57 protein-coding genes and 1 pseudogene (1 of these 58 only partly in view) are annotated in these 56,156 nt (G+C 70.1%); 36 read left to right on the top strand and 22 right to left on the bottom strand.

Translation table 11 applies throughout. From position 1 onward, the window contains the following. Positions 1 to 1,237, bottom strand: partial view of an amidohydrolase gene (locus AP234_RS05680; protein ID WP_200926239.1) — the 5' portion only. Its footprint begins 407 nt before the window's first position; 1,237 of the gene's 1,644 nt are visible here — the first part of the coding sequence; its start codon is at positions 1,235 to 1,237; its stop codon lies beyond the left edge, outside the window. Between the two features lie 93 nt (positions 1,238 to 1,330). On the opposite strand from AP234_RS05680, the gene AP234_RS05675 reads away from it, so the two are divergent. The 7 genes from AP234_RS05675 to AP234_RS05645 all read left to right on the top strand — a co-directional run bounded on the left by AP234_RS05675 (position 1,331) and on the right by AP234_RS05645 (position 9,786). Then, positions 1,331 to 2,893, top strand: coding sequence for a PucR family transcriptional regulator ligand-binding domain-containing protein (locus AP234_RS05675; RefSeq protein WP_055478477.1), 1,563 nt, complete (start codon positions 1,331 to 1,333; stop codon positions 2,891 to 2,893). Positions 2,894 to 3,180: 287 nt separating this feature from the next. Then, complete coding sequence (locus AP234_RS05670; protein WP_055478476.1) at positions 3,181 to 4,176, top strand: L-2-amino-thiazoline-4-carboxylic acid hydrolase; 996 nt, start codon at positions 3,181 to 3,183, stop codon at positions 4,174 to 4,176. Positions 4,177 to 4,256: 80 nt separating this feature from the next. Next, positions 4,257 to 5,306, top strand: a complete 1,050-nt coding sequence (locus tag AP234_RS05665; protein WP_063842792.1) for an ABC transporter substrate-binding protein — start codon at positions 4,257 to 4,259, stop codon at positions 5,304 to 5,306. Between the two features lie 115 nt (positions 5,307 to 5,421). Then, positions 5,422 to 6,285: an ABC transporter permease gene (locus AP234_RS05660; protein WP_063842791.1), complete on the top strand. Its 864-nt coding sequence runs from the start codon at positions 5,422 to 5,424 to the stop codon at positions 6,283 to 6,285. Next, a complete protein-coding gene (locus AP234_RS05655; protein WP_055478474.1) occupies positions 6,282 to 7,094 on the top strand; it encodes an ABC transporter permease in 813 nt (270 codons plus the stop codon). The genes AP234_RS05660 and AP234_RS05655 overlap by 4 nt, the downstream gene beginning before the upstream one ends. Then, a complete protein-coding gene (locus AP234_RS05650; RefSeq protein WP_055478473.1) occupies positions 7,091 to 8,182 on the top strand; it encodes an ABC transporter ATP-binding protein in 1,092 nt (363 codons plus the stop codon). Before AP234_RS05655 ends, AP234_RS05650 begins: the two co-directional genes overlap by 4 nt. Continuing rightward, on the top strand, positions 8,158 to 9,786 hold the full coding sequence (locus AP234_RS05645) for an amidohydrolase family protein (protein WP_055478472.1): 1,629 nt from the start codon (positions 8,158 to 8,160) through the stop codon (positions 9,784 to 9,786). The genes AP234_RS05650 and AP234_RS05645 overlap by 25 nt, the downstream gene beginning before the upstream one ends. Here the strand turns inward: AP234_RS05645 and speB are convergent. After that, a complete protein-coding gene (speB, locus tag AP234_RS05640) occupies positions 9,761 to 10,735 on the bottom strand; it encodes an agmatinase (protein WP_055478471.1) in 975 nt (324 codons plus the stop codon). The two genes, AP234_RS05645 and speB, sit on opposite strands and share 26 nt — an antisense overlap. 104 nt (positions 10,736 to 10,839) lie before the next feature. Between speB and AP234_RS05635 the strand changes: the two genes are divergently transcribed. Genes AP234_RS05635 through AP234_RS05615 form a run of 5 tightly spaced genes read left to right on the top strand, consistent with a single transcriptional unit; the run spans position 10,840 to position 16,569 of the window. Further along, the gene (locus AP234_RS05635; RefSeq protein ID WP_055478470.1) at positions 10,840 to 11,427 is read left to right on the top strand and encodes a flavin reductase family protein; all 588 of its coding nucleotides are present in this window, start codon (positions 10,840 to 10,842) and stop codon (positions 11,425 to 11,427) included. 6 nt (positions 11,428 to 11,433) lie between these two features. Beyond that, the gene (locus tag AP234_RS05630) at positions 11,434 to 12,867 is read left to right on the top strand and encodes a 4-hydroxyphenylacetate 3-hydroxylase N-terminal domain-containing protein (RefSeq protein WP_055478469.1); all 1,434 of its coding nucleotides are present in this window, start codon (positions 11,434 to 11,436) and stop codon (positions 12,865 to 12,867) included. Beyond that, a complete protein-coding gene (locus AP234_RS05625) occupies positions 12,864 to 14,090 on the top strand; it encodes a M20/M25/M40 family metallo-hydrolase (protein ID WP_055478468.1) in 1,227 nt (408 codons plus the stop codon). Before AP234_RS05630 ends, AP234_RS05625 begins: the two co-directional genes overlap by 4 nt. Next, complete coding sequence (locus AP234_RS05620; protein WP_083501808.1) at positions 14,087 to 14,935, top strand: polysaccharide deacetylase family protein; 849 nt, start codon at positions 14,087 to 14,089, stop codon at positions 14,933 to 14,935. The genes AP234_RS05625 and AP234_RS05620 overlap by 4 nt, the downstream gene beginning before the upstream one ends. Next, positions 14,935 to 16,569, top strand: coding sequence for an amidohydrolase (locus AP234_RS05615; protein WP_055478466.1), 1,635 nt, complete (start codon positions 14,935 to 14,937; stop codon positions 16,567 to 16,569). Before AP234_RS05620 ends, AP234_RS05615 begins: the two co-directional genes overlap by 1 nt. Before the next feature lie 54 nt (positions 16,570 to 16,623). Here AP234_RS05615 and AP234_RS05610 read toward each other — a convergent pair whose 3' ends face one another. Beyond that, a complete protein-coding gene (locus AP234_RS05610; protein ID WP_055478465.1) occupies positions 16,624 to 17,808 on the bottom strand; it encodes a C45 family peptidase in 1,185 nt (394 codons plus the stop codon). Positions 17,809 to 18,147: 339 nt separating this feature from the next. On the opposite strand from AP234_RS05610, the gene AP234_RS05605 reads away from it, so the two are divergent. From AP234_RS05605 to AP234_RS05590, 4 genes are read left to right on the top strand one after another with little or no spacing between them, the layout of a single operon-like run. Beyond that, positions 18,148 to 18,477 (top strand): PadR family transcriptional regulator, encoded by a 330-nt coding sequence (locus tag AP234_RS05605; protein ID WP_055478464.1) that lies wholly within the window; start codon positions 18,148 to 18,150, stop codon positions 18,475 to 18,477. A gap of 2 nt (positions 18,478 to 18,479) precedes the next feature. Then, positions 18,480 to 18,821, top strand: coding sequence for a DUF1048 domain-containing protein (locus tag AP234_RS05600; RefSeq protein ID WP_055478463.1), 342 nt, complete (start codon positions 18,480 to 18,482; stop codon positions 18,819 to 18,821). A 19-nt stretch (positions 18,822 to 18,840) separates the two neighbouring features. Further along, on the top strand, positions 18,841 to 19,638 hold the full coding sequence (locus tag AP234_RS05595; RefSeq protein ID WP_055478462.1) for an ATP-binding cassette domain-containing protein: 798 nt from the start codon (positions 18,841 to 18,843) through the stop codon (positions 19,636 to 19,638). 9 nt (positions 19,639 to 19,647) lie between these two features. After that, positions 19,648 to 20,409 (top strand): ABC transporter permease, encoded by a 762-nt coding sequence (locus AP234_RS05590; protein WP_055478461.1) that lies wholly within the window; start codon positions 19,648 to 19,650, stop codon positions 20,407 to 20,409. Positions 20,410 to 20,510: 101 nt separating this feature from the next. On the opposite strand, the gene AP234_RS05585 is transcribed toward AP234_RS05590, so the two are convergent. Beyond that, a complete protein-coding gene (locus AP234_RS05585) occupies positions 20,511 to 21,161 on the bottom strand; it encodes an NAD(P)-binding domain-containing protein (RefSeq protein WP_055478460.1) in 651 nt (216 codons plus the stop codon). Positions 21,162 to 21,237: 76 nt separating this feature from the next. Further along, a complete protein-coding gene (locus AP234_RS05580) occupies positions 21,238 to 21,987 on the bottom strand; it encodes an SDR family oxidoreductase (protein ID WP_055478459.1) in 750 nt (249 codons plus the stop codon). A 94-nt stretch (positions 21,988 to 22,081) separates the two neighbouring features. On the opposite strand from AP234_RS05580, the gene AP234_RS05575 reads away from it, so the two are divergent. From AP234_RS05575 to AP234_RS35950, 3 genes are all read left to right on the top strand, one after another. Then, complete coding sequence (locus tag AP234_RS05575; RefSeq protein ID WP_055478458.1) at positions 22,082 to 22,690, top strand: TetR/AcrR family transcriptional regulator; 609 nt, start codon at positions 22,082 to 22,084, stop codon at positions 22,688 to 22,690. Between the two features lie 431 nt (positions 22,691 to 23,121). Continuing rightward, positions 23,122 to 24,801 carry a cellulose binding domain-containing protein gene (locus tag AP234_RS05570; RefSeq protein ID WP_055478457.1) on the top strand — a complete coding sequence of 560 codons (1,680 nt, stop codon included), beginning with the start codon at positions 23,122 to 23,124 and terminating at the stop codon, positions 24,799 to 24,801. Positions 24,802 to 24,910: 109 nt separating this feature from the next. Then, positions 24,911 to 25,345: a hypothetical protein gene (locus tag AP234_RS35950; RefSeq protein WP_152990261.1), complete on the top strand. Its 435-nt coding sequence runs from the start codon at positions 24,911 to 24,913 to the stop codon at positions 25,343 to 25,345. Between the two features lie 229 nt (positions 25,346 to 25,574). Here AP234_RS35950 and AP234_RS05560 read toward each other — a convergent pair whose 3' ends face one another. Both AP234_RS05560 and AP234_RS05555 read right to left on the bottom strand, forming a co-directional pair. Beyond that, positions 25,575 to 26,366: a MerR family transcriptional regulator gene (locus AP234_RS05560; RefSeq protein ID WP_055478455.1), complete on the bottom strand. Its 792-nt coding sequence runs from the start codon at positions 26,364 to 26,366 to the stop codon at positions 25,575 to 25,577. Positions 26,367 to 26,388: 22 nt separating this feature from the next. Next, positions 26,389 to 27,264 (bottom strand): alpha/beta fold hydrolase, encoded by an 876-nt coding sequence (locus AP234_RS05555; RefSeq protein WP_200926238.1) that lies wholly within the window; start codon positions 27,262 to 27,264, stop codon positions 26,389 to 26,391. A 325-nt stretch (positions 27,265 to 27,589) separates the two neighbouring features. Between AP234_RS05555 and AP234_RS05550 the strand changes: the two genes are divergently transcribed. Continuing rightward, a complete protein-coding gene (locus tag AP234_RS05550) occupies positions 27,590 to 28,342 on the top strand; it encodes an amidohydrolase family protein (protein ID WP_055478454.1) in 753 nt (250 codons plus the stop codon). Between the two features lie 6 nt (positions 28,343 to 28,348). Here the strand turns inward: AP234_RS05550 and AP234_RS05545 are convergent, their stop codons facing one another. Continuing rightward, positions 28,349 to 28,969 (bottom strand): TetR/AcrR family transcriptional regulator, encoded by a 621-nt coding sequence (locus tag AP234_RS05545; protein ID WP_055478453.1) that lies wholly within the window; start codon positions 28,967 to 28,969, stop codon positions 28,349 to 28,351. Between the two features lie 97 nt (positions 28,970 to 29,066). Between AP234_RS05545 and AP234_RS05540 the strand changes: the two genes are divergently transcribed. Then, entirely contained in the window at positions 29,067 to 30,194 is a 1,128-nt protein-coding gene (locus AP234_RS05540; RefSeq protein WP_055478452.1) for an FAD-dependent monooxygenase, read from the top strand. A gap of 163 nt (positions 30,195 to 30,357) precedes the next feature. Here AP234_RS05540 and AP234_RS05535 read toward each other — a convergent pair whose 3' ends face one another. The 3 genes from AP234_RS05535 to AP234_RS05525 form a co-directional block, all read right to left on the bottom strand. Beyond that, positions 30,358 to 31,275 (bottom strand): phosphotransferase, encoded by a 918-nt coding sequence (locus tag AP234_RS05535; RefSeq protein WP_055478451.1) that lies wholly within the window; start codon positions 31,273 to 31,275, stop codon positions 30,358 to 30,360. 50 nt (positions 31,276 to 31,325) lie between these two features. Continuing rightward, complete coding sequence (locus tag AP234_RS05530; RefSeq protein ID WP_055478450.1) at positions 31,326 to 32,414, bottom strand: epoxide hydrolase family protein; 1,089 nt, start codon at positions 32,412 to 32,414, stop codon at positions 31,326 to 31,328. Positions 32,415 to 32,622: 208 nt separating this feature from the next. Then, positions 32,623 to 33,036 (bottom strand): nuclear transport factor 2 family protein, encoded by a 414-nt coding sequence (locus AP234_RS05525; RefSeq protein ID WP_055478449.1) that lies wholly within the window; start codon positions 33,034 to 33,036, stop codon positions 32,623 to 32,625. Positions 33,037 to 33,123: 87 nt separating this feature from the next. Here AP234_RS05525 and AP234_RS05520 point away from each other — a divergent pair, with 87 nt between their 5' ends. Further along, on the top strand, positions 33,124 to 33,564 hold the full coding sequence (locus AP234_RS05520; RefSeq protein ID WP_055478448.1) for a MarR family winged helix-turn-helix transcriptional regulator: 441 nt from the start codon (positions 33,124 to 33,126) through the stop codon (positions 33,562 to 33,564). 43 nt (positions 33,565 to 33,607) lie between these two features. Here AP234_RS05520 and AP234_RS05515 read toward each other — a convergent pair whose 3' ends face one another. Continuing rightward, positions 33,608 to 34,570: an EamA family transporter gene (locus AP234_RS05515; RefSeq protein WP_055478447.1), complete on the bottom strand. Its 963-nt coding sequence runs from the start codon at positions 34,568 to 34,570 to the stop codon at positions 33,608 to 33,610. 590 nt (positions 34,571 to 35,160) lie between these two features. On the opposite strand from AP234_RS05515, the gene AP234_RS05510 reads away from it, so the two are divergent. Continuing rightward, positions 35,161 to 36,240: an endonuclease/exonuclease/phosphatase family protein gene (locus AP234_RS05510; RefSeq protein ID WP_055478446.1), complete on the top strand. Its 1,080-nt coding sequence runs from the start codon at positions 35,161 to 35,163 to the stop codon at positions 36,238 to 36,240. Next, entirely contained in the window at positions 36,237 to 36,653 is a 417-nt protein-coding gene (locus tag AP234_RS38400) for a MerR family DNA-binding protein (RefSeq protein WP_235557974.1), read from the top strand. The genes AP234_RS05510 and AP234_RS38400 overlap by 4 nt, the downstream gene beginning before the upstream one ends. A 72-nt stretch (positions 36,654 to 36,725) precedes the next feature. On the opposite strand, the gene AP234_RS05500 is transcribed toward AP234_RS38400, so the two are convergent. The 3 genes from AP234_RS05500 to AP234_RS05490 form a co-directional block, all read right to left on the bottom strand. Then, positions 36,726 to 38,141 carry an MFS transporter gene (locus tag AP234_RS05500; RefSeq protein ID WP_235557973.1) on the bottom strand — a complete coding sequence of 472 codons (1,416 nt, stop codon included), beginning with the start codon at positions 38,139 to 38,141 and terminating at the stop codon, positions 36,726 to 36,728. A gap of 287 nt (positions 38,142 to 38,428) precedes the next feature. Then, positions 38,429 to 39,202: a MerR family transcriptional regulator gene (locus AP234_RS05495; RefSeq protein ID WP_055478445.1), complete on the bottom strand. Its 774-nt coding sequence runs from the start codon at positions 39,200 to 39,202 to the stop codon at positions 38,429 to 38,431. Further along, positions 39,199 to 40,017 (bottom strand): alpha/beta fold hydrolase, encoded by an 819-nt coding sequence (locus AP234_RS05490; RefSeq protein ID WP_431998141.1) that lies wholly within the window; start codon positions 40,015 to 40,017, stop codon positions 39,199 to 39,201. Before AP234_RS05490 ends, AP234_RS05495 begins: the two co-directional genes overlap by 4 nt. Before the next feature lie 215 nt (positions 40,018 to 40,232). Between AP234_RS05490 and AP234_RS05485 the strand changes: the two genes are divergently transcribed. From AP234_RS05485 to AP234_RS05465, 6 genes are all read left to right on the top strand, one after another. Next, positions 40,233 to 40,454, top strand: coding sequence for a hypothetical protein (locus tag AP234_RS05485; RefSeq protein WP_152990260.1), 222 nt, complete (start codon positions 40,233 to 40,235; stop codon positions 40,452 to 40,454). Between the two features lie 236 nt (positions 40,455 to 40,690). Further along, positions 40,691 to 43,444: an ATP-binding protein gene (locus AP234_RS05480; RefSeq protein WP_200926237.1), complete on the top strand. Its 2,754-nt coding sequence runs from the start codon at positions 40,691 to 40,693 to the stop codon at positions 43,442 to 43,444. Between the two features lie 204 nt (positions 43,445 to 43,648). Further along, positions 43,649 to 44,473, top strand: coding sequence for an alpha/beta fold hydrolase (locus tag AP234_RS05475; RefSeq protein WP_055478442.1), 825 nt, complete (start codon positions 43,649 to 43,651; stop codon positions 44,471 to 44,473). 215 nt (positions 44,474 to 44,688) lie between these two features. Beyond that, positions 44,689 to 45,018, top strand: a complete 330-nt coding sequence (locus AP234_RS39400) for a hypothetical protein (protein ID WP_431998262.1) — start codon at positions 44,689 to 44,691, stop codon at positions 45,016 to 45,018. Continuing rightward, complete coding sequence (locus AP234_RS05470; protein ID WP_431998253.1) at positions 44,925 to 45,650, top strand: alpha/beta hydrolase; 726 nt, start codon at positions 44,925 to 44,927, stop codon at positions 45,648 to 45,650. Before AP234_RS39400 ends, AP234_RS05470 begins: the two co-directional genes overlap by 94 nt. A 137-nt stretch (positions 45,651 to 45,787) precedes the next feature. After that, positions 45,788 to 46,180, top strand: a complete 393-nt coding sequence (locus tag AP234_RS05465) for an ester cyclase (protein WP_055478441.1) — start codon at positions 45,788 to 45,790, stop codon at positions 46,178 to 46,180. Positions 46,181 to 46,473: 293 nt separating this feature from the next. On the opposite strand, the gene AP234_RS05460 is transcribed toward AP234_RS05465, so the two are convergent. Together AP234_RS05460 and AP234_RS05455 are read right to left on the bottom strand one after the other, a co-directional pair. Continuing rightward, positions 46,474 to 47,199, bottom strand: coding sequence for an SDR family NAD(P)-dependent oxidoreductase (locus AP234_RS05460; RefSeq protein ID WP_055478440.1), 726 nt, complete (start codon positions 47,197 to 47,199; stop codon positions 46,474 to 46,476). Positions 47,200 to 47,484: 285 nt separating this feature from the next. Beyond that, positions 47,485 to 47,895 carry a RidA family protein gene (locus AP234_RS05455; RefSeq protein WP_055478439.1) on the bottom strand — a complete coding sequence of 137 codons (411 nt, stop codon included), beginning with the start codon at positions 47,893 to 47,895 and terminating at the stop codon, positions 47,485 to 47,487. Positions 47,896 to 47,974: 79 nt separating this feature from the next. On the opposite strand from AP234_RS05455, the gene AP234_RS05450 reads away from it, so the two are divergent. From AP234_RS05450 to AP234_RS05445, 3 genes and pseudogenes are all read left to right on the top strand, one after another. After that, complete coding sequence (locus AP234_RS05450) at positions 47,975 to 48,346, top strand: winged helix-turn-helix transcriptional regulator (RefSeq protein WP_055478438.1); 372 nt, start codon at positions 47,975 to 47,977, stop codon at positions 48,344 to 48,346. Positions 48,347 to 48,397: 51 nt separating this feature from the next. Next, positions 48,398 to 48,577 (top strand): annotated as a pseudogene (locus AP234_RS38395) (ISL3 family transposase); the annotation flags it as partial. A gap of 197 nt (positions 48,578 to 48,774) precedes the next feature. After that, positions 48,775 to 49,782 carry an RNA polymerase subunit sigma-70 gene (locus AP234_RS05445; protein WP_055478437.1) on the top strand — a complete coding sequence of 336 codons (1,008 nt, stop codon included), beginning with the start codon at positions 48,775 to 48,777 and terminating at the stop codon, positions 49,780 to 49,782. 204 nt (positions 49,783 to 49,986) lie between these two features. Here the strand turns inward: AP234_RS05445 and AP234_RS05440 are convergent, their stop codons facing one another. From AP234_RS05440 to AP234_RS05425, 4 genes are all read right to left on the bottom strand, one after another. Then, complete coding sequence (locus AP234_RS05440) at positions 49,987 to 50,571, bottom strand: dihydrofolate reductase family protein (RefSeq protein ID WP_055478436.1); 585 nt, start codon at positions 50,569 to 50,571, stop codon at positions 49,987 to 49,989. A gap of 184 nt (positions 50,572 to 50,755) precedes the next feature. Beyond that, entirely contained in the window at positions 50,756 to 51,961 is a 1,206-nt protein-coding gene (locus tag AP234_RS05435) for a hypothetical protein (RefSeq protein WP_235557972.1), read from the bottom strand. Between the two features lie 307 nt (positions 51,962 to 52,268). Further along, positions 52,269 to 52,508, bottom strand: coding sequence for a hypothetical protein (locus tag AP234_RS39395; RefSeq protein WP_431998137.1), 240 nt, complete (start codon positions 52,506 to 52,508; stop codon positions 52,269 to 52,271). Positions 52,509 to 52,700: 192 nt separating this feature from the next. Continuing rightward, a complete protein-coding gene (locus tag AP234_RS05425) occupies positions 52,701 to 53,135 on the bottom strand; it encodes a hypothetical protein (protein WP_055478435.1) in 435 nt (144 codons plus the stop codon). A gap of 474 nt (positions 53,136 to 53,609) precedes the next feature. On the opposite strand from AP234_RS05425, the gene AP234_RS05420 reads away from it, so the two are divergent. Continuing rightward, complete coding sequence (locus AP234_RS05420) at positions 53,610 to 54,011, top strand: hypothetical protein (protein WP_152990258.1); 402 nt, start codon at positions 53,610 to 53,612, stop codon at positions 54,009 to 54,011. Between the two features lie 51 nt (positions 54,012 to 54,062). On the opposite strand, the gene AP234_RS05415 is transcribed toward AP234_RS05420, so the two are convergent. Next, positions 54,063 to 55,025, bottom strand: a complete 963-nt coding sequence (locus AP234_RS05415) for a DUF5937 family protein (RefSeq protein ID WP_055478433.1) — start codon at positions 55,023 to 55,025, stop codon at positions 54,063 to 54,065. 82 nt (positions 55,026 to 55,107) lie between these two features. On the opposite strand from AP234_RS05415, the gene AP234_RS05410 reads away from it, so the two are divergent. Together AP234_RS05410 and AP234_RS05405 are read left to right on the top strand one after the other, a co-directional pair. After that, complete coding sequence (locus tag AP234_RS05410) at positions 55,108 to 55,581, top strand: cupin domain-containing protein (protein ID WP_055478432.1); 474 nt, start codon at positions 55,108 to 55,110, stop codon at positions 55,579 to 55,581. A 94-nt stretch (positions 55,582 to 55,675) separates the two neighbouring features. Then, positions 55,676 to 56,053: a DUF4267 domain-containing protein gene (locus tag AP234_RS05405; protein ID WP_055478431.1), complete on the top strand. Its 378-nt coding sequence runs from the start codon at positions 55,676 to 55,678 to the stop codon at positions 56,051 to 56,053. The last annotated feature ends 103 nt before the right edge of the window (positions 56,054 to 56,156 follow it).

The raw sequence follows: 56,156 nt of genomic DNA, 5'->3' as shown, positions 1-56,156 counted from the left end.
CGTCACCGTGGAAGGCGACGTAGCCGGCGAACGGGACCGGGATGAGGTCCAGCGCCGCGATCCGCTTCACGATCGTCTCGTCGACGACGGAGCAGTGCTCGATCCGATGGCGGGTGGTGATGTGCGGGTGCCGCCGGCGGGCGTGCTCGAGCGCGTCCAGCAGCAGCGCGATCGCGCGGTCCCCGTTGGCGTGCGCGGCCAGGCGCAGCCCGGCGCCGTGCACCCGCAGCGCGAGGTCGGTCAGCTCCTCTCGGGACACCACCGCCATGCCGTGGTCGTCGGTGCCGCGGAACGGCTCAGACAGCCAGCAGGTCAGCCCGGCCACGGCCCCGTCGACGAACGCCTTGACCCCGCCCAGGCGCAGCCAGTCGTCGCCGAACCCGTCCCGGATGCCGGCGGCGATCAGGTGGTCCACGTGCGGGTACGTCACCAGGGCGTTGACCCGTTGCCGGAGCCGGCCGCCCGTGCGCGCGGTCTGCAGCAGCCGCAGCTCGTCCGGGCCGACCATCGCGTCGCCAACAGAGGTGATCCCGGCCGACAGGAACATGTCCGAGGCGGTGTCCAGGCCGGCGAGCAGCTCTTCCTCGCTCGGCGCCGGCACCACGGGCCGGCGGCGGGCAAGGGACGGGTAGGCCAGGTCGAACAGCGCCTGCTCGTACAGCACGCCGTTCAGCCGGCCTGACCCGTCCCGGCCGAGCGCGCCGCCGTGGGGGTCCGGGGAGTCGTCGGTCAGCCCGGCGGCCGCCAGCGCCGCGGAGTTGACCACGCCCCAGTGCGCGCCCACGTGGACGACGAGGACCGGCCGGTCGGGCACCCACCGGTCCAGGTCGTCGCGGTCGATGACCCGCCCTCCCGTGGTCCGGACCTGGTCGTACCGGCTGGCCCGCAGCCAGGCGCCCGCGGGCAGCGGCACGGCGGCCGACCGCAGCCGCGCCGCCAGCCGGTCCTCGGATCCGGTCACGTCCGCGGCGACGTCGACGCCGACGGCGTTGCGTGCCGCCATCGTCAGGTGGATGTGCGCGTCGACGAAGCCGGGCAGCGCGCATCCGCCGCCCAGGTCGGTCTCCGGTGCTCCGGCGAACCGCTCACGCAGCTCGGCCAGCGGGCCGGCCGCGACGACGCGCTCGCCGGAGACCGCGAGCGCGTCCACCACCTGGGGGCCACGGGCGGGCGCCATGGTGCGGATCCGCGCGCACCGCAGCAGCCGCACCGGCGCTGACATGTCGTTCACGGCCATGCCGCAGAGTCTCCCCGGACCGGCCCTGCGGGCGGCAATCGTCGGATCCTCCGGGGCGCCGGCGCGGTGCCTGTAGGTTGCTACAGTACGCGCGTGTACCTGCACGAACTCGTGGCCGCCGAGCATCTCGGCCTGCGGTTCGTGCTGCGCCCGAACCGGACGGTCTCCATCGGCTGGGTGCACTCCACCGACATGGCCGACCCGAGCGCCTACCTCGGCGGCGGCGAGCTGATTTTGACGACCGGATTGTGGCGTCGCGGCGCCGGCGACGCCGAGCGCTTCGTCCGGTCGCTGCGCCGCGCGGGTGCCGCGGCCCTCGGCTACGGCGTCGAGACCCCCGACGCGGACGTCCCCGCCGACGTGCGGGACGCCTGCCGGTCGGCCGGGCTGCCGCTGATCCGGGTGCCGCACGAGCTGCCGTTCATCGAGGTGGCCCGTGCGTTCCACGCCGCCGCGAACGCCGAACGTCACGATCTGCGCCGCCTGCTGGACAACCACGAGGCGCTGTCCACAGCGGCCGCACAGGGGGACATGTCCGCGCTGGTAGGCGCCCTCGCGGCGCAACTCTCCGGGGACGTCTGGGTGGTGGACGGTGCCGGGGTGGTCTGGACGGGCGCGGCCGCGCCGCCGCCCGAGGCGGTGCGGGCGACCTGGCATCGTGGCCGGGTGGCGGCCGCCTTTCCTGTGCAGGCCGCCCTCGGTGACGGATCGGCCGTCACGGTCATGCGGGTGGACGAGGCCGTGCCGGCCCGGTGCTTCCTCGGCTGTGCGCGATCCGTCGCCTCGCTCACCGCGGCCGAGCGGCGGGTGCTGGACGACGCGCTGCCCTACCTGCGCGGTGAGCTGACCCGGCTGCGCGAGCGTCGCGGGCACGCCGCGGCGCGCGAGCGTGAACGGCTCGCCCTGGTCGAGAGCGGCCGCCCGGCGCGGGGCGGGCTCGTCCGGGCGGTGGCCGCCGGATCGGTGGTGGCCGTGGCGGTGCTCGGCTACCCGGCCGTTCCCGGCCCGGTGGCCGACAGTCTGCTCGACGCGGTGCCCCCGGCGGTGCGAGGCGCCGCGGCGGCCGAGGCCGTGGTCGTTCCCGACGTCCGTGAGAGCGTGGTGATCTTGGAGGTGGCGCCGGCCTCCGGGGTGCCGCTGAGCGATCACGTCGCCCGGGCGGTGCGGCGCCTGCTCGAATGTGCGGAGCTTCAGCTCGATCGGGTGGTCCACGCCGGCTGGACGCTGGCCCGCGACGCGCAGGGCGATCTGCCGCGGGCCGTGACCGCCGCCCGGCTCGCGGCCCGGCTCGCCGCCACCGGCGCCGACGGCGGGCGGATGGCCCAGTACGAGCGCCTCGGCACCCATGAGGTCCTGCTCACCCTGGACAGTGAGATCGTCGGAGCGTTCGGGGACCTGGTGCTGGGTCCGCTGGCCGACCACGACGCACGGCACGGCACCCAACTGGTGGCGACGCTCACGGAGTTCCTGGAGCGGGACTGCGCCTACCAGGCGAGTGCCGAGGCCCTGGGGATCCACGTGAACACGCTGCGATACCGCCTGACGACGATCGAGCAGGTGACCGGACGGGACCTGCGCCGGATGGCGGACCGGGTCGATTTCTTCCTGGCCCTGCGGTGCGGCCGCGACCCGGAGCCCGGCCGCCGAGTGCGCTGACAGCGGACGTCGGATTCCCGCCATGGGTTCGTAGCGTCCGGGGATCGGATCCGGCGTTCCAGGCAAAAAGGCTCATCCGTTTGGCAAGTTTTGGTTGACCGTACCCGACCTCGGTACCTATGTTGTCTCCCATCTGCAGCACCACTGCAGACCATTGCAGTGTCGCTCCAGGGGCGAACCAATGCCACCGAGCGGTCCTGGCCACACGGCCGCGAGTCCCCGACGGCCATCTGTCAATCGACGACGTCTGCCCGGGCGAAGGTGTCCGACGGGAGGCATACGGAAACATGATCAACGAACCAGGCGACCTCATGACGTCGCTCGTCACGACCATGACGCACGAGGCGCGGATCGTCCGGCACGCGGGGCTGGCGTACACCCGGGCGCGGCGTGAGGCCGGCCTCGCCGTCGTCGAGCGCGCCCTGCGCGGCTACTTCGACTGGCGTGCCGCGGCCGCCGCCGGCCGCGGCGGAGCCGGCCTGCCGGACATCGTGCGGTCCTGGCGGACGGCCGAGCTGCTGTCGGTCAACGCCCAGGGGTGGGGCGAGCTGCGTGTCGGCACCCGGGGGCTGCGGCTGCGGCTCGACGGCACGCCCGAGCTGCTGCACTTGGGGGCCCACGGCGTGCCGGCGTTCGCGGTGATCTACTATCGGGCGCTCGTGTCGGCGCTGATGCGGGCCGCGGGCCTGCCCGGCGACGTGCGGGCCGAGTGGCGGGAGACCACCCTCACCCTCGAGGCGGGGGAAGCGCCGGAGCCGGCCGACGAGGTGCGGCCCGCTGTGGCGCTGTCCGGCGAGGAAGGCCTGGCGCTGCTCAGGGCGACCAGCGAGAACCGCGGTGCGCTGCTGGTGTTCCTCGGCCGTACGGCCGAGCAGACCTTCGGTGCCGACGGGGAGCAGATGTACCGCGAGGCCGTCCGCGGCTTCGGCGCGGAACGCGGCGAGGCCATGCGGCTGGACCACCTGAGCAAGGGCCTCACCCTGGACCTGCGGAACATGATGGAGTTGTACGACTCCGGTGGCAATGAGGACGTGTGGCAGTACCGCGACGAAGGCGTGCTGACCCCGGCGCAATGGTCGCAGGACTGCACCTTCTGCCCGTTCGTCCGACCCTGGAATGATCTCGACGGCCTCCGGTACGGAGAGATCTACGACCACGAGTTCCACGTCGCGCAGTTCAAGGCGTACCGCGAGGACATCGAGGTGAAGTGGGGCGAACTGCAGTCGCGCGGCGACGCGACCTGCGAGTTCCGATTCTCGATCACGGGTGCCCTCCCCGTCTGAACGCCGTTCCCCTGTCGAATTCCGGGCACGTGCCCGCTCGTCCCGGACCGTTTTCTCCCGTCAAATGAGCAGAAGGTTTCATGGGTTGGTCGAGAAGGCCGGTCGCGGTGGCGGCCGCCACATCGATGCTCACGCTGGTGATGGCCGCGTGCGGCGGCGGAGGCGACTCCGGCGGCGGCGACAAGCAGCTCACCTTCGTGTCCTGGGGCGGTGGCTACCAGGAGGCGCAGGAGAGCCTCATCGTCAAACCGTGGGGTGACAAGAACGGAGTCCGGGTCCTGTCCGACGGTCCCACGGACTACGCGAAGCTGAAGGCGCAGGTGGACTCCGGCAACACCCAGTGGGACGTGATCACCCTGGAGCCCTTCTGGGCGATCTCGCACTGCGGCACCATGCTGGAGAAGATCAAGGACAAGGTCGACACGTCGAAGCTGCCGGCCGAGGCGGTCTCCGACTGCGGCATTCCCTTCGACATCCTCTCCTACGTCCTGGTGTACGACTCCTCGAAGTTCGGCGGCGACCCGCCGACCTCGTGGGCGGACTTCTTCGACACGGCGAAGTACCCGGGCAAGCGCGGCGTGTGGAACTACGCGCCGGGCGGCGCGCTGGAGGCCGCGTTGCTCGCCGACGGCGTCGCCCTCGGCGATCTCTACCCCCTCGACGTGGACCGGGCGCTGAAGAAGCTCGACACGATCCGCGGCGACATCGCGTACTACGACACCGGCGCGCAGCAGGTGCAGCAGCTGCAGAGCAAGGAGGTCGTGATGTCGATCGCCTGGAGCGGTCGCGGCCTCGACGCCGTCCGTGCGGGTGCTCCGTACGAGCCGGTGTGGAAGGACAACCTGATGCTCGTCGACTCGCTCGCGATCCTGAAGGGCTCCAAGCACGTGGACGAGGGGGTGAGCCTGATCAACGAGCTGACCTCGGCCCCGGCTCAGGAGGCGTTCATCGAGAAGTACACCTACGGCACCGTCAACTCCGACGCCAAGCCGAAGCTCGACGAGACCGCGCGGAAGTTCTCGCCGACCGAGGCCGGTCACGGCGAGCAGGGCCGCTTCATGGACCAGCAGTGGTGGGCGGACAACTTCGACAAGGTGAGCGGCGAGTGGACGAAGTGGGCGTCCGGCTGATCGGAGCCGTCCGTCTCCCCCGCACCATCCGCTACCGGCCGCCCGGCCGGCCGTACGTCGATACCAGCCACGTTGTCACGGTCAACCGTCAGCATCGAAGGAGCGGAGCCACGGCATGCTGAAGCTCGCCCAGCGAACGACCCGGCGACTTCGGGGGGCCCACCTGGCGATCCCCCTGCTGGCTCTGCTCGTCGCCTTCTTCGCGATCCCGGTCCTGGAGCTGATGCGGCGCTCGTTCCTCGACGCCGACGGCGCGCTGACGATGCAGAGCTACGCGGACTTCCTCGGCACCCCGGCCTATCGCACGATCCTGTTCCGCACGTTCTTCGTCGCGGTCATCTGCACCGTGGTGTGCGTCCTGTTCGCGTACCCGTACGCGTACCTGATGACCCTCGCCGGCCCGCGGGTGCGCCGGGTGCTGCTCGTGCTGGTGCTGCTGCCGTTCTGGACCAGCCTCATGGTGCGCACGTACGCCTGGCTGGTGCTGCTGCAGGACACCGGACCGATCAAGGCGGCGCTGGAGGCCATCGGGCTCGGCCAGGTGCACCTGATCAGGAACACCGCGGGCGTGGTCATCGGGATGGCGCAGATCCTGCTGCCGTTCATGGTGCTTCCGCTCTACAACAACCTCCAGAAGATCGAGCGTTCCGACCTGCTGGCCGCCCAGTCGCTGGGGGCGACGCCGCTGCGTGCCTTCTGGCGGGCGTACTTCCCGCAGAGCCTGCCGGGGTTGTTCGCCGGCGGCGTCCTCGTCTTCATCCTCGCGCTCGGCTTCTACATCACGCCGGTGATCCTCGGCTCACCGCAGAACTCGATGATGTCCCAGCTGATCGTCCGGCAGGTCACCGAACGGCTGGACTGGGCCGGCGGCGGTGCCATGGCCGTGGTGCTCACCGTGCTGACCCTCGTCTTCGTCGGCCTCATGAGCCGGGTCGTCAACGTTCAGCAGGCCTTCGGAGGAACAGGGGACAGGAAATGACCACCACGGAGAGCAGGAGCCGGCCGCGCTGGCTCTACCTTCTCGCGGCCATCGTGGCGATCTGGATGGCGGCTCCCCCGCTCGTCGTGATCCCCATGAGCTTCAGCTCGGAGCGCACGCTGACCTTCCCCCCGTCCGGCTACTCGCTGCGCTGGTACCAGGAGTTCTTCGAGAACCCGGTCTGGCTCGACGCGCTCAAGTCGTCCTTGCTGATCGCCGTCCTGGTGATGGTCATCTCGGTGGTGATCGGGACACTCGCCGCGTTCGCCGTGGTCCGCGGCCGTTTCCGGGGTCGTGGCCTGCTGGAGATGGTGGGCATCGCCCCGTTGGTCGTCCCGGTCGTGGTGCTGGGCATCGGGGTCTACGCGATGTTCCTGCGCTGGGGCCTGATCGGCACCGTGCCGGGATTCGTCGCCGCGCACTGCGTCCTGTCGACCCCGTACGTGATCATCACGGTGTCCGGCGCGCTCAGGGTGATGGACCAGCAGCTCGAGCGCGCCGCCCAGGTCCTGGGCGCCCGCCCGCATCGGGTGTTCCTTCGCGTGACGCTGCCGTTGATCGCCCCGGGCATGCTGGCCGGCGGGCTGTTCGCGTTCGTCACCTCCTTCGACGAGGTGGTCGTGTCGCTCTTCATCGTCAGCCCGGGCCTGCGGACGCTCCCGGTCGAGATGTACTCCAGCGTGACCCGGGACATCAACCCGACCATCGCCGCCGCCTCGACCCTGATCCTCGCGGTCAGCACCGTGCTCATCCTCGCCTCGACGAGGTTCCTCTTCTCCGACAGAGCCGACGGAAGGTCGAAACGATGACCGTTGCAGTGGACACCGACCTCGCCCTGAAGCTGCGGGGTGTCTCCAAGCAGTATCCCGGCACCGACGCGGCCGCGGTCAGCGGCGTCGACCTCGACATCCGCCGCGGCGAGTTCGTGACCTTCCTCGGCCCCAGCGGTTCGGGCAAGACCACGACCCTGAACATGATCGCCGGCTTCATCTCGCCGACCGGCGGGCAGATCCTCCTCGACGGCAAGGACATCGCCGACCTTCCCCCGCACCGGCGCAACCTCGGGATGGTCTTTCAGAACTACGCGCTGTTCCCGCACATGTCCGTCTGGGACAACGTCGCGTTCCCGCTGGTCGAGCGCAAGTATCCGAAGGAGCAGATCCGCGAGCGGGTGCGCGCCGCCCTGGAGATGGTGAATCTCACCGGGTTCGAGAAGCGGCGGCCCCGGGAGCTGTCGGGGGGCCAGCAGCAGCGTGTCGCCCTGACGCGGGCCCTGGTGTTCGACCCGCCCATCCTGCTGATGGACGAGCCGCTCAGCGCGCTGGACAAGAAGCTGCGCCAGCGGCTGCAGCTGGAGATCAAGCGCGTGCACCGCGAGGTCGGCATCACCTTCCTGTTCGTCACCCACGACCAGGAAGAGGCGATGGCCCTGTCCGACCGCGTGGTCGTCTTCGACCACGGCCGGATCGAGCAGGTGGGCACGCCCGACGAGCTCTACCGCCGGCCGGCGACGCGGTTCGTCGCGGAGTTCCTCGGCGACAGCAACCTGATCGACGGCCGGCTCGTCACCAGTGACGGCACGGTGGCCCTCGAGGCCCCTGAGGGGCGGATCCCGCTGGCGGGCCCGCCGGCACCGTCCGACGGTGAGCACTGCGTGATGTTCCGCCCCGAGGACGTCCGGGTCACCTCCGGCGAGGACGACGCGGCGGCGTGGAAGGGCACGGTCCGCGAGGTCGTCTACCTCGGCTCCGAGCGGCGGGTGATCGTGACGACGGAGACCGGCAGGGACGTCACCGCCCGGACGAGCGGCGAGACGACCGGCGTCCCCCGTGTGGGCGACGCCGTCGGTCTGCGGTTCTCTGCGAGCAACGCGTGGCTGATCCCGACCACCGGGTGACCCTGTTCCGGGCCCGCGCCGTCCTGCCGGAGGCCCACTGGACGGGTCCCCCCGCCGGCGCGCTCGCCGTGGCGGACGGCATGGTCGCGGCGGTCGGCTCCTTCGCCGAGCTGTCCGATGCGTGGCCGCGCGCCGACGTCGTCGACCTCGGCCGCCGCTGGGTCGTGCCCGGCCTGGAGGACGCGCACTGCCACCCGACGATCGCAGCGGACGAGTCGTGCCACGTCAGCCTCCCTCCGGCGGATCAGCGGGAGCCGGAGCGGGTGGCCGCGGCGGTGGACCGGGCCGGCCGCAGCAACGGCTGGGTCAAACTCGTGGGCTGGCTGGAGGAACGGTGCGGCGGCACCGCGGTGGACCGGCACCTGCTCGACCGGATCTGCCCGGCCGACCCCCTGGTGGTGGTGCACGCGAACGGCCACTGGGGCTACGCGAACACGGCCGGGCTGGCGCGCATGGGCTTCATCGACGACGCCGGCGCGGTGGTCGACGCGGCGGTGCCGGCCAACGGCTGGGTGGAGACCGGATCCGACGGGCTGGCGACCGGCCGTGTCTTCGAGCATGCGATGTTCGACATCATGGAGCCGGCGCTCGCCCGGGATCCGCGCCGGGTCGCCATCGCCGGTTTCGCCGACCGGCTCGCGGCGCTGCGGCGGATCCAGCACGACTACCTGAGCCGCGGCGTCACGGCGCTGACCGATGCGCTGTGCGGCGAAACCGGCTGGGAGCTGCTCGAACGGGTCCAGGCCGAGGGCGCGTCGCCGCGCTACTCGGTGCTGGCGCCGGTCGGCGATCTGGACCTGGCGCGCCGGCTGCGCACACGCGGCGGCCCCCGGCTGCGCCTGATCGGGCTGAAATCGTTCGTGGACGGCGCGCTCAACGGCGGCACGTGCCTGCTGAGCGAGCCGGTGCCGTACGGCGAGCCCCAGCGGCTGCGCACGGCCGACGACATCGCGGAGGAACTGCGGCGGGCCGACTCGCTCGGTCTCCTCCTCGGCGTGCACGCCAACGGCGACGCGGCGATCGACGTGCTGCTGCGCGCCTCGCAGCGGACGGGCCTGCGCGGGCGGATCGAGCACGGCAGCGTCGTCCGCGACGACCAGGTGCCGGCGATCCGGCGTCAGGGGTGGTCGGTCGTGCCGTTCGGCTCGTACATCCGTCAGCACGGGGAGCGGCTCGCGGGCACGTACGGCAGGGCCCGGATGGAACGGCTGATCCGGCACCGGACCCTGATCGAGGCCGGTATCGCCGTGGGCGGCTCCTCGGACCACCCGTGCGCCGGCCTCGACCCGTGGCAGGGCATCTGGAGCTGCGTGACGCGGCGGTCTCGCGAGGGAGAGCCGCTCGGTGAGCGGGAACGCCTCACCCCGGCGCAGGCGCTGCATCTCTACACGCGGGGGTCGGCGTCGGTGCGCCCCGGGTCCGGGCCGGCCGGGACGCTCCGGGCGGGCGCCCCGGCGGACTTCGCCGTGCTCGACCGCGATCCGCGGCGGATGGAAGGGCTCGAACACCTGCTTGAGGCGCCGGTCGCGGCCACGTTCGTGGCCGGCGAGCCCGTGTTCGCCGGCCACGACGTCGAGGTCAGCGTGCCGGACCGGCGGCGCTGATGTGGTCACCGCCGGCCATCACGGTCAGCAGTTCGTAGGCGACGTGGCTGGCCGCGACTCCGGTGATCTCCGCGTGGTCGTACGCCGGCGCCACCTCGACGATGTCCGCGCCCACCACGTTGCGTCCGTCGAGGGCGCGCAGCAGCTCCAGCAGCTCCCGGCTGGACAGACCGCCGGCCTCCGGCGTACCGGTCCCCGGCGCGTGCGCCGGATCCAGCACGTCGATGTCCACGGAGACGTAGATCGGGCGATCGCCGAGCCGCCGCAGCATGACGTCGATCAGCGTGTCGAGCCTCTCGTAGGCGAACCGGCGGCAGGTCAGCTGCTGGAATCCGAGCCGGGTGTCGTCGGTGATGTCGTCCTTGTCGTACACGGGCCCCCGGATGCCGACGTGCAGGCAGCCCTGCGGATCCAGCAGGCCCTCCTCCGACGCCCGCCGGAACGGCGTGCCGTGGGTGACCGGCGCGCCGAAGTAGGTGTCCCAGGTGTCCAGGTGCGCGTCGAAATGCAGCACCGCGATCTCGCCGTGGTGACGGTGCAGGTCGCGCAGCAGCGGCAGCGCGATCGTGTGGTCGCCGCCCAGCGTCACCAGGCGGGTGCCCGCGCCGGTCAGCGCGCCGGCCTGCTCCTGGATCTGGCCGACCGCGTCCGCGATGTCGAACGGGTTGATGACCATGTCGCCGGCGTCGGCGACCTGGACCGCGCCGAACGGGAAGCGCTCCAGTGCCGGGTTGTACGGCCGCAGGAGCCGGGAGGACTGGCGGATGTGGGAGGGGCCGAACCGCGCGCCCGGGCGGTAGCTGACGCCGCTGTCGAACGGCGCGCCGATGACGGCGATGTCCGCCCTGGTCACCTGATCGGTGCGGGGCAGGCGGGCGAAGGTGGCGGGCCCGGCATAGCGCGGGATCTCGGTGCCGGAGACCGGCCCGATGGGGTGGTTCTTTTCCATTCCGTCCTTCCGTTCCGGGTGCGCACTGCATACGGCCGATGGGCCCGCACTGCTGTGGCCGGGAAAGCATTGCACCCAGGATACGCGATCTGTAGTCTGACGGCATGTTCTACAGTCACACTGCAGACACGGATCTGTCCGACTCCGTCCGCAGCGTGCTGCGCCGGATCCCCGCCACGGTCGTGGTCGTCACCTCGTTCGTGTCCGGCCGTCCGTGGGGGGTCACCGCATCGAGCTTCACGTCGGTGACCCTCGCACCGCCGGTCGTGTCGGTCTGCCTGTTCTCGCACACGGCGGTGATACAGGCGGCGCGGCTGCACGGCCGGGTGGGCATCTCGGTGCTGTCGGCCGACCAGGTCCCGGTCGCCCGCGCGGCCGCCCTGCCCGGCGCCCCCAAGTTCCTGGAGCTCTTCTCACCGGAGGCCGAGGGACTGGGCGAGACCGGCATGCCGCATCCCGCGCCGGACCGGCGCTGGGACCCGCACGACGGCGTGGCCGTACCACCGGCGCCATCGGTGCACGGCGCACTCGCCCACTTCGACTGCGCGGTCTCGCACCTGGTGACCGTCGGCGACCACGACGTGCTCTTCGCCAGGGTGGAGACCGTACGCGAGGCGACCCCGGCCCTCGCACCGCTCCTGTACTGCGACCGCGACTTCTACCGCCTGCCCGACGACCCCATCGAAAGTTGAGGATCCATGCTCAAGACCGGTGACGAGTACCGGGCGAGCCTGCGCGACGGCCGTGTCGTGCTGGCCGCCGACGGCTCACACGTAACCGATGTCACCACGCACCCGCAGTTCCGGGACGCGGTGGACACCGTCGCGGCGCTCTACGACATGCAGCACCGGCCCGAGACCGCCAAGGCGGCCGTCTACAAGGACGAGGAGACCGGAGAGCTCGCCAGCCGCGCCTGGCAGGTGCCCCGGACCAAGGACGACCTGATCGCCCGGCGCGAGCTCGCCCGGCTGTCCACCTACCACACCTTCGGGGTGTTCGGGCGGCCGCCGGACTACGGCTCGTTCAACGCCCTTGGCCTGCTCTCGGTGGCCGACCGCATCGCCTCCAGCAGCACGGAGTGGGCACGCAACATCGACGAGTTCATCGCCTGGGGCCGGGCCAACAACGCGATGAGCTCCGACATCGTCGCCGACGTGCAGTCGGACCGCTCGGTGCCGACGGCGCAGAAACCGGGACGGCTCCGCTGCGTGGAGGAACGCAAGGACGGGCTGGTCCTGTACGGCGCCAAGCCGTGCGCCTCGGGGGCGGTCCACTCCCACGTCGGGACCGTCGTCACGCTGCTGACGCCGGGCGCCGACCCCGACGCCAACCTGTTCTGCTACGTGCCGCTCAACGCGCCGGGCCTCACGATGGTGGCCCGCGAGCCGGTGATCATGCCCGGCACGACGGCGCAGCACCCGCTGGACGTGCGCGGAGAGGAGCCCGACTCCCTGCTCGTGTTCGACCGGGTCTTCGTGCCCCGCGAGCACCTGTTCTCCTTCCGGGACGAGCAGATGCTGGGCCTGTACCACGAGCTCGGCGCCCTCGCGCTGTGGCACATCCTGGCCCGGCTGGCCTACAAGGCCGAGATCCTCTCGGGCACCGCCCAGGTGATCGTCGAGGTGCTGGGCACCGAGAACATCCCCCAGGTGCGCGACGCCATCTCGGAGATCACCGCCTACGCCACGGCCCTGCACGCCTTCGTGCTCGCCGCCGAGGACACCGCGGCCCCCGCCAACGGCGTCCTCGTCCCCTCCGAACGGTTCGTCACGGCCGGACGCCTGCACTCGGTCGAGGGCTACCCGCGGGTGCTGCAGCTGCTGCGGGAGATCTCCGGCCAGGGCCTGATCAGCCGCTTCACCGAGCGTCACTTCGCCGACGGCTCGGTCGGCGAGATGCTCAAGGAGTTCCTGCCCGGCACCGGCGTCAGCGCGGAGGCCAAGAACCGGGTCTTCAACTTCGTCTGGGACCTGACCTGCGGCGCGAACGCGATGCGCGTCGCCCTCTTCGAGAACGTCAACGCCACGCCCCCGGCGGCGATGCGGGCCAGGATCTACGGCTCCCCGTACCGCAGGCCGTGGCGGGACTTCGTCCTCGACCACCTGGGCGTCGACATCAGGCCGAACCGGTGACGTCGACGGCCACGGCGGCGGGCGCCGCCCTGCAGGACGAGATCGGGGCGCTCGTCCTCGACCTGCTGGGCGCGCCCAGTCCCAACCCCCCCGGTGACGTGCGCGACGTCACCGGGGTGGTGACCGGATACTGCGACCGCGCCGGCCTGCCGTACCGGCTGGACCGGCCGGCCGCGCGACGCCGCAACATCGTGGTGGACGTCCTCGACGGCGCCGGCAGGCCCGGCCGGCATCTGGTGTGGAACGGGCATCTCGACACGTTCCCGGCCTCCGGCCCGCCGTCGCGGCCCCGTCGCGTGGGCACGCGGGTGCACGGGCGGGGGGCGGTCGACATGAAGGGCGGGGTCGCGGCGTTCCTCACGGCCGCCCGCCGGCTGCGGGACGGCGCGGGCGACCTGCCCGGACGGCTTTCGCTGCTGCTGGTGTGCGACGAGGAGACGTTCGGCCCCATGGGCTCGCGCGGCCTGCTCGAGCGCCGACCCGACCTGCTCGGCGACGCGCTGGTCAGCACGGAACCGTCGTCCCTCGGCCTGGTACGGGTGGCAGAACGCGGCTTCCTCTGGCTCATGGTGCACGTCCCCGGGCACAGCATGCACGCCGCCTACCCCGGCGGCGGAGAGGGCGCGATCCTGCGCGCCGCCAGGTTCGCGCGGCGGGTGGCCGATCTCGTCGCCGAGGTCAACCGCGGACTCGCCGGCCCGCACCGCTCGCCGACCGGGCATGACGAGGCGATGGACCGGTTGCTGGGAGGGGGCGCGAGCCGCATCGTGCGGGAGGTCTCGCTCAACCTGGGCACCGTGCGCGGCGGCCTGGCGGTCAACATGCGCCCGGCCGACTGCCGGTTGAGCGTCGACCTGCGCGTCCCGGCAGAGGTCGACCCGCGGGAGCTTCTCGGCCGCGTCGAGGAGCTGGCCCGCGAGGTCGGCGGCCGGGTCGAGATCCTCGGCCAGGGCGGGGCCAACCGCACCGACGCGGACGCCGACATCGTCACGGCCGTGACCGAGGCGGTCGCCCGGCGTACCGGCCGCCGGCCCGTTCCGTCCACGGGGATCGGCTGCACCGACGCCCGGCTGTGGCGCCAGGCCGGCATCCCCGCCTGCGTGATCGGGCCCGACCCGACCACGATGGGCACCGACGACGAGCACGTCGAGCTCGCCGAGCTGGCGGCGCTCGTGGACATCCTGTGCGACTCCGCGCGCCAGTACCTTTCAGGAGAGGCATGACCCGGCGGAAACGGCCTGTGTACCCGGCCGGCCAGCGCAGCGCGCTGTGCCTGACATTCGACCTGGACGCCCACACGATGTGGACCTCCAAGGACCCGGGAAACGCCGCCCGGCCGGCGGTGCTGTCCTCGGGCGACTACGACCTCGGCCAGGGCCTGGACCTCGTGCTCGGGCTGCTCGCCGGGCACGGGGTCCGTACGACCTTCTTCGTGCCCTCCGACGTCGCCGTGGCCTTCCCCTCGGCGATCGGCGAGATCGTGGCCGAGGGACATGAGATCGCGATGCACGGCACGGACCACAACCCGCTGCCCGACCGTTCCCGCCCCGCCGAGGCGGCGCTGCTGCGCTCGGTGAAGGACACCCTCGAGCAGGTGAGCGGGACGCCGGTGCGGGGTTACCGGGCGCCGTTGTACGACGTCACGGAGAACACCCGCGACATCCTCGCGGAGATCGGCTGCACGTTCTCCTCCAATTTCATGGACTCCCTCCACCCGTATGTGGTGCACGGCGATCACGGCGCGATCGTCGAGGTGCCGACCCACTGGGCCCTCGACGACGGTCCCCACCTGCTGTTCGCCAACAGCCCGCCGAACCACCGCCAGTTCCTGGGCAACGACCAGATCGCCCGGATCTGGCTCGACGAGCTGCGGGCCATCCACGCCCTCGGCGGTGTGACGACCATGGTGCTCCACCCTCAGCTCGTGGGCCGGCCGTCACGGGTGGAGCTGCCGGCACGGCTGCTCGACGCGGCGGAGGAGCTCGGTGAGGTGTGGCTCCCCACGATGGGCGAGCTGGCCGCCCACGTTCTCGACGCCGCCGACGTTCTCGACCGGGGGAAGGCGTGATGGACGGTTCGACGGTGCTGTTGACCGGCGCCGAGATCGTGTCGCCCGGGGTGGACGCCGGGACCGCGGACACGGTGGCCGTACGCGGCTCGCGCATCGCGGCCGTCGGCATGCTGGACGCGGTGCGGGCGGCGCTGCCGGGTGCGACGTACGAGATCGTCGACCTGGGCGGCGGATGCCTGACGCCGGGCTTCGTCGACCCGCACAACCATCTGCTCGCCACCGGCGAGACCATGGTCGGGGTCGACGCCGGTCATCCGGCGGTGCGGTCCATCGCGGACCTGGTCCGCGCGGTCGGGGAGGCGACCCTCGCCCAGCCGCCCGGCACCTGGGTCCGCGGCTCGGGCATGGACGTCGCCAAATATCCGGAGGGCCGCCTGCCCACTGCCGCGGACCTGGACGCGGTGAGCCCGCGCCATCCCGTGATCGTCTTCCACAAGTCCGGGCACAGCGCGGTGGTCAACTCCGTCGCCCTCGCGCTGGCGGGCCGTACGACGGAGACCGACCCCGCCGGGGGCTACTTCGACCGGGACGAGGCCGGACGCGCCCGCGGCTACTGCGTCGACGCGGCACTGGACCTGGTCTTCCCCAGGGCCGTCGACATCGGCTGCCACGGCCCCAACTTCCATTTCGACGCCGCCGCGGACGACCTCGACCACGCGCTGGAGGTGGGCGTCCGCGCATATCAGGCGGCCGGCATCACGACCGTCTGCGATCCACAGGTCACGCGTCGCGAGATGAGCACCTACCTGCGTGCCTGGCGCCGCGGCCGGCTCGGGGTCCGCGTCGTCGCCATGCCGCTGTCGAGCAACCTTCCGTCGCTGACCGAGGCGGGTCTGTCCAGCGGGATCGGGGACGACTGGTTCCGGATCGGCGCGATGAAGTTCTACTGCGACGGCGCGCTCACCAGCGGCACGGCCCTGTTCAGCGGCGGCTACGCGGAGAACGCGCTGACCCGGGGGCAGCTGTTCTGGCAGCCGGAGCAGCTGCGCGAGCTCGTGGCCGGCGCGATCGGGCAGGGCTGGCAGGTGGGCATCCACGCCCAGGGCGACCTGGGCATCGAGTACGCCCTGCGGGCCGTCCAGGCCGGTCGCGCGGCGGGCGACGCCGGCCGGCACCGCATCGAGCACTGCGGCGGGCCGACACCGGACCATCTGGGACGCATCGCCGATCTGGGCGTCGTACCGGTCAACCAGCCGAACTTCCTGACCGAGAGCGGGGATGAGCTGCTGTCCACCCTCGGTGACCGTACGCACCGCCTGCAGCCGCTGCGGTCGGAGCTGGACCGGGGGATCCTCACGGTGCTGTCCAGCGATTCGTTCGTCTCGGACTACCGGCCCATGCGGACCATCGCCTCCGCCATGGGACGGCGGACGGAGTCGGGAACCGTGATCGGCGCCGACGAACGGATCGGCTTCGACGACGCGCTGCGCATGCACACGCTGCTCGCCGCTGAGGCATTGGGCCTGGACGGCGTCGTCGGCTCGCTGGTTCCGGGCAGGTACGCCGATCTGGTCCACTTCGCCGCGAACCTGCGGGAGCTGAGTCCCGCCGAGCTCGCGGCGACCTCGCCGTCCGCGACGATGATCGCCGGGCGCTGGGTGGCGGGCCGGTCCGCCCGGCCCGTGTTCTGAGACCGGTGTTCTGAGCCGGGCGTCCCTCAGCGTGATCCCCCGGCGCCGGGACCGTCACCCCGGCGCCGGGGCCGGGGCCGGGCGCAACGGCGAGGGCTTGTCGAGCAGGTCGCCGAAGGTGAGCGGCCGGTGCGGGTGTTCGCACGGATTGCCGGCGCTGATCCACATGGTCCGGTCGTCGAGATCCATGATCACGGACACGATGGTGGCCCACCGCCGGTCCGGCGCGTCCCGCGGGTCAGGATGGCAGCAGACCGAGTGCGGGTGGTCGGCGTGATCGCCGAGGGCCCGGTGCAGGGAGTCGACGGTGACCGGCTCGTCGGTCTCCGCGATGGCCTGCCTGACCCGCTGGAGACGCACCAGGCTGTCGGGCATCGCGTAGACGGACACATCCGTGACGTCCCGCAGGAAAGCCAGGAAGTGGTTCGTGTGCACGAGGCCGCCGCGGACGGGCAGCTGCGGATACACCCTGCTGTGATCTCCGGGGGCGGCCTCCACGTTGATCGCGGCGCCGTCCCGGTGGGCCAGCAGGTAGTTGGCCGAGGATGAGCGCCAGTGCCGCTGGATCACGTTGACGGCGTCGGTCAGGGAGTGGCAGTCGGCCAGGGCGCGCAGCACGATGTGGTACGGCAGGCCGGGGGCGCCACGATCTTCGGAGGTGACCAGCGCGTTGGTCGCGACGGCGAGCCCCGAGGAGTTCATGCTCATCTTGGCCAGCAGACCGGCCTCGACGACGGTGACGTAGTTCGGGCCGTCGTCCTGCTCGACTTCGAGGGTGACCACCGTGTCGAAGCCCTGCAGGAGCCAGTCCCAGTTCTGCCCGATCAGAGTGTGGCGATCGGCGGTACGGCCGGGCAGGAGCGCGAAGGCGCTGCACTCGCGCGCGTGGGCGGTACGCATCGCGGCGGCCTGACGGGCGGTGGCGGCCCACAGCACCTCGGTGCGCGCGTTCAGCGTCAGCACATCGGCGAAACCGAGCCGGGCTCCCTCGGCGATGCCGTGCATCTCCTCGACATAGGCCGGGAACGCCTCGGCGATGGCGGCCTCCAGCGGCGCCGCGGCCTCGACCGCCTGCTCCCAGCGCCAGCCCGCCGCCTGCGCGAACGCGGCCTCGTAGCCGCGTCTGCTGCGGTGGATGCGGTCGCGGGCGGCTTCGCCGTACCGGCGGCCGCGCTCATGCGGGCTGCCGCGCAGCCGGATCCGGGGGTACTGCCGTGGTTCGGGCACCTTGCTCTCCATGCTTCAGATAGGGCTCGGCGGAGGGTCTCCCAGGCCGGAGGTGAGGCGGCCCGGCCGATGAGCCGTGTGGGGGAAGCGTCGGACGCGAGCACCGACGGGTGATCCCGTCGGCCCTCGGACCTGGCTGATCTCCACGGCCCCGGTGCCGGCCGAGATCCCGTTTTACAGTTCAGCTGTAGAACATGCCGTAACACTACATATCGAGCATTCGGGACGCAATGCCCTCCCGTCCGCGCACAAGACGTGCGGGCCGAAGTTCGCCGGCCGCTTGCGACTCAGCTATTCAGCGTTACTATGTACCGGTAGTCAGTAGTACTTAGTAGCGGAAGGAGGTGTTCCATGGGCAGGCAGCTGACGGAGATGCTCAAGGGAACGCTGGAGGGCATCGTCCTCGCGATCCTGTCCGGCCGGCCCACGTACGGCTACGAAATCACGGCGTGGCTGCGGGACCAGGGCTTCTCCGACATCGCCGAGGGCACCGTCTACGCGCTGCTCGTCAGGATCGAGCGGCGCGGCCTCGTGGACGTGGAGAAGGTCCCGTCCGAGAAGGGGCCGCCGCGCAAGGTGTATTCCGTCAACGACCAGGGGCGGAAATATCTCGAAGAGTTCTGGGAGACCTGGAGCTTCCTCGCAGAACGGCTCGAACGGCTCCGTGAAGGAGGTAACTAGACATGGCGCTGGGATGGATCGAGCAGAAGAGGCGCTACCGGCAGTACAAGGCGCGTACGGAACGGCTACCCGCGGACTATCACACGGCGGTCGATGCGCTGCAGCGGTACATGCAGTTCTTCGGGCCGGGCAAGGCGGACAGCCTGCTGTCGATGCTGGAGGATCTCGCCGATCTGTTCGAGGAGAGCGCCGCGAACGGCACGCCGATTCGCGCGGTCGTCGGCGAGGACCCCGTGGAGTTCGCCGAGACCTTTCTCCGCAACTACCCGGAGGGTCAGTGGATCAGCCGGGAGCGGGAACGGCTGATCCACGCCATCGACGGCGCGGCGGGCGACAGACCGTGACGAGAGAACGGACATCCGGATGAAAGTCGGTCAGGCCCAGGAGCCCGCGATCCACGTGCGGGGCCTGGAGAAGTCGTACAAGACGCTACGGGTGCTGCGCGGCGTGGACTTCGACGTGGCGCGAGGCGGCGTCTTCGCCCTGCTCGGCTCGAACGGAGCGGGCAAGACCACGGCCGTGAAAATCCTGTCCACGCTGCTCAAGGCCGACGCCGGGACTGCCAGCGTCAACGGCTTCGACGTCGCCACGCAACCCGCGGACGTGCGGGAGTCCATCAGCCTCACCGGACAGTTCGCGGCCGTCGACGAGATCCTCACCGGGCGGGAGAACCTCGTGCTGGTCGCCCGGTTACGGCATCTCAGGCATCCGGGCAAGATCGCGGATGAGCTGCTCGACCGTTTCTCGCTGACCGACGCGGGCGCGCGGAAGGTGGCGACGTATTCGGGCGGCATGCGCCGCCGCCTCGACATCGCGATGAGCCTGATCGGGAATCCACCCGTCATCTTCCTCGACGAACCGACGACCGGGCTCGACCCCCGGGCGCGCATCGAGGTGTGGCAGGCGGTCAGGGAACTCGCCGACCAGGGGACGACGGTGCTGCTCACGACGCAGTATCTGGACGAAGCCGAACATCTCGCCGACCGGATCGCGATCCTCCACGAGGGGCGGATCATCGCGAACGGCACCCTCCCCGAACTGAAGCGGCTCCTCCCGCCCGCCAAGGTCGAGTACGTCGAGAAACAGCCGACCCTGGAGGACGTCTTCCTCGCCATCATCGGCGACGACGGCGCGGCCGGAAACGCCGGCACGGACGACTAAGGAACGACGATGACCACGCACTTCTTCGGCGACACCGCTGTCCTGCTGGGACGGTCCGGACGCCACATCACCCGCAGCCTGGACACCGTCATCACGGTCTCGATCATGCCGATCGCCCTCATGCTGCTGTTCGTCTACGTGTTCGGCGGCGCGATCGACGCCGGATCGGATCACTATGTGAACTACCTGCTGCCCGGAATTCTGCTGATCACGATCGCGATGGGCATCTCCTACACCGCGTTCCGGCTCTTCACGGATATGAGAAGCGGAATCTTCGCGCGATTCCAGTCCATGCCGATCGCGCGGTCGAGCGTGCTGTGGGCGCACGTGCTGACCTCGGTGGTCTCCAACCTGATCTCGCTCGTGATCGTCGTGCTCGTCGCCCTCCTCATGGGATTCCGCTCGGGCGCCGGAGTCCTGGCCTGGCTCGCGGTCGCCGGAATCCTCGTTCTGTTCACCCTGGCGTTGACCTGGATCGCCGTGATCGCGGGCCTGTCCGCGAAGACCGTGGACGGCGCGAGCGCCTTCTCCTACCCGATCGTCTTCCTGCCCTTCGTCAGCTCGGCGTTCGTGCCCACCGACACCATGCCAGGACCGGTGCGCGCCTTCGCCGAGAACCAGCCGGTGACGTCCATCGTCAACACGATCCGCGACCTGTTCGCCCAGCGGCCGGTCAGCGGTGACGTCTGGATCGGCCTCGCCTGGTGCGCCGGCATCCTCATCGTCGCGTGCGCCCTCGCCATGGTCACCTACCACCGCAAGATCGCCTGAGGCTGTCTCCCCGCGATACATCGCCAGGTGGCCTGGATCGACCGTACCCGCCCGGGCCCGACTCCCCGTCGGTCCTGACGGAAGTCGCTCAGCGGACGGACTCACCTCGAGACGATCCGTCGCGCCCGGGCGAGGTTGGCGATCAGTTCGGCACGGGTCTGGTGCTCGTGTGCCAGCCACGCGGGCTGACCGGGGCCACTGCGCCACGACTCGCTGAGCGGGCTGTTGTCGACGGTGTCGAACCCGAACTGGTCGTACAGCCGCGTCACGAGTTCCACGGCTTCGGGAAAGTCGCTCGAGGCCGACAGCGCCAGACGGCCTGGCGCGCCCGCCGGCAAACCCGCGGTGGTGATGCGGGGAGCTTGGATGTGGGTGAAGGCCTTGACGACCTTGGATCGCGGAAGGTGCTCTTGGCGTAGCTCGTGAACCGTCTTCTCGCCCGAGTCGATGACCGGGATATGGCCATCGCGCCAGACCATGTAGTTGTTCGTGTCAAGCACGATCTTGCCTGCCAGCTCCGCCTCCGGCATGTCGTTGACCACCTTGAGGGGGACCGCCACGACCGCGAAGTCACCGGCGGCGGCGCCGGCGGCGGTCGCGGCACGCGCCGACGGTCCGAGCTCCTCAATGAGGTGCTGCAACGTCTCAGGTCCTCGTGAATTGGCGATGACGACGTCGTAGCCGTTCGCGATCGCCGCACGCGCGATCTGGCCACCGACCTCCCCCGCGCCGATGATGCCGATCACTGTCATGGGTCCTCCATCTCGACCTCTCGTGCGACCAGTGCGTCGCCGGCCTCCGTCCTGGCCGGACGTACGGCCGTGGAACTCAGATCTGCTTCAGGCCGCCGTCGACGTACAGACTCGAACCGGTGATGAAGCCGCTCTGCTCGGAGGCGAGGAAGGCCACGGCGGCGGCGATCTCCTCCGGGCGCCCGAGCCGGCCCAGCGGCACGTTCGCGGCCAGTCGCCGCCTGAAGTCGGCGGCCTGCTCCGGGTCGGCGACGAGCCCCGACAGACCAGGGGTATCGGTCGGGCCGGGCGTGATGGTGTTGACCCGGATGCCGCGTCCCTTGAGTTCGTTGGCCCAGGTCCGGGAGAACGATCGGATGGCGGCCTTGGTCGCCGCGTACACGCCGAACGCCTCATCGCCGACGTCCGCGTTGGTAGAGCCGTTCAAAATCACCGAGGCGCCGTCGTTGAGCAGCGGCAGCGCCTTCTGGACGGTGAACAGCGTGCCCCGGACGTTGATGTCGAAGAGAGTGTCGAAGTGCTTCTCGGTGACCTGCTCGAGTGTCACGAACGCGGCGACGGAGGCATTCGCGAACAGTACGTCCAGGCCCCGTCCCCGGCCGCGGATCGTGTCGTAGAGCCGGTCCAGGTCGGTCAGGTTCGAGATGTCGCCGATCACCCCGGTGGCCGCTGAGCCGATCACTTCGACGGCCGCGTCGAGTTCGGTCTTGCGCCGGCCGGTGATGAACACGTGTGCGCCCTCGGCCGCCAGCCGTACGGCACTGGCCAGGCCGATTCCGGTGCTGCCGCCGGTGACGAGAGTGGTCTTGCCCTCAAGTAGTCCCACGTCAATGACCTCCGTCGAATTCTGTATCGATCGATGCGGAACTCGAAGATAGCACGTTCTGTATCGATCGATGCAGAAGCGGTAGGCTGCGGGAGTGGAGACCAGACAGACCGGCCCCGTCGGCCGACCGCGAGGATTCGACGTCGACGAAGCTCTCGAGCGCGCCATGCTGGTCTTCTGGGAGCACGGTTACGAGGGGGCCGGCCTGGCCAAACTGACCGAGGCGATGGGCATCTCCACCACCAGCATGTACGCGGCCTTCGGCAACAAGGAGGAACTGTTCCGCAAGGCCCTGGAGCGCTACACCGAAGGCCCGGGCGCGTACCTGACCCGGGCCCTGGAGGAGCCGACCGCCCTCGGCGTCGCCACCGCGATCCTGGCCGGCACCATTCGAACCACCACCCGCCCGGCCCACCCCCACGGATGCCTGGGCGTCCAGGGCGCCCTGGCCACCGGCGACCCCGGGCGCGGAGTGCGTGACCTTCTCGCCGCCTGGCGCAACAACGGCTGCTCCCGCCTCCGAGAGCGGTTCCAGCGAGCCGTCGACGACGGCGACCTGCCTGCGGAGACCGATCCGGGACTCCTGGCCCGTTACGTCACCACCCTGGCATTCGGCATCGCCGTGCAAACCGCGAGCGGTGTCGACCGCGATGAACTCCAGGAGATGGCCGACGCCGCCCTGCGCAACTGGCCGCTCCTCTGAGGCGTCCGGCGCCTGCGACTCCCCCTCCCGATCCCACGCCGCGGACCTCGGCCCTGCCCGGAAACACCCACGAAGATCACCCATCCTGACTGTCCTTGAAATTTTCACACTTGGCCGAAAAGTTTCAGAGACGGTCGGGATGATGGACGGCCGATCACCCCCACCCTCACCGGTCGATATCCCCTCAATTTAGGAGTAAAGGGCGCAAAGGGCTAACGGCGCCTCCACGGCCTGTCGCGTGCACGGCCTGACTTGGGTCTTGCGGGCTCGGAATGTTTCGGTAAAGCTTCGAAAACATTCATCACCTCGCTCGGTCTGCTGCTCTCCGCAGACCTGTGACAGGTCACGGACCGCCAGGAGGAAGGACGCATCGCCTTGAAACGTCTCAAACTGGTCCTCGGCACCCATCGGCTCTCGCCCGGAGGAGCCCGATGACCGGCGATATCACCTCCCGCAGCGGGAGCCGGATCTCCGGCGTGCGCCGAATGCTCGTCCTGGGCGTCGCGACGATGCTGTCCATCGCCTTCGCGGTGGCGCAGGGCCCCACCGCGAGCGCCGCGTCCGGTGTGGAGGACGAGGGCGCCGACTGCGCGGTGACGGTGCCCGGCTCCGGCCCGTCCAACGCGAAACTTCCCGATCCCTTCACGAAGCTGGACGGCACCCGCATCACCACCAAGGCCGAGTGGCGGTGCCGCCGAGCGGAGATCAAGAAGCTGGCCGAGCGGTTCGTCTACGGCGAGAAGCCCGCGAAGCCGTCCAGTGTCACCGGGACGGTCTCCCGGACCGGCATCACCGTCAACGTGTCCCACAACGGCCGCAGCGCCGCCTTCTCGGCCGGGGTCGATCTCCCCTCCGGCACCGGGCCGTTCCCTGCCGTGGTCGTCGTGGGAGGATTCGGTGCCGACACCGCCGCCATCAAGGCCGCCGGGGCCGCCGTCATCAGCTACGACCCCCTGGCCGTGGGCAAGGAAGGCACCGCGCGCAACAACAAGCAGGGTGCTTTCTACAGCATCTACGGCTCCTCCAGCAGCACCGGGCTGCTGGCCGCCTGGGCCTGGGGTGTCAGCCGCATCATCGACGTCGTCGAGCAGTCGGGCGGCACCATACTCAAGGCCGACGCCATGGGCGTCACCGGTTGCTCCCGCTATGGCAAGGGCGCATTCGTCAGCGGCGTGTTCGACCAGCGCATCGCGCTGACCCTGCCCATCGAATCCGGCAGCGCCGGCGTGCCGGTCTTCCGCGGCATCGCCCAGGAAAGCGGCGCCCAGCCGCTCAGCAGCGCCTACTCCGAACAGCCCTGGCTCGGCGATGCCTTCGGCTCCTACACCGGCAACCCCGGCGCACTGCCCGTCGACACCCACGAGATGATCGGCATGATCGCACCACGCGGGCTGTTCATCATGGAAAACCCCCACGTCGACTGGCTGGCCGCCCGTTCCGGCAGCGTCGCGGCCCTGGCCGGGGCGGAGATCTACAAGGCACTCGGCGCGCAGTCCAACATCAGCTACTGGTCCGACGTCCAGGACGGCACCCACTGCGCCTCCCGGTCGGAGTGGCGTGACCCCCTGCAGCAGAACATCAGGAAGTTCCTGCTCAAGACCAGCGGCAACACCGGAGTGTTCCGGGTCTCCCCCAGCAAGTCCGGCAACCTGTCTCAGTGGCGGGACTGGCAGACCCCCACCCTCAGCGACGGGCCGAACCCCACCCCTACTCCCACTCCGTCTCCGACCCCGTCTCCGACCCCGTCTCCGACCCCGTCTCCGACGCCGACCCCCAGCCCCAGCCCGACTCCGACCCCCTCGCCGTCCGGGCCGACCGGCGCGTGCTCGGCGACGCTGCGGGTGGTCAACTCCTGGCCCGGCGGTTTCCAGGGTGAGGCCATGGTGCGTGCGGGCAACTCGCCGATCAACGGCTGGACCGTGAACTGGACCTGGCCCGGTTCGCAGACCATCACCCAGGTGTGGGGCGGCGTGCACTCGGGCTCCGGTTCGAACGTGACGGTGCGCAACGAGTCGTGGAACGGCTCGGTCGCCGCCGACGCGAGCACCACCTTCGGTTTCATCGGCGCAGGGTCCTCGGCCACTCCGCAGGCCACCTGCAGCAGTCCGTGATCACACCGGTTCCGTCCGGTTGAACCGTACGTGGTCGGGCGGGCCTGTGGTGCGGCGGTCGCGTTCGCCGCACCACGGGCCCGGCCCATGCCCGTCGTGGGCGGTGTCAGTGGGGTACGGTGCGGCTGCTCGGCACGTTGCTGCCCGAGGACCCGTCCCGGCCGCGAGGTGGTCTTCCCCGGGCAACACCGCCTACTATCCGCTCGGCGAGACCGCGCCAGAGCACAAGGGCGCGCTCGAAGGCTGGGCCGCCCTGGTCTATCGCACCGACACCCGCGGTCGGCGCCGGGTGGCGCGCATGGTGTACGAGGTGGCCACCTTCCAGACCCTGCGTGAGCAGCCGCGCTGCAAGGAGATCGTGGTCGTCGGCGCCGACCGGTGGCGCAACCCGGACGAGGACCTGCCCACCGACTTCGAGTCACGCCGTGCCGAGCACTACCGCGAGCCGCGCAAACCCCTGGACCCGACAGAGTTCCGCGACAGCCTGCGCGAGGAGATGACCAGCGCCCTGGCGAAGCTGAACGACGCACTGGGCGCGGCCTGACCCAGCTGTTCTGACTGCACGTCCGCCCCTATGGCGAGGTGCGCCTTGATCTGAGCGCCCGGTTGAGCATCGGCGCTCTCGGCTCGCTCGGCGGTGCATGAGGGCAGTCCGTCGCTGGGTCGCTGTTGCGATTGGACCACGCTGTCGCCTCGCCCGTCAGTACCCCTGCCCGCCATCACCAATGGCGCTTGGATCGCCGCACTGTGGCGTCTTCCTGCGCGTACCGGCGCTACCAGGGAGTCGCACCCGGTGTGGGGGCCACGCGCTCGAGCTTGGTCCAGCCCGTCCAGCCTCGCTGCTTCAGAAGTTCGATCAGCCGACGCGCCGGCGGCACAGTGTCGAATGCCAGCGTGTCCATCAGTTTGACGAGCGGTAGCTCGATATCGGTGTCGTCGACGTAGTCCTCGCCCCGCTCGTCGGCCATCCGCGTGATGTAGGCGGCCAGTTTGTCGGCCAGCTCGACCAGCCGCGGGTCGTCGTCGGCTCGGTCAAGGGCCCGGCCCAGGGTGAGGTAGAAGTCGACCAGCCGCGGATCGTCGATCTGCTCCCGCTTACGTGCCATCCACTCCGGGACCCGCTCGGGTGAGTGCGCGGCCAGCGGGATCCAGCCGTCACGCTCGGCCTGGACGATCCGCTCGTCGACCCCGAGCGCCCGCAGCCGGTCGAGATACTCGACCACCTCCGGGGGCAGCACCAGGTGTTCCCCGGCGGCGAGGCGGGCGATCCGCTCGCGATGCCGCTGCCGCTCGCGGATCTCCGCCCGCAGCCTCCTGTCGATGTCCGCGATCGCCGCGGCGAACTCCTCCTCGCCGGCCCGCAGCAGATCTCGCACCCGCGCCAGCGGGACCCCGGCCTCGGCGAGGGTCCGGATCTTGATCAGCTCGACCACGGCGCCGCCGTCGTATCTGCGGTAGCCGGAGTGGTCCCGCTTCGGCTCCGGTAGCAGGCCCTTGGCGTGGTAGTGCCGCACCGCGCGGACCGTCACTCCCGCGTACGACGCCAGCTCGCCGATGGTCAGCATCAGACCAGTCTCCAGAAGTTGCTCAAGAGATCATCTCTGTATCGCGGATGATCTGGGCGATTCGCGGGGCATGAGTGAAGACCAGCTGGTGATCGGCGTCGAGCCAGGTGGTGGCGATGTGCGGGTGCTCGCGGACAAGCCGCTCGACGCCGGCACGCCAGTTCTGGTTGAACCGAGGCGCGTGTCCTTCGCCGCTGTCGCCGGCCATCGAGGTCGACATGATCATTGTGATGGGCCGGTCGATCTTCCTGTACCGGTCGAGGATCCCGGACCGGATCACATCGATCTCGAGGTTCAGGTCGAGAATCTCCTGGACGGTGAGCAGCACCTGACGCGCGGTGTCCCGCTTGGCCTCCTGCTGCGTCGCCATGTCTTCCCACATGGCGCGGAACTCCGGCAGGACGGCCTCGGTGATGAACGGTTCGGGCACCGGGTTCGCCCCGTCGATCAGAACAAGCCCGGCGACAGTGTCAGGATGCTCGGAGGCATAGTGCACGGCCAGGTCAGCGCCCAGCGAGTAGCCCACCAGCACAGGCGCCGCAGGCAGGCCACGGTTTCCCAGCTCCGCCATCACCGCGTCCAGATCGCTAAGGAACGCCTCGAAGGAGTAACGGTCGGCGGCCGAGGCGAGGCCATGGCCCCGCAGGTCGAAAGTCACCACGTCGTGGTCGTATCTCAGCAACTCGGTCAGCTCGCGCAGGTCGGCCTGGGTCGAGTTCAGGCCAGGGCACAGGACCAGCGGTCGTCCCCGGCCCTCGTGAGAGCCCCGGATCGTGACGCCGTCGTGGTGGATGGTGAAGTGCCGCATCGTCCTGTCGCCTCCTTCCGCACGCTCTCCATCATCGTTGTTCTCGTCGTACAGCTCGGCGACCTCGATCGCCCCGGTTTCCGCGGTCATGCCACCATGCTGAAAGCTTGACCCTGCGTCAGGGTCAAGCGGCGCGGCGACATGACGCCCATACATCAGCGATCGCCGATTTCTGGGCCACGCCTGTGGGAGAGAGAGGGGGGTGTTGTAAACCGTTCGATTCTCAACACCCTGGCTGGAGTCCCCTTCACGAACCGCCGACAGGCCGCCCGGGTGTCAGAAAAGCGTGTTGAGAATTCGGCCGAACAGCCAACAGTGCGAGCCGAGCTGGAAGCGGGACACTGACGAGCCGTACGGCGGTCCGCGTACACGGCGGATCAGCGCCCCGCCCCGACAGTCGCCGGAGGAATTCATCGTGACCGATCGCCGCCCGTTCTTCGACGCCCACTTCCACGTGATCGACAGCCGCTTCCCGTTGTTCGAGAACAACGGGTTCGTGCCCGAGGAGTTCACCGTCCACGACTACCGGGAGCGCACCGCCGCGCTGCACGTCGTCGGCGGCGTGGTCGTCTCCGGGTCGTTCCAGCGGTTCGACCAGGGCTACCTGCTCGACGCGCTCGAGCAGCTCGGCCATGGCTTCGTCGGGGTCACCCAGATCCCGCACGACCTCCCCGACGAGGACATCGCTCAGCTCGCCGGAGCCGGTGTGCGCGGGGTCCGCTTCAACCTCCGCCGCGGCGGATCGGCGAGCCTGGAACACCTGGAGACGCTGGCCCGCCGTGTCCACGAGGTGGCCGACATGCACGTCGAGCTCTACGTCGATGCTCGCGACCTGCCCGAGCTCGCCGACACCCTGGCCTCGCTGCCCGCGGTGAGCATCGACCATCTGGGCCTGCACGCCGACGGCCTGCCGTACCTGCTGGCGCTGGTCGAGCAGGGAGTGCGGGTGAAGGCGACCGGCTTCGGCAGGGTCGACCTCAATGTCGCCGACACCATCCGAGCCGTGCTCAAGGCCGACCCCACCGCACTGATGGCAGGGTCGGACCTGCCCTCCACCCGGGCCCGCCGCCCCTTCGCCGACTCCGACCTCGACGTCCTGGCAGACGCGGCCGGCGACCATGTCGACGCCGTCCTCCACGACAACGCGGTGGCCTTCTACGGCCGGTGAACCAGGTCAGACATGACCGGGGCCGCCCGGCCCGGCGACGCCGTGCAGCAGGAGCCCGGTGAGGGTGTCGATCACCTCGTCGTCGGAGCGGCCGGCCCGCGTGTCGTCGCCGAGCAGCGCGTAGGCGAGCATCGACAGCATCCCGCCCATCGCCGCCGCGACCAGTTCCGGGTCGCCCGGGAGCCGGTGGCCCGTCTCCCGCAGGTGCTCCAGATGGTCGCGGAGCACCCGGGTGTCCTCGATCAGACGCCGCCAGATCTCGCCCGCACCCGGCCCCGCGACCATCGCGGACTCGAACAGCGCGACCATGACGGGCCGGTTGTCGCGCATCAGGCGCCAGGCCACCGCGAGGTGCTCGCGAAGCTGGTTCCGGTCCGTCAGGTCATGCGGAGGATGGTCCTCCCCGGCGAGCTGGTCGTGCGCCTTGCCGTGCATGTCGGCGAGCAGGGCCTGAAGCAGCTCCTCTTTGCTCGCGAAGTGGTCGTAGAAGGACCCGGTGGCGCGGCCCGCCGCTGCCGTGATGTCCGTGATCTTCGTGTTGAGATAACCGCGCTCCGCGAACTGCCGCCGGGCGGCCTCTTTCAGTGCCGCCTCGGTCTCGGCCGCCCTGGCCTTGCGTACTCCCACAGGATCTCTCCCTTGACCTCGTCATCGTCGCACCAGCATACTGAACTCAATTTCACCGAATTAGGATTCGGTGAATGCGGATTCAGGAGGTCGTGTCGTGCGGGTTGTGGTGGTCGGCGGCGGGGTCGCCGGGTCGGCGAGCGCGATCGCGCTCGCGCGGATCGGGGCTCAGGTCACGGTCTACGAGGCGTACGAGAATCCCGCCGGACCGGTCGGGTCGTTCGTCAGCCTGTCCGTCAACGGGCTGCGCGCCCTGGACGCCCTCGGATGCCTGGAGGCGGTTCAACGGGCGGGCTTCCAGGTGGACCGGCAGCGTATGTGGTCCGGGAGGGACCGGCCGCTGGGCGACGTACCTCGCGGGCGACGGGCCCGCGATCCGCTCCACAGCGTGACGCTGATGCGCGCCGACCTGGTGGAGGCACTTCGGGAGGAGGCGACGCGGTCAGGTGCCCGGATCGTTGTGGGCAGACGGCTCTCCGGTGACTCTCACGATCCGCTGACCAGCGGCGCCGACCTGGTCGTCGGCGCGGACGGGATCTGGTCGGTCACCCGCCGGTCCGTCGACCCCGCGGCTCCCCGGCCGCGTTACGCCGGTCTGTACTCGATCTCCGGTGCGACCGACGGGCCCGTGCGCCTGCCCGGCGACCGGCCCCAGGGCTTCAACATGGTCTTCGCGCGCCGCGGGGCCTTCATCTACCTGCCCGCTCCCGACGGCACCGTGTGGTGGTCGGCCCAGGTCGCCGCGGCCGATCCGCCGCCGGATGTGGCCGCCGTCGGCCTGGCGGAGCTGACTGAGTCGTTCCGTACGGAGAAGACGCCACTCGCCGTGCTCCGCGCATCCTCGGCGGTCGCCGCCGCCACGCTGCTGCACGTGCTGCCCCCGGTGACCCGCCGCCACGACGACCGCGTCGTCCTCATCGGCGACGCGGCCCACCCGGTCGGCGCCGGGCAGGGCGCCTCGATGGCGATCGAGGATGCCGTCGCACTCGCCCGTGAACTCGCGGCGGCCGAGACCGTCCCCGCGGCCCTGTCCGCCTTCGACCGGCTCCGCCGTGACCGTACGGGCAAGCTGGCCAAGACAGCGGCCGCCAACCGGGACGCCAAGATCGCGGGGCCGCTGACGGCCCGGTTCCGAGAGATCATGATGCCGTTCTTCTTCAACCGCTTCTATGAGCAGGCCACCGGCTGGCTGTACGACCACGACCCGGGGAAACTGCCCGCGTGACGATGACTCGATCAGCCGCCAGGAGTCCCGCGAATTCCATCAGGCGCCCCCGACATCGCCGGGGTCGGCGACGTCGCCGATCGTGCACCCCGTACCGAGAGGGAGACCGGAGTCCGCCCCGCCCCGCCTCGCCTTGCCCGGTCGGCCTGCTCGACCCGGTCGTTCACCAGGCTGCCGTGGCGATGAGCCGTCGCAGTGCCGCGTGGGCGGGTGGGCCCCACGTGGCCTTGCCGCCCGGACGGCCGCGGACGCCGGCTTCTCCGATGAGGACGCAGCTGAGGGCGCGTCCCACCGCCCAGCCGCGTGCGCGGCGCAGGGTCGCGGGGTCCGGGGCCGGCCGGTATGCGTCATGGAAGCGGTCGGCGGCGCCGTCCGGCAGCACCATCCAGGCGGCGGCGAGGTCACAGGCCGGGTCGCCCGCGCAGAGGTCGCCGAAGTCGATCACGCCGCAGATGGTGTCGTCCGCGGTGAGGATGTTGGCCGGATGCAGGTCGCCGTGAAGCCATAGCGCCGGGCCTGCCCAATCGGGCGCGGCGGCGGCGTCGTCCCAGATCGCGCGGACGGCGTCCGGGTCGGGGATGAGCCCCATCTCGGTGGCCGAGGCGAGGTGCTCGGCGAACCCCTCGGAGTGGTCGGCCAGCGGCCCCCCGCGGCCCCGGCCGGTGGGCGCCTGGCCGGGGGCGGGCTGGTGTAAAGCCGTCAGGAAGGCGGCCAGGGCGTCGGCCGCCTCTGCCGCGCGTGTGGCGGGGGCGCGATCGGCGGGCTCGCCCTGCACCCAGGTGGTGACGATCCAGGGTCGTGGAAACAGAGCGGAGGGCTCTCCGATGCGCTGTGGGACGGGAACCGGCAGAGGAAGGCGCGGGGCGAGGACGGGCAACCAGGTGTACTCCTTACGCAGAAGCGCGTCCGCGGTCGGCGTCGCCCAGGGCAGCCGGACGGCGAGGTCGTCGCCGAGCCGCCACAGCTGGTTGTCCCAGCCACGCGCGCCGAGACGTATAGGGCGATCGGCCAGGTCAGGATGCTGGTCTCGCAGCAGGTCTCTGACCAACTCGGCGGTGATCTCGATTTCGGTGTGGGTCACGTGCGGCAACGTTAGCCTGGCGGCGCCCTGGGGGCCGTCCGGCGAAAGCCTCAACGGTGCTCGGTGTGGGTGAGGAAGAAGTCCCGGACGTCCCCGGCGAGCAGTTCCGGCACTTCCATCGCGGCGAAGTGGCCGCCGCGATCGAACTCCGACCAGTGCCTGATGTCGTACAGCCGCTCGGCCAGCGGTCGCACCGACTGCGTGATGTCGTGCGCGAACACCGCCACGCCGACCGGTACCGGACACGGCTCGATCCGCCGTGGCGCCTCGCGGTGCAGCCGCGCCGAGGAAGCCGCCGTGGCGGTCAGCCAGTACAGCGAGATGCCGGTGAGCATCCGGTCATCGCTGATCCGCGAGCGAGGATCCGTCCACTGTGCGAAGCGCTCGGCGATCCAGGCCAGCTGGCCGACCGGCGAGTCGGTCAGCGCGTAGCCGATGGTCTGCGGGGTGGTGGCCTGCAGAGCCTGGTACGGCGGACGATTCGCCATCAGCTGCCTGACCTTGTCCAGCCGGGCTTCATCGGTTTCGGACAGCTCGATGTCGCCGTCCGGGATCGGCCGGGTCGGCAGGTAGTTGACGTGCACGCCGACGACCTGCTTGGGTGCCACCGCGCCGAGCGCCATTGAGATGCCCGAGCCGAAGTCGCCCCCCTGCGCGCCGTAGCGTTCGTACCCGAGACGGCGCATCAGCTCGGCCCAGGCCCGCGCGATGCGGACGATGTCCCAGCCGCGCTCGTGGGTCGGCCCGGAGAAGCCGTACCCCGGGATGGACGGAATCACCAGGTGGAAGTCGCGTGACAGTGGCTCGATCACGTCGAGGAACTCCAGGAACGAGCCGGGCCAGCCGTGGGTGAGGATCAGCGCGAGCGCGTCCGGTTTCGAAGACCGGACGTGGACGAAGTGGATGTTCTGGCCGTCGATCTCGGTGGTGAAGTGCGGCAGCTCGTTGAGCTCTGCCTCGTGCTCACGCCAGTCGTAGCCGGTGCGCCAGTATTCGGCCAGTTCCTTGAGCCGCGCCAGCGGGAAGCCGTAGTCCCACCCGGCGTCGGCGACCTCGTTGGGCCAACGGGTGCGGGAGAGCCGGTCGTTCAGGTCGTCGAGGTCGGCCTGGGAGATGTCGATGCGGAACGGCTTGATCATGGTCTTGACTCCAGGGGATTCATGCGGCGCCCGAACGTTCGGAGGGCGGACGTTCGGTGCGGTCGCCGTCAATGGCGGTGCCGACGATTTTTCGGATTCGTCACAAGAAGCACGCTCGAAGAGCCGTGGCGCCGACGGGGAAGGAGACGACTTGCTCGTCGGTGGTGCGTGTCACATGCCCGTGGCGTCCACGGCTTCCGGGCGGAGATCAGTGCTCGCGCGTCCAGGCGGGCGTGATCCGCATCTCGCGGAATCGCCAGCCCGCCGGTGTCCGTACCGCGGTGGTGTACTGACGCAGGCCGCCTGTGAAGTGGGGCGCCTGGCCGTCGCGGTAGTGGTACACGAACGAGTTCGCCGAGGCGGCCGCCCGATCGCCGTCGACGTCCACCAGCAGGTCGGTGCTCGTGTGCTGGGTGTGCTGCCCCTCGACCTCGGCCTGCCGCAGGAAGCCGATGACCTTGTCGATGCCGTGGAGTTCGCCCCCGCGCGGCGAGTGCACCGTCACATCGTCGGTATAGACGGTGCCGGCATCCTCCCACCGCTTCTCGTCGAGCAGACGCGCGAGGCGGGTGAACAGGTCGGCGATCTCGATGCGGTCGGCGATCAGAGTATCCGTGGACATGACATCCCTTTCGTTGGCGGTTCCAACATTGGTGCTGCCAACTATACAGACATTCATTGGATGCGCCAACGTTGTAGGGTGTCTGTCGTGGAAGAGACCCCCGCACGCCTGACCGCGAAGCCGAGCTGGCTGCTCACCCAGCTGGCGGTGCACGCGCACCGGTTGTCGTCCGACGGCTTCGGCGAGGTGGGCGCGCGTGGGTACCACTACCGGATCCTGGCCGCGCTGGACGAGTTCGGGGTCGCCAGTCAGGCCGAGCTGGGTCGCCGGTGCAACATGGACCGCAGCGACGTCGTGGCGGCGATCAACGAACTGGCCGAGCAGGGTTTCGTCGAGCGCACGCCGGATCCGGGCGACCGGCGACGCAACATGGTGACCCTCACCACGGCGGGTGGTCGGCAACTGCGACGCATGGACCGAGCGCTCGACCAGGTGCAGGACGACCTGCTCGGACCTCTCCCGGCCGAGGACAGGCAGACCTTGACCCGCCTGCTCGCTCAACTGCTCACGCACCACCAACGGGGCTGAGCACCGGCCGGCCGGTCCTGGGAGGGTCTTGTCGTTGCCGAGGTCAACGCGTTCGACGGCGGGCACCGGGAGGGACGGCGAGGAAGGCCAGGCCTACAGTGAGTACGGCCAGCCCGCACCAGGAGACCGCCGGCAGGTGCTCGCCCAGGACCACGACGCCCAGCACCGCAGCGACAGCGGGCTCCGCCAGAGTCAGCGTCGTGGCCGTTTGGGCGGCAGTGTGCCGCAGGCCGTACCCGAAGAGCCGGTAGGCGACGAACGTCGTGACCACCGCGAGATGCGCCGCCACCACAGCGCCCCGAAGGGTGACCAGCCACTGCGTACCGCTCCCCAGCAGGACGGGCAGGACCAGCAGCGCCGCCACGCCGAACATCGCCCCCATCACCGCGCCGGAGGGATGCCCTCGTGCGATGAGCTTCCCGCCGATGAGCGAGTAGGCGGCATAGGACAGCCCGGCGAGAGCGGCCAGTGCCACGCCGGTGACGTCCATGGGCGCGGTGCCGCCGACGAGCTCAGGGCCCAGGACCAGAACGGTGCAGCCGATGACCGCCAGGACGGTTGCGCCGGCCCAGCGAGAGGTCGGCCTGGCCCGCGTCGTGAGCCAGGCCAGCAGGCCGGCGAAGACCGGCGCGCTGCCCAGCGCGATCACGGTGGCCACCGCCACCCCCGTGCGGGCAACGGCCGGATAGAAGCCGATCGGATAGCCGGCCACCGCCACCGCGCCGAGGAGGAGCAGCCACCGCTCGCCGCGCCCGCATCTCCTGAGGAGCGAGCGGGCGCTCCGGGTGGAAAGGAACAGCAGCAGGCCGCCGAGGGCGAGGCCGGCGGAGCCGATGGCCGCCGCCGGTGCCGCGGACGGAGCAAGGGAGCTTGCGGTCCCCGTGGTGCCCCACAGCACCGCGGCGGTCAGGATGGGAACCGGCCCGCTCCAGATGCCGGTGCGGTGGGCGCGCGGCTTGGCAGGCGCCGAGCGGGTGGAAGCCGGCAAAGAGGTGTGATTCGGCACAGTCGTGAACTTCCGTCGTCGAATACCGTCTGGGGATCTGGATTCGAAACGGGCGCACGGCACAGCCCCCTGGCCGCCGTGCAGGTCAGCCGGGGCCGCGGATCAAGCCCTCAGCGTATGCGCCCGGTCAGGCGCACAGCGGTGGCAGAACGACGTGCCAGTAGGAGTTCACGCGCCGATGGTACTGCCTCATCCAGCGATTCGAAGATCCGTCATCTGTCGGCGTGCTGGGCGGGCGCGGATGCGCGGACGTCATGTCGCCGCGCCGCTCGACCCTGACGTAACTGGAGTGCCGGCATCGAGCGGCTTGTCCGTGAGCAGCCGCACATCGCCACATCCTGGCTCGACGCCGACCACCGGTCGGTCTTCACCCACGCCCCGGAATTCACCCGGATCATCCGTGGCGCACACGGCCGAGCCGACCGGGGTGAGCCCGGCGGCCCGCTCGGGATCGGCCGGGGCGGCTCACAGCCTGGCGTGTCGGGTGATGCGGTCGACATCGGGCACGATCGTGGTTGTCCGCGTATGTATGGCGACCCAGTTCAGGACCCGAGGATGCAGCAGTGACCGGAAGTGAGCAAGGACAGACGATGACGCCGGTGGACACGACGGAGGTTGGAAAGGGCGGCGCCGGCCGCCGGGACACCGGCACCAGGACCTGGCGCGCGCGCGTCCGCCGGCCGATACGGGCCGCCTCCCGGCCGGGCCCCTGGAAGCGCGGTCTGGTGCTCGCGGTGCTGGCGCTGCTGCTCGGCCTGTTCATGCTGCTGCATGCGAAGATCCCGAACCGGATCGGGAACCTCGGCAGCCTGGTGGAGACCTTCCTGCCGTGGTTCGGCCTGTTCGTCCCGGTGCTGTCGGCCGGGGCGCTGTGGCGCCGCTCCGCCTCCGCTGTGGTCGCGCTGCTGCTGCCGGTCATGGTGTGGCTGAACCTCTTCGGCGGGCTGCTCGGCGACAAGTCCCGCCCGGGCGGCGACCTCACCGTGGCAGGCCACAACGTCGACGCCGACAATCCCGACCCGGCCGGCGTCGCCCGTGACCTGGCCGCCTCCGGGGCGGACGTGCTGGCCCTGGTGGAGCTGACCGCGCAGACCCGTGGCACGTACGAGAAAGGGCTGGCGAAGGCGTATCCGTACCACACGGTGCAGGGCACGGTCGGACTGTGGAGCAAGCTGCCGCTGTCGGATATCCGGCCGGTCGACATCAGGATGGACCACGGGCCGCTGGGGGACACCAAGCCGGTCGACACGAGGATGGCCTACAACCGGGCGCTGCGCAGCACGGTGGCCACGGACCAGGGTCCGCTGGCGGTGTACGTGGCCCACCTGGGGTCCGTACGGGTGAATCCCAGGACGGGCTTCTGGACGGCTCAGCGGGACCGCGGCGCGCAGGCGCTCGGCACGGCCATCGCCGCCGAGCAGAACGAGCGGGTGGTGCTGCTCGGCGACCTGAACGGCACCATGGGCGACCGCGCGTTCGCCGGCATCACCTCGCAACTGCGCTCGGCCCAGGACGTGGCCGGGGACGGCTTCGGCTTCAGCTGGCCGGCGAGGTTCCCGGTGGTGCGGATCGACCAGATCCTCGTACGCGGCGTGGAGCCGGAGAGCTCGTGGGTGCTGCCGGCCACCGGCAGCGACCATCTGCCGGTGGCGGCGAGAATCAGCTGGTGAACCCGTACGGATTCGTCATCGGGCCGGCCTGCGCCGGCGACGCTGCGGCGGTGTCAGCGCCGTCTCGCTCTGATCACGCCGCAGCGCCCCGCCGGAGCGACTCGGGGCAGCGCCACTACCCCGAGTCGGCGGCTGACCGGGTCCATCTGATCCAGATGCTGTACGCGGCCGGCCTGTCCAGCCGGACCATCGCCGAACTGCTGCCCTACGTCGAGGCCAAGGTCAGCACTCCGGCCTCGCGTGCCCGGCTCGCCGCCGAGCGCGATCGCATCGATGCCCGGATCGCCGCGTTGACCCGTACCCGTGACCGTCTGGACACGGTCATCCAGATCTCCGGAAGCCCGGGCAGCGGCTGCACGTGGGTCGAGGAGCACGACGTCGCCGCAGAGGCGGGTCGCTCCGCGACGCCGTGATCAGCGGCCAGGGCGGGCTCGATGCCAAGACCGCGGTCGGTTGCGCGGAGAGTCGAGCCGGGTGTCCCGGGGTCATCTGAGGGGCTCCTCCATCGCCTCGACGGGCATGGAGATCCGCCAGGCGATGAATCCGGCCGTGGCGAGCCCGGCGATGGCCAGGGAGCTACTGGCGAGAAACGGATCGGTGCCGTTCACGGCGGGGGCGAACCCGATGCCGACGTAAATCGTGATCCCGGTGGAGCCGCCCAGCTGGTCGGCGGCTCGTTGCACACCGGAAGCGATGCCGGCGTCGTCTTCGGTCACCCCGGTCACCGCGACGTACTGCAGCCCGACGATCCCGAACCCCATCCCGGCGGCGATGAGCACCATGGCCGGAATCATCGCCAGACCGGTGGCCCCGAGGTAGGCGACCAGCGCGATGGCGACCATGGCCGTCATGGTCAAGCCGATGCCGGCCAGGACACAGGCCCGCGCGCCCCACCGACCGAGCAGCCGGGGAACCAGCACCGAGGCCACGATCAGGGACACCGCCAGAGGCGACATCGTCAGACCGGCCTGGAGCGGGCTGACGCCCGAACGCTCCTGCAAGTAGTAGGTGAACAGCAGGAACGAGGTGGACAGTGCCGCGCTCAGCAGAGCGGTGGCAAGGTTGGCCAGGACGCGCGGCCGGTTGCGGAAGAACCGCAGCGGCACCAGTGGGTTCCGCGAACGGCGCTCGACCCTGATGAACAGGGCCCCCGCCGCTACCGCGCCGACCAACGCCACCGGCGACGGCCACGGCAGTGTGCCGTTCGTCTCTCCTGCCTCGACGACCCCGAAGGTGAACAGCAGCGGGGCCGCGGTCAGCAGAAGCGCCCCGGGAAGGTCCAGCGGTGTGCGCTCGGCAGGCCGTTCACTCGGCACGAGAAAGACCACGGCGGCGAGCACCACCAGGATGAAAGGCACGGACACCAGGAAGATCCACCGCCAGCCCAGCAGCTCGGTGATGATCCCGGAGACCACGAACCCGAGGACAAGGCCACAGCTCGCGACGGCCGCCCACACGCTCAGCGCCCGCGACCTGCGCGACCCCTCGGGAAACATGAGCACGATCACCGCCATCGCCGCCGGAAGCGCGATCGCTTCACCGGCACCCTGCAGCAGCCGGGCCGCCACCAGCAGGGCGAAGGATGGTGCGAGCCCGGCCAGCACGGACGCGGCGCCGAAGAGCGTTACGCCGAGCAGGAGGACGCGGCGCCTGCCGAGGAGGTCACCCAGCCGGCCGCCGAGCATCAGCAGTCCGCCCCCGGTGATCGTGTACCCGACCACGACCCAGGTCAGCGCGTGACCGTCGACGCCGAAGTCGCCGCCGATCGAGGGCAGGGCGACGTTGACCACGGTCACGTCGACCGCGATGAAGAACTGCAGCGTGGCCATGCAGTACAGCACCAGCCACGCACGCGCCGGGGACGATCCGTCCCGGCGCGAAGAAAGAACGCCTGAGAACACCGAGTGCTCCGTTGCTCAGAAGAGGGAAGTTCCGAGCAGCACGAACATGCCGCTCCGGTCCGATCACGAAGCGGCAGAACGTTCAACAGAAGGTGAGACGAACGCCCCGCCGCTAGCGGAGCGTCCTCGTCACTGCGGCGGCAGCGGCCGCGCTCGAAGCACCAGACATGCCGCTGACCTTACCAAGCCGATGGCAGGGCGATCATCTCTGCTTGACGTCACTCTCCACCTTGGAGGGGTCCGACGAGCCGGGGACATGGCCGCAGGGCTCGGTCAGGTGGAGTCTGCTACGCGATGTCGATGCCGGCCGCGCGCATTCTCGCCTCGAACAGCGCCGCCAGCCGGGTCCAGGCCGGCTTCTGCTCTTGTCCGTGATGGCTGAGCAGGCTGTACCGAATCGCGGCGTCGGTGCGGGCGCGGAGTCCGGCCGGGATGGGCAGCAGTTCCGGATGGGCGAGAAAGTGGTCGGCCATGGCTGTGGCGAGTTCGTCGACCCGTGGGTCGTCCGGCTCCCACTCGGCGGCATGCCACATGCGCTTGACCAGGGAGAGATAGTGAGGATCGTCGAGGGCGCGCTCGACCTTGGCGACATAGTCGTCGAAGCCCTCCGGCACCAGGGCCCTGATCAGCACCAGACCCTCGCGGGCCATCATCACATCGTCCGGGGTGAAGCCGAGATCGGCGGCCACCCGGTCCAGCTTCACGAGAACGCGGTCGGGCAGCAGGGCCCGGTCGCCGGTGGTGAGCCGGCGCAGCATGTCACGCCGCGCGATCAGATCGTCGATCCGTTCGGTGAGGCGTCGTTCGACGTCGACGAGCGCGGCGGCGAACCGGTCAGGATCGGCGTCGAGGATCGCCCGGATCTCGGCCAGCGGTACGCCGGCGGCGGCCAGCGTCCGGATCTGGATCAGTCGCAGCAGATCGGCCGATCCGTAGCGGCGGTAACCGGAGCCGTCCCGGCGGGGTTCGTCCATCAGCCCGTGCTTGTGGTAGTGCCGTATGGCCTTCACGGTGACGTCGGCGAAGGCCGCCGCCTGGCCGATCGTGACACCGTCCGTCATCTGTTCTGCCGACCTCGCGACCGTGCGGTGCCGGCGAGCTCGCGAACCGCGTCGGCGACGGCACGGAAGTCCTTGCGCAGCATGTTGCCGTGGTTACCGGCGACCTTCGCGCTCACCTTGATGTTCGGGTTGCGGGCGAGCACCGGGTCGAGGCTGGCGCGCATGCTTTCCATTTCATCACGGCCGCCTCCGAGGTTGGCGCCAGTGGCGACCACGTACCGGACCGGGAAGGTCACACTGTCGAAGACCGGGTCGAGGGCGGCGTAGATCTCGTTGAGCTCGATGTTGCTCTTGGCGTGCTGCTCGGCGGACATCTTCCCGGCCATGCCCATCGTGGAGAGCAATGGCAGCAGCCAGCGCGACCGGCGCCACAGCCGCCGGATCCGCTCCTCGGCATAGGCGAAGTCGTACGGGTACGCGCCGTCCACGGACACCACTCCCAGGACGCGTTCCGGATTCCGGACGGCCCAGTGCAGCGCGACCGGCGCGCCATAGGACCAGCCGACCAGAAGCGGCCGGTCCACGCCCCTGGCCGTGAGGACGGCGCCGACGTCACGGACGTGCGCCTCGAACGAGGCGGCCGCAGCCGAACGACCCGATCGACCACGGGCCCGCATGTCGTAGGTGATGTGCCGGTAGCCGCCGCCGAGTTCGGCGATGACGCGCCGCCAGTACCGCTGACTGGCGAACTGGCCGTTGAGGTAGACCACGGAAGGGCCGGGCCCGCCGGTGTCGGTCACCGCCAGCGCGGTGTCGTCCACCGGCACCATGCCTGCCCAGGAGGAGTTGAAGTCGGCCACCTGTTCAGCGTGCACCCTGACCCAAGGTCAAGGTCAAACCCCCCGGTGACACCTACGCTCACCGGCGCGCCTCGGCCGGTCGGGCCGCCCGGTGCATCGAAGCCTCGGCTCACCCAGAGTCCCGGTGTGCCGGGGCTCTTCCTCCTCAAACGATTGGGGTCGCGGGCGCGCTTGACGGCGATGCGCGGCCCGGCGGCTTGGAACGGCGGCGGGCATGCCCGATCACGTTCGTGCTGCCCGACCGGGGCTTATACGCCCAGCGCCGCGACGAGGTGCTGGTCGTGGCCGATGCCGCTCCGGGCCGTGAGCTGATCGAGATCGCGGCCAACCACAACGTGCCCATGACACAGCCCGCCGAGCCGGTGCGCCGCCATCGCCGATCGCCGCGCTCCCGTCGGAACCCCCACGGCATCGCCGCCGGCCCGGACGGAGATCTGTGGACCGCCCTTTAAACAGGAGCGGTCGCCCGACTCGCCCCAGGATCGCCGAGAGCGCAGGACTCCCGCCGACCACAAGATCACTCATCGGACGGACCCGGGCGTCGGACCAGCTCGCGGCAGAGTCTCCTCGATCATGCCGCCCGCCGGTGAGATACTTTCTGGCCGAATGCGTTGCTGGTCGTTCGACTGCTTCGCGCGGCAGGAGGAGTGACACAGCGGATGCGAGACGGGCGGAATCAGTGATAGGCGTGGGCTTCGACCCGATCGGGCTGGTGGGCCGAGACCGGGAGCTCGCCGAGCTCACGATGTTCCTGGACAAGGCTGCGACGGACGGAGCCACCGTCCTGCTCACCGGTGAGCCGGGTGTGGGGAAGACGGCGCTCCTCGACGCGACCGCCGAGCTGGCGGTCACGAAGGGAGCCCGGGTCATCCGCGGGAGCGGCGTCGAGTACGAGACGGACATCAGCTTCGCGGGGCTCCACCAGCTCGTCGCCTCACTGCCGCACGAGCTCGGTCGTCTGCCGTCTCCCATACGGGAGGCCCTCGAGGTCGCGCTCGGTCTCGGTGCCGGTCCCGCGCCGAAACCGATCGCCGTCATGAACGCGGCACTTTCGCTGTTCGAAGAGGCCGCGAAGGAGCAGCCGCTGCTCCTCGTGGTCGACGATCTCCATGTCGTCGACCACGCGAGCCGGTCCGCGGTGGGATTCGTCGCCAGAAGACTGGCCGGTCGCCGCATCGGGCTGCTCGGAGCCCGGCGACCGGAGTCCGGCGAACCCTTCCCGTCCACCGGCCTGACAGAGATCGAGGTCACGCCGCTCAACGACGCGGACGCACTGCGACTGCTGTCCCGGCGCTTCGCTCACCTCCCCCGCCGAGTCCTTTCCAGCGTGGCGCGAGAAGCGCAGGGAAATCCCCTCGCCCTGCTCGAGTTCGCCGGGTCCACCAGTGTGTCCGGCGACCGGGACGGCGCGGGGTGGCCGAGCGGCCCGGGGCGAGACGTCCGCGCTCTGTTCGGCGCCCGCGTCGAACGGCTGCCGCCGAGAACGCGCGACCTGCTGCTGCTCGCGGCTCTCGAAGGCTCCGGCGACATCGGCGTCCTCGAGACGGCCTGTGGGCCGGGCGGCCTCGAGGGACTCGCTCCGGCGGAGCGCGACCACCTGGTCATGGTCGCGGAGAACGGCCGCGCCGTGCGCTTCCGGCATCCGCTGGTCCGGTCCGCGGTGGTCGACGGCTCCACCGGCGAGCAGCGGCGCAGCGCCCACCGCCGGCTGGCCGACGTGCTGGTGGACCAGCCCGAGCGCCGCGGTGACCACCTCGCGAGAGCCACGACCGTGCCCGACGAGGCGGTCGCCGCCGTGATCGAGTCGGCGGCCGAGAGCAGCCTGCGGCGCGGCGACGCCGACGGCGCGGTCGCGAGGCTGCGGCGCGCGGCCGAGCTGAGTCCCGACCGGGCGGACCGCAGGCGCCGCCTGTCGCGGGCCGCGTACATCGCCGCCTGGGTCGCGGGCTACCTGGAGGTCTCGCACGAGATCATGCGCGAGGTGCAGGGCGATCCGGCGGCCCGGTCGCTCTCGGCGGCCGCGGCCGCCGGCTTCCTGGTGCTGGTCACGGAGGGTGACGCCGACACGGCCCACACGCTCCTGATGAAGGCGATCGAGCAGGCCCCGGCCCCGTACGACCCGCCACACGGCGAGCTGGAGACCGCGCTCTTCACCCTCACGCTCGCCACCCAGTTCTCGGGCCGGCAGGAGCACTGGCAACCTCTGGTCGACGTGCTCGCCCGGCTTCCCGAAGCACCGCCGGCCGCCGCGGCGTCACTGGGGCGCATCCACCACGACCTCGGCTCCGTCACCGACGACCTGCTGCGCCGCCTGGACGAGGAGATCTCCCGGCTGAAGGGCCAGACCGACGCCGACGTGGTCATCCGCACCGCCCTGGTGGCCGAGTACTTCGATCGGCTCCCGGGCTGTCGCGAGGCCGTGTTACGGGTCATCCGCGACGGCGGAGCGGTGGGGGCGAGCATGCCTGGCCTGATCTTCATCGCCGTCGACGACATGTACGCCAGCCGGTGGCAGGCGTCGGCCGACGCCGCGGCCGAACTCATCGCGCTGTGCGAGGAGACGGGATACCACTTGTTCGCTCAGGTGGGGCACTACGTTTCCGCGATGGCCGCGGCGCAGCGCGGCGACCTCGACGTGTGCCACGAGCACTGCCGGAACATCTGGGACTGGTCGGGGCCCAGGCACCTGCGGCGGCTGGTGAACCACGCCCACCAGGCGGCGGCCCGGGCGGCCGTCGGCGCCGCCGACTTCGAGACGGCCTACCGGCACGCCACGGTGATCTGTGCGCCCGGTGTGCTGCCGCCCTTCAACCCCGATGTGGAGTTGTCCGCACCCGACCTCGTCGAAGCCGCCCTGCGGACCGGGCGGCACGCGGAAGCGATACGGCACGCCGAAGCGATCCGCGGCTCCGGCATCGCCCGCCTGTCGTCGCGAATGGCGCTGACGGTGGCCACGGTCACGGCGATGACCTCGGCTCCCGAGGACATGGCCCAGCGCTTCGAGGAGGCCCTCGAACTACCGGGCGCCGAACAGTGGCCGTTCGAGGTCGGCCGTGTTCATCTGTCATACGGCGAGGCGCTGCGCCGCCAAGGACTCAACCGCGAGTCCCGGACGCAGTTGACTGCCGCCCGCAGACGTTTCGAGGAGCTCGGGGCCCGCCCGTGGGAGGCCCGGGCAGCGGCGGAACTCCGGGCCACCGGGATGACGCGGACCGCCCGGGGCAAGGCGGGAGAGGCCCTCACCCCGCAGGAACTGGAGGTCGCCAGGCTGGCGGCGTCGGGGCTGTCGAACCCGCAGATCGCATTGCGTCTGTTCCTGTCGCCGCGGACGGTGTCGTCACATCTCTACCGCGTGTTCCCGAAGCTGGGCATCACCTCACGCGCCGAGCTCCGCGACGCTCTGGACGCGTTGCCCCCGGAGCCGCCGGCCGACGAGGCGTGACGGCCGCAGCACCTCTCAGGGTCTGACGTAAGCACTCCGTCGGCCGGATGTCAGTCACCTGACGCGGCCGACCGGATGTCAGTCACCTGACGGAGCCGGTCGGATGTCAGTCAGCTGACGGAGGCCGTCGGCATGGTCGCTGAGCCACTCTTGTGGAGACATCGAATCCGCCCGGCACTCGGGCGGGACCACAAGGAGCAGACCATGCCGTTCGTCACCACCGGCGACGGAACCGGGATCTTCTACAAGGACTGGGGCTCGGGCCGGCCCATCATGTTCCACCACGGCTGGCCGCTGAGCTCGGACGAGTGGGACGCCCAACTGTTGTTCCTCGTCCAGCGGGGCTACCGCGTCATCGCCCACGACCGCCGGGGGCACGGGCGCTCCGCCCAGGTCGGCCACGGGCACGACATGGATCACTACTCGGCGGACGCCGCTGCCGTGGTGGCGCACCTCGGCCTGCGCGACGTCGTCCACGTCGGCCACTCCACCGGCGGTGGAGAGGTCGCCCGGTACGTTGCCGGGCACGGCGCCGGACGGGTCGCCAAGGCCGTCCTCATCGGAGCGGTCCCGCCGCTCCTGGTCCAAACAGAATCGAATCCGGGAGGGGTGCCGATCGAGGTCTTCGACGGCTTCCGCGAAGCCGTGGCCACCGACCGCTCCCAGTTCTACCTCGACATCGCCTCCGGGCCGTTCTACGGGTTCAACCGTCCGGGCGCGGACGCGTCCCAGGGTGTCATCTGGAACTGGTGGCGTCAGGGGATGGCCGGTGGCGTACAGGCGCACTACGAAGGGATCAAGGCGTTCTCTGAGACCGACTTCACCGACGACCTCCGGGCGATCGACGTGCCCACGCTCATCATGCACGGCGACGACGATCAGATCGTTCCGATCGCCTGCTCCGCCGAGGTGGCGGTCACGCTGGTCAAGAACGCCAGCTTGAAGGTCTACCCGGGGCTGTCGCACGGCATGTGCACCGTGAACGCCGAGACCATCAACGCCGACCTCCTCGACTTCATCAAGAACTGACACCGGCCGGACCCGAGTGCCCGGCCGGGGGAACCGAACGCGACCTCTCAGCTTTCGAGCCTGCACAGGCCCGGTAGGCGATCCGCAGGCGGAGCAACGTCGCTGACACCGTTTCGGCTTACCGAAACCGCATCGAGGCATCGCGGCCCGCCACGGCAGGCGGCACCCAGCCGATGCCGACCCGTCAAATCCCACCCCTTTCAAGGAGTCTTGTCATGTCGGATCACACGACGACCCCCGTTCTGGAAACCGCCGCCGCGGAGTTCGCCGCAGCCACCGCCGATCCGCCCTACCTGTTCGACCTGGGCCCCGTCGAGGGCCGCAAGACGGTCGACGAGGTGCAGTCCGGTGAGATCGACAAGCCGCAGGTCGACGAGGAGTGGATCACCGTCTCCGGCGGCCCGACGGGGAGTGTCCGGGCCCGTATCGCCCGCCCGGCGCCACCGGGCCCCTGCCCGTCATCCTCTACATCCACGGCGCCGGCTGGGTGTTCGGCAACGCCCACACCCACGACCGCCTGGTCCGCGAGCTCGCCACCGGCGTGAACGCCGCCGTCGTCTTCCCCGAGTACGACCTTTCCCCCGAGGCCCGCTACCCCATCGCCATCGAGCAGAACTACACCGTCGCCCAGTGGGTCGTGCGCGAAGGCGCGAACCACGACCTGGACGCCTCGCGCATCGCGGTCGCGGGTGACTCCGTGGGCGGCAACATGAGCGCCGCCCTGACCCTGATGGCCAAGGAACGCGGCGACGTCCCGCTGGTGCAGCAGGTGTTGTTCTACCCGGTCACCGACGCGAACTTCGACACCGGCTCCTACCACCGGTTCGCCGAGGGCTACTTCCTGCGCCGCGACGGCATGCAGTGGTTCTGGGACCAGTACACCACCGACCCCGCACAGCGAGCCGAGATCACCGCATCCCCGTTGCGCGCCACCACCGAGCAGCTCACCGGCCTGCCACCGGCACTGATCATCACCGCAGAGGCGGACGTCCTGCGCGACGAGGGCGAGGCCTACGCCAACAAGCTCCGCGCCGCCGGCGTCCCCGTCACCGCCACCCGCTACCAGGGCATCATCCACGACTTCGTCATGCTCAACGCCCTCCGCGGCACCCAGGCCGCCGAAGCCGCCATCACCCAGGCCACCGCCACACTCCGCGCAGCCCTCCACACCGCCTGAACCCACAGCACGACAGCACCGCGCGGCCAGACCCTCCACGGGTGCGTCTTCCGACGAGACGCCGCTCGGTCCCGCCCCAGATCCGGGGCCCACAGAACGCGCCCCAGATCCGGGGCCCACAGAAAGGGAAAGAAATCATGTCCGACACCAACCTGCGCGACTTCTACAAGAGCTACGTCGAGGCGCTCAACGCGCGCGAATTCGACCGCATGGACGAGTTCGTCCACGAATCCATCGTCATGCACAGTGAGCCGAGCTCCCGCGCGGCTCTCGTCGCGCAGTTGAACAGCATCGTCGACGCGGTCCCCGACTTCCACTGGGAGGTCCAGGAGCTCGCCATCAACGGCGACAGCATCGCCGTCCGTGCGATCAACACCGGCACCCCCGCCAAGGAGTGGCTCGGGGTCGCTCCCACCGGCAAGTCGATCGAGATCGTCGAGTACGCCATCTACCGGGTCCGCGACGGGAAGTTCCTGCACATGTCGGCCGTCCACGACGCCGAGACCCTGCAGAAGCAGCTCGCAGGCTGACCCAGTCAGACTCGGCCGATGCAGAGCCGACGCAAGCGGGGGTGTCCCGGCCCTTCCGGCCGGGGCGCCCCCGCTCTGTTCAGCGCCCTACACGGCCGACGTCGCGGCGAGCGGCACGCCGCTGCCGGCGGTGGACCACCGGCTCGCGCGTCCTGGCGATCCGCGGCGGGCACCGCTCACGTTCGCCCAGCTGCGCCGCTTGCGCCAGGAGCACGGCGTCATTGGCTGTGGGCACGCCGAGTTGCGTCCTGCGGAGCGCATCGGCGACCGTCGTGACCTTCCCGGAGCCGGGCTCAGTCGACCCTGAACTTGTCGGCGAGCTGGAAATCGGACTCTTCGGGCAGGTCGTGGTGGAAGATCTCGGGGGTGTCGCGCTCGACGTGGGCCTTCCAGTAGAGGTCGGCGATCACGTCCGGCTCCGAGTTCGGCCGGCCACTTCCGATTCTCGCGCCCAGGGCGATGTGCGCGACGTGCACTCCCCGGTCGGCGACGGACTCGTTCAGCGCGAGGAGCCAGTTGCGCATGGCAGCGTTCGCGACGTTCGCGTTGGCGACCTGCGGGACGACCATCGGGCCCGATCCGGCACCGCTCGTACCGATGATGGTGCCGGCACCACGGTCGATCATGCCGGGAAGCACCTGGCGAACAGCGGCGACCGCGCCGAAGAAGTAGGTCTCGAGCTCGGGCAGAACCGCCTCGACGGTGAGATCGACCGCGGAGACGAGCGGCCGGTCCGCCAGGTCCGACAGCGTCGGGGCAGGTGAGTACTCCAGGACGTCAATGGACCCGAAGTGCTCCTCCGCGGCCGCCAGCGCCTTTTCGAGATTCGGGCGATCAGTGACATCGGCCGCGAAAGCGGCAGCCGACACCCCTGCACTCCGGAACCTGTCGACCATGGCCGCGAGTTGCGATTCGCGTCGCGCCACGAGCGCCACGTTGAAGCCGCCCTTCTCGGCGAACTTCGCACCGATGGCGAACCCAAGTTGCGGCCCGGCCCCCACGATCACAATGGTCGACACAGCTCGTCCTCCAACAGCGAATCCGCATGCCCCGGCGCGGTTATCGCAGTGGCGGGCCCGGGTCCGGCTCCCGACCGGCCGATGGTCGACCTCGCCGTCGACCTCCTGTTGATCATAGTGCCGCGGCTTTCGTCGTGATCACCGACGCGGCATGCACCCAGCGCGAGAACGCCGGAGCCCTGAGGTCCCTGTGCAGCGCGAACCTCGTACGGTTCAGCACGGCAACCTTCGCTCGCTCGCCTTTCACCCCGCACATCGGCGGCGACCCGGTTCATGTGCACCGAATCAGTCGAGCAGTGCGGTCGCCTCGACCTCGACGAGCACATCCGGCTCGAAGAGGTGGTCGACACCGATGAGGCTGGCCGGCGGCATGGGAAGCTGGAGGCCGATCTCTTCGGCGACGGCCTCTACTCCGGCCATGAAGTCGCCGATCTTCTCCGGGCTCCACTGGGTCACGTAGAACGTCAGGCGCAGCACGTCCGCGAACGAGGCGCCCGCGCCCGCCAGGCCGAGGGCGGTGTTCCGCAGGGCCTGGGCCACCTGCCCGGCAAGATCGCCGGGGGCCACCGGTGTTCCGTCGGCCTGGCGGGCGACCTGCCCGCTGACATGTACCTGAGTCGTGCCCTTGCCGACGGCCACATGGTGGTAGGGGGTGGGCTGCATCATGCCTTCCGGCGTGAAGTGCTGGACGGTCATGGCCGTTTCTCCTTCTCGAAGTAGGTATCCGTAAGATATCTACTATCGGAAGGACACTTCAACGAGACTAGGTTTCACCATGGATACCGACGGCGAACTCCGCATCGACGTCCCGCACCGCGAGCTCCTCGATCAGGTGCTCGACAAGTGGTCCCTCGGCGTACTCAACGAGCTCTGCGAACGCCCCTGCCGCTTCAACGAGCTCCGCCGGGCCATTCCCGCGGTCACGCAGAAGTCGCTGACCGCTACCCTTCGCCGACTTGAGCGCAACGGGGTGATCGAACGCGAGGTTGTCTCCACGCGTCCGGTGGCGGTCAGGTACCGGATCACGCCGCTAGGCAAGACCCTGCGGCAGCCCATTGACGTATTGCTGGCGTGGGCCTCGGAGCACATGCCCGCGATCGAACGCGCGCGTGGCGCTTTCGACACGCGGGAAGAGACAAGACTCTGAGCCTTCTCCCCTGACCGGTCCGGGACCGTACGAGCAACGGCTCTGTCCCGCTCCCGGGCCGGACGAGCGCTCGACGTCGCGGTATCGAAATCCACGGCGCTGCGGCTGCTCCTGCGGTCGCCGCTGCCGCCCCAGCGGGTTCCTCGCGTGCTCGGGGTCGATGGCCTCGCTCTCAAGCGCCGCCACCGGTACGCCACCGTTCTCACCGACGCCGGAACCGGCGAGCGCGTCCGCCGACCACGGTCCCCAGTACCACGGGGACCCCACCTCGGCATCGAGGGTGTGCCCGACCCGAACACGTCCCCTGGATCGACCCGACCCATCCGGCCTGACGAACGGCCCGGTGTCAGCGGCTTCACCGCTCAGAAATCCTCCGCCACGTCGTCAGTTCCGGTAGCCCCTCGCCACCCGCGGAAGGATTGACGACCATGACCGACGCCAGACTGCTGGGCGACGACGAGGCCGCGTTCATCGCGGCGGCCCGCTCACATGACACAGCACAGTTCGCGCTCCTCACGGAGCGCTACCGGCGTGAGCTGCAGGTGCACTGCTACCGGATGCTCTCGAACTACGACGACGCCCAGGACATGACGCAGGAGACGTTCCTGCGGGCGTGGAACAAGCGGGAGTCGTTCAAGGGCCACGCTGCGCTGCGGACCTGGCTGTACCGGATCGCGACGAACGCCTGCCTCGACTTCCTGGAGAAGCGCAACGACCGCACACCCGTGCCTGCCGAACTGCCGGGCGCGGGCTCGGAAGTGCGCTACCTGCAGCCCTACCCGGACCGGATGCTCCCGGAGGACCCGCAGGATTCGGTGGTGGCGCGGGAGACGATCGAGCTGGCGTTCATCGTCGCCGTCCAGCACCTGCCGCCGCGGCAGCGGGCGGTGTTCATCTTGCGCGACGTCCTCGGCTGGCCGGCGTCGAAGGCCGCCAACGCCCTCGAGCTGACCGTCGCATCGGTGACCAGCGCACTGCAGCGGGCGCGCGTGACGATGCGCGAGCAGCTGCCCGACCGCCGTCTCGACTGGCGGAGCCCTGCCACGCACGAGCTGTCCGATGACGAGCGCGGCGTGGTGAAGTCGTATATGGACGCCCATGAGCGCAACGACCTCAACGGGCTGATGGCCCTGCTGCGCGACGACCTGCGCTTCGCGATGCTGCCCGAGCCGGGCACCTTGATCGTCACGGCCAAGGACGCGGTGGACGGCTGGGTCTCCGGTGGGCTCTTCCAGCGCGGCTACGACGACTGGCGCTGCATCGTCACGACGGTCAACCGCATGCCTGCCGCCGTGCTGTACCTCCGCACCCCCGACGACCCGGAATACCGTTTGTTGAACATCGCGGTCCTGCACATCGTCGACGGGAAGGTCGCCGAGCTCACCGGATTCGACGCCACCGACAAACCATGGCTGGGCCTGCCCGCGACGCTGTGATCAGACAAGTCCCCATCGTCGACGAGTCCAGCGCACGGGCCGGCGTCACCGTCGTCCTCGACTTCAGCGAGTCGGTCACCAGCTCACCCGGAACGCAAGGAGGGCCGGGGAAAGGTTCCCTCATCGCCCATCGCCGAGGGTCACGGTGAGCCACGCCGGGAAGGATCTCGACCTGGCCTTACGAGCCGAGCATCTGGCCCGTGCTCATCGCCTCGTCTCGTATCGGGTCAGCACCACGCCGCCGGGAAATGTCCGCGTCTCGACCAGGTTCAGGTTCATCCAGCTGTCCAGCGCGGTGAAGAACGGCGTGCCGCCGCCCACCAGGACCGGCACGGTGACCAGCGCGTACTCGTCGATCAGCCCGGCCCGCATGGCCGCCCCGGCGAGCGTCGCGCCGCCGATGTCCATCGGGCCGCCGTCCTCGGCCCTGAGCCGGGCGATCTCGGCGACCGCGTCGCCGGTGACCAGGCGGGTGTTCCAATCGACCTTGTCGATCGTCGATGAGAACACCACCTTCGGCATGTCCCGCCAGAGGCGCGCGAACTCGATCTCCGCCGGGGTAGCGTCGGGCCGCTGGTCGCCGGTCGGCCAGTGGGAGCTCATCGTTTCCCACAGCTTGCGCCCGTACAGCGACAGATCGCTCGCCCGCATCTGGTCGTACCACCACTGGAACAGCTCGGCGCTCGGCGATGAGTCCGGTCCCTCCCCTCCACTCCAGCCGATGTCGTCGCCGGGCGCGGCGATGTAGCCGTCCAGGGTCACGTTCATGCCGAAGATCAGTTTCCGCATCGTGTCAGCCTCCCTGAGTCGATCTCACACCTACAGACGGGCGCGGCGCGGAAACCTAATCGGTGCGCGATCTGCGTCCGCAGGTAGTCCTCGAGTTCCGGACTCAGCACGGCGCATTCGGCGGGCTCGAGCACCACCGACCGGATCTCGATTGATGGCGCCCCGGAGGAACTCGCGGGCTGCTTCATGGCGTGTCGGGCGTGGCCGCGCGGAGTTCGGCGGCCACCGCGCGCTCGCGAAGCTGGGCGGCCTCCGCCCTGGCCACGTCGAGCTGCGCCCGCAGGTCGGCCAGGCGGGCCCGCTCCAGCGCCAGCTCGGCCTGGAGCCGCTCCCGCTCGGCGATGGCCGTACGAGCCTGCTCGACGGCGCGATCCGCCTCGTCCCTGGCGGCCTGTGCCCGTTCGTGGGCCTGCTCGGTCTCGGCGGCGGCCCGCGCCGCAGCCGCCACCGCCTGGTCCCTGGCCGTCTCGGCCGCCTGCGCGTGGGACAGCGCGCGGTCGCGTTCGGCATGCGCCTGGCCGACCGCCCGATCACGTTCGGCTTCGGCGCGGGTGACGGCGCGGTCGCGTTCGGCCTCGGCGGCCTGGGCTCGGGCGAGCGCTGCCGCACTGGCCTGCTCGGCCTCGCGGTGTGCGCGCCGGGCCAGCTCGGCCTCGTTCTTCGCCGCGGTGGCCTCGGCGGCGGCTCGTTCGTGCTCCTGCCGTTCCCGTACGGCGTCCGCTCGCGCCTGGCGTGCCTCCGAGACGGCCTGGTCGACCCGTGTGGTCAGTTCCTTGACGGCCTGCTCGCGGGCGGTCTCGGCCGCCTCTGCCCGGCGCTTGGCCGCGGCGGCCTCCTGCTGGGCCCTCCGCTCGGTGCTCGCCGCCTCGCGCAGGGCGGCCAGTGCCTGCTCGCGGGCGGTCTCGGCGTCGGCGAACGCGCTGTCACGCTCGGCATAGGCATCCTCGGCCGCCTGCCGGGACTCCTGCGCCTCCCGCCGGGCGGCCTGCGTGGCCTCGCGTGCCAGCCGCACCTGTTCCAGCGCCTGCTCGCGCTCGGTGCGGGCGATGGCGACACGGGTGTGCGCCTCGGCCTGGACGGCGCTCAGCTTCGCCTCGACTCCCGCGGGGCTCAGCTCGTCGGCGAGCACCTGGGCGAGCGGCTCGATCGCGGCCGCCAGGCCCTTTTCCATGCGTTCGTACAGGTCCTCCACCCGGGCGAGCGCCCCCTCCAGCCCGGGGGCGGCGCGGCGCATCTCCCTTTCCCGTTTGGCGGCGGCCTGGCAGGCCCCCTGCGGGCAGTACTCCCTGGGCCTGCCACGCCTCACCTGCTGCTCTATCGCGGCGCCGCAGTGCTTGCAGGACCGCGTCGTCACGGGCGGCGCGCTGCCCGTCTTGGGGGGAATCGTCACGCGTGCCAGCCTACCGATTTTCTGTATTTCTGGAAATCAAAATTCAGAAATCCCTATCTGTTGCGCCGCTGAACGGAACGGATAACTTGTGAGACGTGTAATTCCCACAAGTAATCTTCGACGTGGGTCATCCGGACGGAGCCGCCCAGGCGGGACCGATGTCAGGTCTCCCGAGAACCGATGTGATCTCACCGCAGTCGGTGGATCACGGTGTTGATCCTCTCGTCGGCAGTGGTGTCCTCAGGAGCGGGTAACGAGGCGAGGAGGCCCCGGTCTCCTGTCCCTGGCCCACGGTGCAAAGGAGCGGTCAGGGCTTCGTGACCTTCGTCTTCTTCGGTTGACGGGGGACGGTCTTGGCCTTGTTGAGGTGCCCGTACACCATCGACCTCGGCACGCCGGACATGTCGGCGATCTGCTGGACGGTCTTCTCCCGCTCGTCGTAGAGCCGTTGGGCGAGCGCGGACTGGTCCGCCGTGAGCCGTGGCCGGCGCCCGCCGACTCGGCCGCGGGCTCGCGCTGAGGCGAGCCCGTCGTTCGTGTTCGCCACGATCAGCTCGCGCTGGAGCTCAGCATCGCCCGCACTTCCATGGTGGCGGTGTCGATGCCCTGCTCGATGACGTGCAGTCCGAAGCGACGGGGCGGGAAAGAGGGTCGCCGGCCACTCTGCACGGTGGGTCAGAGCTCGGAGAGCGGGTAGGGCCGGCCACCTCGCCGAGCGAGGCGGCCGGCCTGTTCCAAGTCACTCCGGGATCTGCTTCTCGTTCCAGGTGTAGTAGATGTAGGTGCTGTCGGGCCCGGTCATCGTGCCGTAGACCTGCCAGAAGCTGTTGGCGCCGGGCGAGTAGCTGAAGACCTTGTCCCCGGGCCGGTCGTCCACGAACACGCTCGTGGACCCGTCGGCGGCCCGCATCCGTACCTCGATCGTGAATGTCGAGGTGTCCGGGATGTCGAGGCAGACCTCGTACGTGTACGCCACCGGACCATTGGCCATGTAGATACGACCGTCCACCGCCGCCCGCTGGACGTTGGTGGGGACGAAGCTGTTCACAACGCGGGTGTACCCGCCCGTGGAGCAGTCGACTGCGGGGGTGGCCGCGGACGCGGGACTGATGGCGGTGAGCGTGGCGCCGAGTACGCCGATGGTGGCGGCGAGAACGGAGATGGTGCGCTTCATGCCTCTCCTCATCCGTGCGGTGACCCTCCAACCAAGTAGTTGAAGGCTGAACTGATTCTGACTCGATTGCCGCATTCGGACAAGATCGGGCAAGAGTCCGCACACGCTTGAGTCAAGCGGTCACGTTCAGCCCTTCATCGATGAACCCGGCCTTCTCGTTCTCGGCGAGAACGCGGTTCACGAGGGCGCGTCCCCCCGGAGTCATTCAGGGCGTTTGATCTGGGTCCACCTTCGACGGCCAGGTCCCAACTGGTTTCCAACCAGGTCGCAAACGCTTTGCTCCACGGTGACGCCATGCGCCCTCGTACCGATGTCAGGTCTCCCTTACGCATGCGCTCCTCCAGCCGTCGCGGGGATTCGCGCGGGACCCCGGGGAGCGGCACGCCCCGGAAGTCACTGTTCATCAAGATCGGCTCATTCATCGTCGTGACCGTGGCGACGGTGGGATGGACCCTGACGGCCACCGTTCCCGCAGTGGTCGACATCGGACTGGCGACCGGACTCGCCGGCGCTCCCGGATCCCTGACGGTCCTGGAGTGCCACGACTTGAGGTCCGGCAGGTCCAGCAGGCAGATATGCACGGGGAGATTCGTGTACGACGCCACCGGCGAGGAGGTGGCGGTCGGCGCCTTCTCGTGGGCCGAGCCCGGCTCTGTCTATCCCGCCCGGATCACCGCTGGGCGCGACCGGGCTGGATTCTGGGGAATGAAGGGCGTCCTGGGAGCGCTCTTCAACTTCTTCATCGGCCTGGTTTTCATCACCGTGATGGGGATGCTCCTGAGACTTCGGTTCTTCCGCGGGTTCACCCTGGTGGTGATCTTCGCGGTGGAGTCCGTGGGGGTTGTCGTCGGTATCGTCGCGAGGGCGTTCTTGTAGGGGTCGACAAGGCGCGAGCCGTACGGCGGGTTCGGACGGCTCCCGGAGCAGTCATGGTCGCGGCGAGGCCGCGTCCAGGAGAGCACGGCCGGCTTCGGTGAGCTCGTGCGTGACCGTACGACCGGCCCGGCTGCTGTCGATCAACCCGGCGTCTCGCAGGATCGCCAGGTGTTCGCTGGCCGTCGGGGTGGTGACGCTCACCAGCCTGGCCACAACGGTCGTCTGCAGCGGAGTGGTGAGCGCGGCCAGGATCCTCGATCGAGTCGCTCCCAGAAGCCGGTCAAGGGATTTCGGAGTGGGAGGCGTCGCCCAGAGGTACCGCCCGGACGCCGGGTAATAGATCGCCGGAGTCCAGTGGTCTGAGGTGGTGCATTGCACCCGGTCGGTGATGAACAGCGACGGAACGAGAACGAGTCCCTCGGGGCGGTCGACGTCGATGTCGACGTCCGACTCGACCGTGACGGTGTCGCCTTCGTACGCCGCGGAGTGGTGCAGGCGCGGCAGGACTGTACGCAGCCCCTCGCGGTTGACCTGGATGGCCCGGTCCAGCATCTCGGCACGCAGCGCCTGCCGCATTGACGGCCACTCCGGTTCCACGGCCGCCTTCCAGAGGCGGCGCACCGCATCGGCGGCCGCCGATCTGGCTCGGTCGGGGTCGTCGAGCAGGCGGCGGCCGGTTTCTGCCCCACGTCCGATCGTGGCGTCGACCAGCTCGGCGTAGACCTGGTCCGTCGGGGTGGAGAGGAGGGCATCCATGCCTTCCTCGAAGGTCGGCTCACTGGACATGGGCGATGGGTCAAGGAAGTCGGGTCGATACGCGCCGTCGGCCATGAAGACCGTGAGCGCCGTGAGGTCCAGGCCCGAGAGACGGTGGTGGCGACGGCGAAGCCACTGGTGGAACATCGGGTGACGCCGTGGTTCGGTCAGGAGCCGGGCGAGACTGACCACTTCGTGGATCGGCGACATCGCCCATCGCACGCTCGCGGCACCGGCGCCCAATCGATAGCGGATCATCTCCCCATTGTCAGGCCACCGCATTATTAGGCCACCGCCGAAATGAGCGCGAGCGCAGCGGCGAAGCCCCGAGACTCGCGTCATGACTGAGACGAAGCCGACGGCCTGGTTCTGCGACCGACCCGAGCGAGCTCGAAAGACGCGAACCATCCGGCTGGGCGCCGGCGGATCGACGATCGAAGTCCTCGCCGGCCCGGCGGAGACCAGCGGGATCGTGAGCATCTACCGGTGGCGCATGTCGCCCTCCAGCCGAGGCCCTGCCCCGCACTTTCACACGACCTTCAGCGAGACCTTCATCGTCGAAGAAGGTGAAGTCGACTACTTCGACGGTCAGGCCTGGCGAACACTGCTGCCCGGCGACACCGCGCATGCCGCGATGGGTGGCGTACACGCGCTCCGGAAGGAACACGCCGAACCTGCCACCCTCCTCATGGCACTCTCGCCAGGCGTGCCCCGGGAGGAGTACTTCGCGCAGCTCGCCACCGTGAACGAGCGGGACCTGAGCCGGCTTCACGAAGCCCACGACAACCACTTCGTCGACGACTGCGAACGGTGATGGCACCGGCGACGGCATACGCCCCGCCCCGCGACCCACCCGCCACCTGGAATGTGCCCGTAGAACTAACTGCTCCCGAAAGGCGCGACGACCCATGCTCAGCAACATCGCCACAGTGCTCGCCGGACTGATCGGCGCGGGCATCATCTTCATGGGCGCCCGCGCCTTCTGGGAGCCGCAGGCCGCGGTCGGTTTCGGGATCCCCGACACACCGACCGAGGACCGGAGCTTCCACGCCTGGCTGTACGTCAAGGGCGTGCGCGACATCGCCTCAGGGCTTTTCCTCTTCATCCTGCTGGTCGGCGGGACAACCCACCTGCTGGGCTGGTTCTTGCTGGCCGCCTGCGCCATACCCGTCGGCGACGCGGTGATCGTGCTGCGCAGCAACGGGCCCAAGACGGCCGTCTACGGCATCCACGGCGCCACCGCAGTGGTGATGCTGGCGATCAGCACGCTCCTGCTCATCACGTAACCCATCAAGCCGCCTCGGCCCGGGCCCCCTCCTCATCCACGCCGACGCCGTCAGGCAGGCCGGGGCAGCCTTCAGACGGCGTGGAGGAGGAGATGGAGTAGCG

The organism is Sphaerimonospora mesophila (assembly GCF_001417795.1).
In the GTDB taxonomy this organism is placed as follows: domain Bacteria; phylum Actinomycetota; class Actinomycetes; order Streptosporangiales; family Streptosporangiaceae; genus Sphaerimonospora; species Sphaerimonospora mesophila.
Note: the sequence above shows the minus strand (reverse complement) of the source record. Positions and strands in the feature narration are given on the sequence as shown.

Excerpts from the sequence above, each read along its gene's own strand:
- AP234_RS05670 (WP_055478476.1), top strand. The coding sequence starts at position 3,181 with ATGATCAACGAACCAGGCGACCTCATGACGTCGCTCGTCACGACCATG.
- AP234_RS05665 (WP_063842792.1), top strand. The coding sequence starts at position 4,257 with ATGGGTTGGTCGAGAAGGCCGGTCGCGGTGGCGGCCGCCACATCGATG.
- AP234_RS05660 (WP_063842791.1), top strand. The coding sequence starts at position 5,422 with ATGCTGAAGCTCGCCCAGCGAACGACCCGGCGACTTCGGGGGGCCCAC.
- AP234_RS05655 (WP_055478474.1), top strand. The coding sequence starts at position 6,282 with ATGACCACCACGGAGAGCAGGAGCCGGCCGCGCTGGCTCTACCTTCTC.
- AP234_RS05650 (WP_055478473.1), top strand. The coding sequence starts at position 7,091 with ATGACCGTTGCAGTGGACACCGACCTCGCCCTGAAGCTGCGGGGTGTC.
- speB (WP_055478471.1), bottom strand. The coding sequence starts at position 10,735 with ATGGAAAAGAACCACCCCATCGGGCCGGTCTCCGGCACCGAGATCCCG.
- AP234_RS05635 (WP_055478470.1), top strand. The coding sequence starts at position 10,840 with ATGTTCTACAGTCACACTGCAGACACGGATCTGTCCGACTCCGTCCGC.
- AP234_RS05630 (WP_055478469.1), top strand. The coding sequence starts at position 11,434 with ATGCTCAAGACCGGTGACGAGTACCGGGCGAGCCTGCGCGACGGCCGT.
- AP234_RS05620 (WP_083501808.1), top strand. The coding sequence starts at position 14,087 with ATGACCCGGCGGAAACGGCCTGTGTACCCGGCCGGCCAGCGCAGCGCG.
- AP234_RS05615 (WP_055478466.1), top strand. The coding sequence starts at position 14,935 with ATGGACGGTTCGACGGTGCTGTTGACCGGCGCCGAGATCGTGTCGCCC.
- AP234_RS05610 (WP_055478465.1), bottom strand. The coding sequence starts at position 17,808 with ATGGAGAGCAAGGTGCCCGAACCACGGCAGTACCCCCGGATCCGGCTG.
- AP234_RS05605 (WP_055478464.1), top strand. The coding sequence starts at position 18,148 with ATGGGCAGGCAGCTGACGGAGATGCTCAAGGGAACGCTGGAGGGCATC.
- AP234_RS05600 (WP_055478463.1), top strand. The coding sequence starts at position 18,480 with ATGGCGCTGGGATGGATCGAGCAGAAGAGGCGCTACCGGCAGTACAAG.
- AP234_RS05595 (WP_055478462.1), top strand. The coding sequence starts at position 18,841 with ATGAAAGTCGGTCAGGCCCAGGAGCCCGCGATCCACGTGCGGGGCCTG.
- AP234_RS05590 (WP_055478461.1), top strand. The coding sequence starts at position 19,648 with ATGACCACGCACTTCTTCGGCGACACCGCTGTCCTGCTGGGACGGTCC.
- AP234_RS05585 (WP_055478460.1), bottom strand. The coding sequence starts at position 21,161 with ATGACAGTGATCGGCATCATCGGCGCGGGGGAGGTCGGTGGCCAGATC.
- AP234_RS05570 (WP_055478457.1), top strand. The coding sequence starts at position 23,122 with ATGACCGGCGATATCACCTCCCGCAGCGGGAGCCGGATCTCCGGCGTG.
- AP234_RS05560 (WP_055478455.1), bottom strand. The coding sequence starts at position 26,366 with ATGCTGACCATCGGCGAGCTGGCGTCGTACGCGGGAGTGACGGTCCGC.
- AP234_RS05555 (WP_200926238.1), bottom strand. The coding sequence starts at position 27,264 with ATGACCGCGGAAACCGGGGCGATCGAGGTCGCCGAGCTGTACGACGAG.
- AP234_RS05530 (WP_055478450.1), bottom strand. The coding sequence starts at position 32,414 with ATGATCAAGCCGTTCCGCATCGACATCTCCCAGGCCGACCTCGACGAC.
- AP234_RS05525 (WP_055478449.1), bottom strand. The coding sequence starts at position 33,036 with ATGTCCACGGATACTCTGATCGCCGACCGCATCGAGATCGCCGACCTG.
- AP234_RS05510 (WP_055478446.1), top strand. The coding sequence starts at position 35,161 with ATGACGCCGGTGGACACGACGGAGGTTGGAAAGGGCGGCGCCGGCCGC.
- AP234_RS05495 (WP_055478445.1), bottom strand. The coding sequence starts at position 39,202 with ATGACGGACGGTGTCACGATCGGCCAGGCGGCGGCCTTCGCCGACGTC.
- AP234_RS05475 (WP_055478442.1), top strand. The coding sequence starts at position 43,649 with ATGCCGTTCGTCACCACCGGCGACGGAACCGGGATCTTCTACAAGGAC.
- AP234_RS39400 (WP_431998262.1), top strand. The coding sequence starts at position 44,689 with ATGTCGGATCACACGACGACCCCCGTTCTGGAAACCGCCGCCGCGGAG.
- AP234_RS05465 (WP_055478441.1), top strand. The coding sequence starts at position 45,788 with ATGTCCGACACCAACCTGCGCGACTTCTACAAGAGCTACGTCGAGGCG.
- AP234_RS05455 (WP_055478439.1), bottom strand. The coding sequence starts at position 47,895 with ATGACCGTCCAGCACTTCACGCCGGAAGGCATGATGCAGCCCACCCCC.
- AP234_RS05450 (WP_055478438.1), top strand. The coding sequence starts at position 47,975 with ATGGATACCGACGGCGAACTCCGCATCGACGTCCCGCACCGCGAGCTC.
- AP234_RS05445 (WP_055478437.1), top strand. The coding sequence starts at position 48,775 with ATGACCGACGCCAGACTGCTGGGCGACGACGAGGCCGCGTTCATCGCG.
- AP234_RS05440 (WP_055478436.1), bottom strand. The coding sequence starts at position 50,571 with ATGCGGAAACTGATCTTCGGCATGAACGTGACCCTGGACGGCTACATC.
- AP234_RS05425 (WP_055478435.1), bottom strand. The coding sequence starts at position 53,135 with ATGAAGCGCACCATCTCCGTTCTCGCCGCCACCATCGGCGTACTCGGC.
- AP234_RS05415 (WP_055478433.1), bottom strand. The coding sequence starts at position 55,025 with ATGATCCGCTATCGATTGGGCGCCGGTGCCGCGAGCGTGCGATGGGCG.
- AP234_RS05410 (WP_055478432.1), top strand. The coding sequence starts at position 55,108 with ATGACTGAGACGAAGCCGACGGCCTGGTTCTGCGACCGACCCGAGCGA.
- AP234_RS05405 (WP_055478431.1), top strand. The coding sequence starts at position 55,676 with ATGCTCAGCAACATCGCCACAGTGCTCGCCGGACTGATCGGCGCGGGC.